We start from the raw sequence: 55,083 nt of genomic DNA on the forward strand, positions 1-55,083 counted from the left end.
CGTTACGACAAACTCGCACTGACCTACCGTGCCGGTGTTGTCCTCTACGCCGTCGTCATCTGGCTACGCCAATAAGGAGACACGCCCTAGGCCGCGCGTTTCCAACGGACCCGGATGGACGGTGGATTGGCGGTCAATTATCATTTTCAAGTAACCACCAGACCGGAGACCCCGCGCCATGCTCCTTCCCGAAGCCAACCACGTTCCCGAAGACCGTGGCAGTGACCCCCTGAGCACCGTCGACCAGATCCAGAACCTCATTCTGGAAAGCGCCGACTTCGAGGACTTCCTGAATGAGCTTGCACGGTTCTCCGCACACCAGGTGGCAGGCGCCGGGGACGATGCCCTGTGCGGTATCACTCTGCTCAGGGACCGCAAGGCTGCGACTATCGGGTGGAGCAGCGACTCCGCCCGTGAGGTGGATGAAATCCAGTACCGGCTCTCGCAGGGTCCGTGCCTGACCGCGGCGCAGGAGGAACGCGAGGTTTACGTTCCGGACCTCTTTTCCGAGGACCGCTGGGGTCCCGCCTACGCCAGTGCCGTCGCCGCGCACGGCCTGCGTTCCGTGCTTTCCGTGCCGTTCCACCTGCAGGGCGAGGCCCAGGCTGCGCTGAACCTTTACTCCGACGTGCCGAACAAGTTCGACGGCGATGTCGCCGCGCGGGCGCGCGGCTACACCCGCCAGATTTCGGCTGCATTGCGGCTCGCGGTCCGCTTCTCCCTGCACACGGACAGTGCCACGAATCTTCGGGCCACCCTCGAATCCCGGACCGTGATTGACATGGCCGTAGGGATTGTCATGGCGCAGAACCGGTGCGACCAGGAGTCGGCTGTCCGGATTCTCAGGGACGCCTCCAGCAACGCCAACGTCAAGATGCGTGACATCGCCACCTCGCTGGTCCAGTCCGTGGGCGGCGCCGCCTCCCGGACCCACTTTGAGGAGCCGGACCAACGGGAAGCCGGCTGAGGCGTCCCGTATTGATTTGTGCGGACCCCCGCCTGCCTATAATCTGGAAACGGTTGAGCCGTCGGCCATAGACACCCCTTTCTTGGAGTACCTATGGACACCTCCCTCAACGCCAGCGCCAAGCTTGACATCGCCTCCGATGTCCTCCGGATTGATGTCCGGGGGAGCCTTACGCAGGCCTCCCGCCCGGCCCTGATGCGGCAGATCCAGCACATCCGCGGCATGGGAATCACCTCTCACATCCGGGTGAACCTCGGCCGTGCAGCCTTCGTGGAGTCGGCGGCCTTGTCCGGGCTTCGCAATGACCTCAATGCCATTGACAGCGCTGCGACGCTGGTCGAGACGGCCGGCGTTCTGCGCAGCTCAGCCGGCGTCTCCCTCGAGTTGAACACCTCTGCCGAGAACGTTGCCTCTGTGGTGCCGTCCCTCGAGCTCCCAGCGGAAGCAACCGCGTCCATGGACGCCTCGGGCACCCGGCCGCTGCACGTCTACTCCGATGATGAACTGCTCGCCGCGAGTGATTCGGTGTTCGGGTTGATGGACAACCCTGCTGACATGGCCCGCTCGCAGCTCCTGGCCACCTACGACGAAATTGGCCTCGAAATCGGCCGCCGCAAGGTCGTCCCCGGAACGGTCGGCCGCGAAGCCGTTTCCGCGGCCGCCCACCCCGGAATTGCCGGTGATACCGGCCGTTCCGAGGCTCGCCGCGGGCCTGATCCGGCCTAGGCAGGTCCCACCGCCGGACTGTGGCCGAGCTGTTATCCGCGCCGATTCTGAATCCCTTTCCGTGGTGGCTACGGTAGGTATGTGCTGCGGAAAGCGGAAGTTGGCGACACCGGCGGGGACGGCGATGCCGCCCGCGTGCTTCGCCATGCCGCCGGACTGAAACGGTATTCCAGGCGAAGCTTCCTGACCGGCACGGGTGCCGCCTCCGTGCTGGCGGCAGACATGCTCTTCACCCGGCGCGTGCAGGCCGAACGCCGCGTCCACAAGGTCCTGACCGTGCCGGATGAAACCGCGGAGAAGTACTTCCCCCACGCCAGCTGGTTCCTCTTTCCGGGCTACAAGACGAGCTGGGAGGAAGCCCAATGGATCCTGAATGCGCTGCGGGGCGCGCTGAACAAGCGCGGCCAGCTTGCCGCCGTCGGCTACTCCAACGTGGGCATCGACATTGACGAGATCGTGATCGCCGTGGTCGAGCACGCGCGGGCCCATCAGCTGACCACGTTCTACTTCTACGGCCACAGCTTCGGCGGAATGGTGGCAACCCAGGTCGCGGCCCGGCTTCGGGAGCTCCACGGCATTGAGGTGGCGTTCATCCTGCTGGATTCCAGCCCGTGCAGCAAGTACGACGTGCTGGACCAAAGCTGGTTTGAGGGGGTGGTGTTCCTCTACGAGCGCGGCTTCCGATTCCCCACGGTGCTGCGGGGCGGCTACGAACTCGGCGAGCGGATGCTGCACAAGGATGAGCGCAGCTGGGGACAGATCCTGGACCAGACCATGGAACAGCTCTCGCCCATTGCGCCGTCGAGTGTCCTGATCCAGTCCGAGTCTGCCTATATCTACCATTTTGACGCGACGCGCTTTGCGGGAAAGCTCGGCGGGACCCGCATGGTCTTTGTCGGCAACCCGCACGACAAGACCGTGGACTACGAGACCGCCCGCGACTCCTGGTCCCTGATATTTAAGGACAACATGGTCTCGGACGACCTTAGGACCGACGGTGCCCGGCCCGCGCACGCCAGTCCGGGCTGGAATCCGTCTGTGTACCGGCCCATCATCGAGCAGTTGGAGGGCACCCTTTTTCCGCTTCCTTCCGGTGGAGGAAGAAAGACCGTCTTCTAACCCCCGGGTTTAGATCTGGTTCTTCAAATCCGCCACGGAGTTCAGGATCTGGTTGGGGCGGAACGGGTAGGCGGCGATGTCATCCCGGTGCGTGATGCCGCTGAGCACCAGCACCGTGTGCAGCCCCGCCTCCATGCCCGCGATGATGTCCGTGTCCATCCGGTCACCGATCATGGCCGTGGTTTCCGAGTGCGCGTCGATCTGGTTCATCGCCGAGCGGAACATCATCGGGTTCGGTTTCCCCACAATGTAGGGTTCCCGGCCGGTCGCCTTCGTGATGAGCGCCGCGATGGCACCGGTGGCGGGCATGGGACCGTCCTTGGAGGGTCCGGTGGCGTCCGGGTTGGTGGCGATGAACCGCGCCCCGCCCAGAATGAGCCGGATGGCCATGGTGATGGCTTCAAAGGAGTAGGTGCGGGTCTCACCGAGCACCACAAAGTCCGGGTCCTGGTCGGTGAGGATGAAGCCGGCCTCGTGCAGCGCCGTCGTGAGGCCCGCCTCGCCGATCGTGTAGGCGCGGTTGCCCGAATCCGAGCCGCGCACCTGATCCTTGAGGAACTGCGCCGTGGCCAGGGCCGAGGTCCAGATGTTCTCCTCAGGGATCTCCAGGCCCGAACTCTTCAGCCGGGCGGCCAGGTCCCGGGGCGTATAGATAGAGTTGTTTGTCAGGACGAGGAACCGCCGGGACGTGTCCACCCAGCGCTGGATGAGTTCCGCGGCGCCTGGAATGGGCTGGTTCTCATGCACCAGCACACCGTCCATGTCGGTGAGCCAGCACTCTATGTCCTGGCCGCTGCGGTACATCGACGCCGCCGACCGTCCGTCCTCCGACTCGCTCCGCCGGTCATCGCGCTGCTCATCCATGGTGTCCTCCGCCGTAAGTGTGCCGCTACCTGGGTCCCAGTCTAATGTTGAGTCGTGACTGAACCCGAGATACCCAGCGAAATCCGTCCCGCAAACGCGTACGGAGCTGAAGAGGGGGAAGCGCCCAGGGCGGAGGTCGGCGTCGGACCCTGGGACGGTGAACTGCCGGAAGGCGATCACTGGGACCCGGACCTGCTCGCGGACGGCGACCGCCGCAACGTGGTGGACAAATACCGCTACTGGAAACACGAGTCGATCGTGGCGGACCTGGACGCCAAACGGCACAATTTCCATATCGCGATCGAAAACTGGCAGCACGACATGAACATCGGCACCGTCGTTCGCACCGCCAACGCGTTCCTGGCCAAGGAAGTGCACATCATTGGCCGGCGCCGGTGGAACCGCCGCGGGGCCATGGTCACCGACCGGTACCAGCACGTCCGCCACCACCCCACCGTTGCGGACTTCGTGGCATGGGCGCAGGGGGAGGGCCTCGCGATCATCGGGATCGACATCTTCCCGGACTCCGTTCCGCTGGAAAGCTACGAACTGCCCAGGGACTGCGTACTGGTATTCGGGCAGGAGGGTCCAGGGCTGTCCCCCGAAGTCCATGAGGCGGCGGCGGACACCCTGTCGATCGAGCAGTTCGGGTCCACCCGCTCCATCAACGCCGCCTCGGCCGCGGCCATCGCGATGCACGCCTGGATCCGACGGCACGTCTTCGGCCAGCTCCCGGGCTAGGACGCCCCAGCGCCCGGGTCCCCGCGAAGTGCGAACCCAGCGCCCCGGGTCCGGGCCCGCAGGCGAGTATTACAGGCCCGGGTGACCGGAAACACTGCCACCGGCGCAGTCATGACTAGGATGGACCGTAGCCGACGAGGTTCACTCCAGGGTCACCAGCCCGCAGACGAAATTCACTTTAGGAGTCAGCATGCCCATTGCAACCCCAGAGATCTACTCCGAGATGATCGACCGCGCTAAGACGGGCGGCTTTGCCTTTCCAGCCGTCAACGTCACCTCCTCCCAGACCCTGAATGCAGCCCTCCGCGGCTTCGCCGAGGCCGAGTCCGACGGCATCGTCCAGGTCTCCACCGGCGGCGCCGCTTACTGGTCAGGCGCCTCCACCAAGGACATGGTGGCCGGTTCCCTGGGCTTCGCCGCGTTCGCCCGCGAAGTGGCCAAGAACTACGGCGTCAACATCGCCCTGCACACGGACCATTGCCCTAAGGACAAGCTGGATGGTTTCGTCCTGCCGTTGCTGGCCGCGTCGGAGGCCGAGGTCAAAGCCGGGCGCAACCCGCTCTTCAACTCGCACATGTGGGACGGCTCCGCTGAGACCCTGCAGGAAAACCTGCGGATTGCCCGCGAACTGCTCGAGCGCACCGCTGCCGCGAAAATGATCCTCGAGGTCGAGATCGGCACCGTCGGCGGTGAGGAAGACGGCGTCGAGAACGCCATCAATGACAAGCTCTACACCACCGTCGAGGACGCCCTCGCCACGATCGACGCTCTCGGTGCCGGCGAGAACGGCCGCTACATCACGGCGCTGACCTTCGGCAACGTGCACGGCGTGTACAAGCCCGGCGGCGTGAAGCTGCGCCCGGAAATCCTCAAGGATATCCAGGAGCAGGTGGGCGCCAAGATCGGCAAACCGAACCCCTTCGACCTCGTCTTCCACGGCGGATCCGGCTCGTCCGAGAAGGAAATCGCGGACGCCGTTTCCTACGGTGTCATCAAGATGAACATCGACACCGACACCCAGTACGCCTTCACGCGCCCGGTCGCGGACCACATGCTGCGCAACTACGACGGCGTGCTGAAGGTCGACGGCGAGGTGGGCAACAAGAAGCTGTACGATCCGCGCGTCTGGGGCGCCTCCGCCGAGGCCGGCCTGGCTGCCCGCGTCGTGGAGGCTGCCCAGCAGCTCGGCTCCACCGGCAAGACGTTCTAGGCATGTCGGACGAATTCCGCCGGAACCTGATGGGTCCGGAGCCGACGCACCTGCCCGCCGAAACCGAAGTCTACGCGGCGCTGGACGCCGGCCAGGAAGCCCTGGACCTGGTGGAAAAGCACCCGACGTCCTCGCTGCTCTGGGCCGTGCTGGCTGAGGAAGCGTGGAGTGAAGGCCGGACCATCGACTCCTACGCTTATTCCCGCGTGGGCTACCACCGGGGACTGGATTCGCTGCGGCGCAACGGCTGGCGCGGTGTCGGGCCCATCCCCTGGGAGCACGAACCGAACCGCGGGTTCCTGCGCGCCCTGTACTCGCTGGGCCGCGCCTCCGCCGCGATCGGCGAGGCCGAGGAACCGGAGCGGATCGAGAAATTCCTCAAGGACTCCGATCCCGCCGCCAGGGCAGCGATCGAAGCCGAAAAGCGCTAACACCGCGTTGCAGTTAAACGAATGACGGCGGGCGTCCACCAGAAGGTGGGCGCCCGCCGTCATTCGTTGCGGGTGGGATCAGCTGGTCTTTGCCAGCCCTGTGCGGGCCATGGCGTCGGCGTAGACGGTGCCCATTTCCTCCAGGTACTGCTCCTGCCGGGCAGGTGTGCCGGCGAAGGCACGGCCGCTGAGCGAGCGGACCTTGTAGGTCTTGAGGCCGCGGCGCCAGATCATCGGCACCTCGGTCTTCAGGAGCAGGTTCGCGAGGCGGTTGGCTTCGGTGCCGTGGGCCACGATCACCGAGGCGCGGGGCACCACGGCAAGGAATTTCAGCAGCGGCTTGAGGCCGGCGGAGATCTGGTCCGGCGTGAACTTGCCGTTGGGCTCGCCCGGGACGTACCAGGGGTGAACGTTCCACGGCATCACGTACTCAGGACGCAGGCCCAGCTTCCAGTGGACGCCCAACAGGCGGGTGGCCGCTTCTTCGTCGCCGGCCGTGATGAAACCCGACTCGTCCTCGGTTCCGATGTTGGAGAAGAGGCTGATGATGCGGCACTCGTCGACGTCGTGGATCGGGTCCACGTAGGAGACGTTCATGCCAGCTTTGGTGGCCTGCAGCGTGTCGCACAGCTCGTTTACGGCTGCGACGCTAGGTTCGTAGCGGCGGCTCAAAAGCTGCTCGCGGGAATTTTCAGTGGCCAAGGCTGTCATATATTGCTGAGTCTCCTGCAGGTTTGGTGAAGCTCCCAGACCGTACGCGGGCACGCCAATTACGGTGTGGTTTGAAAATGTGGTGTGGACCGATTCCTGGTCGATCCTTATTAGTCTATCAAGCCCTGCGAAATGACGGACCGGCCGTGGGGCCGGCTACCAGAGCCGGGCGGTTGCCCGGCGGGCTCCCTCGCCCAGGGATTCCAGCTTGGCAAAGGCGATTTGCGGGTGCACGCGGCCGCCGAGACCGCAGTCTGTGGAGGCAATCACATTTTCCCGGCCCACCAATTCGGCGAAACGCACGATCCGGTCAGCCACCAGGTCCGGGTGCTCGACGACGTTGGTGGCGTGGGAAACGACGCCAGGAATAATGACTTTTCCGTCGGGCAGTTTGGTGTCCTCCCAGACCCGCCATTCATGTTCGTGTCGGACGTTGGCGGCCTCGAAGGAGTAAGCCCCCGCGTTGACCTGCATGACGGAACCGATGATGTCCGCGAGGTCAATGTCGGTGGTGTGCGGTCCGTGCCAGGAGCCCCAGCACACGTGCAGACGGATCTGGTCCTGGGGAAGATCGCGCAGTGCCCAGTTGGTGGCCTCAACCCTGAGCTGGATGAACTTCAGATAGTCCGCCAGGCTCGGCTCCGGGTTGATCTGGTCCCAGCTTTCGGCCAGCGACGGGTCATCGAGCTGGACAGTGAGCCCCGCATCGATGATGGCCTTGTACTCCTCGCGCATGGCATCGGCGCAGGCATAGAGGAGCTCCTCATCGGAGGTGTAATACTCATTGGCGACGCGTGCGCAGGAGCCGGGGGACAGGGACGCGACGAAGCCCTCGGACAGCCCGGCTGCGGCCAGGCCGGTCTTGAGGTTGGCGATGTCCGACCCCACCAGGGCCTGGCCGGTGTAGCTCAGCGGGCCGGCGATCTTCGGCTGCGTGACGGACCTGCGGTGCGCCAGGATCCCGGAGGACGGATCGTTGTAGGCGTCGTTGAATTTTTGCCGGTCGCGGCGGTCCGGGAAGGAGGTCAGCACGATGTGGCCGGGGCTGGAGCGGTGCACGGCGGCGTCCGCCCAGCGGTCCACGTCCGTCGGTTCCAGGCCGCCCAGCCGGCTGAAGGAGTAATTCCACCACGCACCGTAATCAACCGCGCTGGACATGGTGTGCCCGTATTCGCCGTCGTTGGGGATGTCGATGCCGAGATCCTTCTGGCGCTGCACGATGTCCACCACGGAGGTTTCCAGCAGGTCCAGGAACTCGGGAGTGATGCCGTCTGACTCTTTGGCCTCGTTCGCGGCGATGAGCTCGGGCGTGCGGGGCAACGAGCCTGCATGGGTGGCGCGGATATGGTCGGTGTTCTGCGGCATGGGAGCGCGTCCTTTCCATCGGTCCTGGCGGTAGCACCTTTGCCGTCACAGTGGTGTGCGCGGGCAGGGTTGCTGCGGCGTCAATGGTCCAGGTCCCTCGGCCGCTCGGGATGGTCACCTCCTACCTAATTCGAACCGGCCGACCCGCGCAAGCCTGTCCCACGAAGTTCCGCAAGCTGGACACTGCGCAGGTGGAGCCGAGGAGGCCGGCGGCCCGGCGGAAGTCCAGTGGCCGGGCAAATGAGCTGCTGTCACCGCCATCGGCTAAACTTGGGTGGTAAGAGCCCCGGAAACTGGCGTTGATCGAAAGAGCACAGCGGTAGATTCGGGGCATTCTCATGAACGGCGCTAAGCTGCGGGACACCTGCGGTTTGGCCCGAACGAATGGGGGAGGATCCCATGCCAGCAATCGTGATCGTCGGAGCCCAATGGGGCGACGAAGGCAAAGGCAAGGCCACTGACCTGCTTGGTGGCCGAGTCGACTACGTCGTCAAGCCCAACGGCGGCAACAATGCCGGCCACACCGTCGTCGTAGGCGGTGAGAAGTACGAGCTCAAGCTCCTTCCGGCCGGCATCCTGAGCCCCAACGCGGTCCCGGTTATCGGCAACGGCTGCGTGGTGAACCTAGAAGCGCTGTTCCAGGAAATCGACGGCCTCGAAGCCCGCGGCGCCGACACCTCCAAGCTGCGCGTCTCCGCAAACGCCCACCTCGTGGCGCCGTACCACCAGGTGCTGGACAAGGTCACCGAGCGTTTCCTGGGCAGCCGCGCCATCGGCACCACCGGCCGGGGCATCGGACCGGCCTACATGGACAAGGTGGCCCGCCTCGGCATCCGCGTCCAGGACGTCTTTGACGCCTCCATCCTGCGCCAGAAGGTCGAAGGCTCGCTGCGCCAGAAGAATGAACTCCTGGTCAAGGTCTACAACCGCCGCGACATCGAGGTGGACGAGATCGTGGAGTACTTCCTGTCCTTCGCCGAGCGTCTGCGCCCGCTGGTCATTGACAGCACCTATGTGCTGAACACCGCCCTGGACGAGGGCAAGGTGGTCCTCATGGAAGGCGGCCAGGCCACGTTCCTGGACGTCGACCACGGCACCTACCCGTTTGTGACCTCCTCGAACCCGACGGCCGGCGGCGCCTCCGTGGGCTCGGGCATCGGCCCCACCCGGATCTCGCGTTCCATCGGCATCATCAAGGCGTACACCACCCGCGTGGGCGCCGGCCCGTTCCCCACCGAATTGTTCGATGAGATGGGCATGTACCTGCAGAAGACCGGCGGTGAATTTGGTGTCAACACCGGCCGGCCGCGCCGCTGCGGCTGGTACGACGCCGTGCTGGCGCGCCACGCCTCGCGCGTCAACGGCTTCACGGACTACTTCGTCACCAAGCTCGACGTCCTCACCGGCATCGAACAGATCCCGGTCTGCGTGGCCTACGACGTCGACGGCGTCCGGCACGAGGAAATGCCGATGACCCAGACCGATTTCCACCACGCCAAGCCGATTTTCGAGTACTTCGAGGGCTGGACCGAGGACATCACCGGCGCCCGCACCCTGGAGGACCTCCCGGAGAACGCCAAAAACTACGTGCTGGCCCTGGAAAAGCTCTCCGGCACGCGCTTCTCGGCAATCGGCGTCGGTCCTGACCGCGACCAGACCATCGTGATCAACGATTTGATCAACGACTGACGCATCCGAAGCTAACGCACGACGGCGGCGGGTCACCTGAAAAGGTGGCCCGCCGCCGTCGTTTGGCCGGGTGCCGCGAGTTCGGCGGGAACGTGGGGCAAGGTGCGGCGCGCCGTTTCGTTATGGCGAGCCCGCACGCGTGCCGCGAGTTCGGTGGCCCGGCGCGGGCGCGGTTAGGCCAGGACCTGCCGTTTGGACGAAATGACGCCGGTGTCGAAGCCGGCCAGGTGCAGTCCGCCGTGGAACCGGGCATGCTCGATTTTCACGCAACGGTCCATCACGACGTCGAGCCCGGCCGCCTCGGCTTCCTTCGCCACGTCCTCGTGCCACGAGCCCAGCTGCAGCCAGAGCGTTTTGGCGCCTGCCGCGACGGCCTCGTCCAGGACCCCCGGGAGGTCATCGTGCTTGCGGAACACGTCCACGATGTCCGGGCTCTCCGGCAGGTCCGCGAGCGAGGCATACGTTCGCTGGCCCAGGATCTCCTTCACCACCGGATTTACGAAATACACCTTGTAGCGCGTGGAGGACTGCAGGTAGGTGGCAACGAAGTAGCTCGCCCGGGACGGTTTGTCCGAGGCGCCCACGATTGCGATCGACGTTGCCTGCCGCAGCAGGGCCAGCCGCTCCGGGGCGGACGGCTCGGTCCAGGTACGTTCTTCTTCGGTGCTCACGCGTTAACTCCGATCGTGCAGGCGTCAGCCTCTGGCGTGTGTACGCCGCGGGCGGAGGCATCAGGGGCTGCCACCGTTGCAGCGTCCAGGGCCTGGTCAATGTCCCAGAGGATGTCCTCGAGGTCTTCCAGCCCGATCGAGATCCGGACCAAGTCCTCCGGGATGCCGGCGGACTCGAGCTGTTCCGGGCTGAGCTGCTGGTGGGTGGTGGACCCGGGATGGATGACGAGGGTCCGGGAATCGCCGACGTTGGCCAGGTGCGAGGCCAGCTGCAGGGACTCGATGAACGTCTGCCCGGCCGCGCGGCCCCCCTTCACGCCGAAGGAGAACACCGAGCCCGGTCCGAGCGGAAGGTACTTCCGGGCCCGCTCGAAGTACGGGTGCGAGGGAAGGCCCGAGTAGTTCACGTAGGCCACACGTTCGTCCGCTTCGAGCCACTCCGCGACGGCCTGGGCGTTCTTGAGGTGTTCGTCCAGGCGCTGCGGAAGGGTCTCCACGCCCTGCAGGAGCTGGAACGCGGACATCGGGGACAGGGCGGGTCCGATGTCCCGCAGCTGCTCGCAGCGGAGCTTCGTGAGGAAGCCGTACTCGCCGAAGTTGCCCCACCAGGAGACGTTGCCGTAGGAGGCCACCGGCTCGGTCATCGTCGGGAACTTCCCGTTGCCCCAGTTGAACCGGCCGCTTTCGACGATCACGCCGCCGAGGGTGGTGCCGTGGCCGCCGAGGAACTTGGTGGCGGAATGGATAACGATGTCCGCGCCGTGTTCGATCGGCCGCACGAGGTACGGCGTGCTCAAGGTGGCGTCGACGACGAGCGGGATGCCGGCGTCGTGCGCTGCCTTGGCCAGCCCCTCAAGGTCCTGGACCTCGGAGGACGGGTTGGCCACCACCTCGACGAAGATCGCCTTGGTGTTCTCCCGGATGGCAGCGGCGTAGTCCGCCGGATCGGTGCCGGGGACGAACGTGGTGTCGACGCCGAAGCGGCGCAGCGTGACGTCCAGCTGGGTTACCGTGCCACCGTAAAGCTGGGAGGCTGCCACGATGTGGTCACCGGCCTGGGTGAGCGCGGCGAAAGTGATGAACTCCGCGGCCATCCCCGAGGACGTCGCCACCGCACCGATGCCGCCCTCCAGGGACGCGATGCGCTCCTCGAACGCGGCCACCGTGGGGTTGCCGATCCGGGAGTAGATGTTGCCGTACTTCTGCAGCGCAAAGAGGTTGGCGGCGTCCTGGGTGTCCTTGAACACGAAGGAAGTGGTTTGGTAAATCGGCACGGCCCGGGCGCCGTGCTCGGCGTCGGGGGTGCCGCCGGCGTGCAGGGCGCGGGTACGGAACCCGAACTTACGGTCAGCCATTATGCGTCCACCTTAATCGTCGTGGCCGGAATCCCGGACAGGTCCAGTTCCGTGCCGTGCTTGCGGGCCAGGTCGGCCTCGAGTTCGCGGACGATCGGCAAGACGTCCTGGCCGAACGCTGCGACCTCCTCCTGGAAGTGCAGGTAGGCGGTGAGGAACAGGTTCACGCCGATTTTCTTATACTCTACGATCCGTTCGGCGATCTGCTCCGGGGTGCCGATCAGTTGGGTCTTGAAACCGTCGTTGTACTGGATCAGATCCTCGAAACTGGAGTCGGCCCACATGCCCTTGCCGTCCTTCGTGGACGCCCCGGCTTCCTGGACCGCGGCGCGGAACCCCTCGACGGCGGGTTTGTGCGCCTTCGCGACGATCTCGCGGAGGGTATCGCGGGCTTCCTTCTCGGAATCGCGGGCGATCACGAAGCCGTTCAGGCCAAACCTCGGAGAGGATAAAGCGGCAGCGAGGGCGCCTTCGGTACCGCGCCTGGTCTCTGCGGCAGCGGCGACGACGCCGGCGATGTTCTCCTTGAAACCCTCCAGGTCCTTGCCGTTGGAGAAGTACCAGTCCGCCACCCGGCCGGCCGTGGCCTGCGCGGCGGTGGAGTTGCCGCCGAAGAAGATTTCCGGGTGCGCCCGGCCCGGCACGTCCACCGGTGCCGGCTGCAGGGTGAAATCGGCGATGTTGTAGTACTTGCCGGCCTGGCTGTAGTCCTGCTCGGTCCACAGCCCGCGGAGGACCCGGATGAACTCCTCGGTGCGGACGTAGCGTTCGTCGTGCTCGAGCCATTCGAGGCCGAAGTTCTCGAATTCTGCTTTGAGCCAGCCGGAGACGATGTTCACGGCGGCGCGGCCGTTGGAAATGTGGTCCGCGGTGATGATGAACTTCGCCAGCACACCGGGGTGCCACATGCCCGGGTGGACGGCGGAGATCACCTTGAGCCGCTCCGTGGCGGCGAGCAACGCGAGGCTGAACGAGGTGGCCTCGTGCTGCTTGTCGGCGCCGTAGGAGGCGGCGTACCGGGTCTGGGTCAGGGCGTACTCGAAGCCGGAGTTCTCCGCGATCCGCGCCAGTTTCTTGTTGTAGTCGAAGTCCCAACCGGTGCGCTGTTCGATGGTGGAGACCACCAGGCCGCCGGAGACATTCGGGACCCAGTAGGCGAACTTGAGCGGATCGGAAAGACGGGCGACGTTGCTGATGTCTGTCATAGGAGTTCCTTACTTCCGGGGTGTATCGGGTGTGGCATTGCGGTCACGCAGGACGGCCTGGATGCCGGCGATCGACGGTTCGTTCTGCAGCGAGGTGGTGTCTCCAAGCGTGGTTCCTTCGAACAGCTGGGTCAGCAGCCGGCGCATGATCTTGCCGCTGCGGGTCTTCGGCACATCCTCGACGATGACGACGTCGCGAGGCTTGGCGATCGGCCCGATCGCCTTGGCGACGTGGTTGCGGAGTTCCTCGGCCAGCGAGTTCGGGCCCACGCCGGCGAGGGACCCTGCCTGTGGTGGCGAAGGCTGGGAGCCGGTGGGGACTTGTGAGGGGAGGGGACGGGTGGGGACGACGAACGCGACGATCGCGTGGCCGGTCTTCGGGTCCGCGACGGGGCAGACGCCGGCCTCCACCACGTCCGGGTGCGAGACGAGGGCCGATTCAATCTCGATCGTGGAGAGCAGGTGCCCGGAGACGTTGAGGGTGTCATCCACCCGCCCGAGAATCCAGATGTCGCCGTCGGCGTCGTACTTCGCGCCGTCGCCGGCGAGGAACCAGCCCCGTTCCGCGTATTGCCGCCAGTAGGAGTCGAAATAGCGTTGCGGGTTGCCCCACACGGTCCGGGCGATGGCGGGACCGGCCGCGTCCACCACGAGAAAGCCCTGGACGCCGGGCGGGACGGTATTGCCGGCGTCGTCCACGATCCGGGCGCTGACGCCGGGCAGCGGCCGGGCCGCGCAGCCGGGCTTGAACTCGGTGTCCGTCGGCGCGGGGGAGAGGATGGTGGCGCCGGTCTCGGACTGCCACCAGGTGTCCACCACGGGCACGGTGCCGGCCCCGAGGTGCTTCCGGAACCAGCGCCATGCCTCCGGGTTGACGGCTTCACTCACGGTGCCGAGCAGGCGGATGGAGGACAGATCGTAGCCGTCCGGGATGCCGTCCGGGAACCAGCCCATCAGCGAGCGGACCAGAGTGGGCGCGGTGTAGTACTGGGTGACGCCGTAGCGTTCGATGATTTCGAAGTGCCGGCCAGGATGCGGCGTGTTGGGGGTCCCCTCGAAGATCACCTGGGTGGCGCCGTTGGACAGCGGGCCGTACAGCTCGTAGGTGTGCGCGGTGACCCAGGCGAGGTCGGCCGTGCACCAGTGGACATCCTGGTCGCGGAGGGCCGGGTCCGGGTTGCTGAAGAGGTGCTCGAAGCTCCATGACGCCTGCGTGAGGTAGCCGCCGGAGGTGTGGACCAGGCCCTTGGGCTTTCCGGTGGTGCCGGAGGTATACATGATGAACAGCGGGGTCTCGGCGTCGAACGCCTCGGGTTCGTGGAGGTCGGCGGCCTGCCCGACGGCGTCGTGCCACCACACGTCCCGCCCCGCGGTCATCGGGACAGTCTCCAGGTGTTCCTGTGCGGTGGTGCGGTTGACCACCAGGACGTGCTCGATCGCGTTGTCCCCGGCGACGGCCGCGTCCGCGTTGTCCTTGACCGGAACTGCGACGCCGCGGCGGAACTGCCCGTCGGTGGTGACCAGCAGTTTGGCGCCCGTGTCCTCCACCCGGAACTTAAGCGCCTCCGCAGAGAAGCCGCCGAACACGAGCGAGTGGATGGCACCGATCCGGGCGACGGCCAGGGTGATGATCACCGTTTCCGGAATCACCGGAAGGTAGATGACCACACGGTCGCCCTTGCCGACGCCGAGGCCCAGCAGGGCGTTGGCCGCCCGGGAGACCTCACGCTGCAGGTCCGCGTAGGTGATGCTCCGGCGGTCACCGGGCTCGCCCTCGAAGTGCAGGGCCACCGTGTCCCCGCGTCCCGCCGCTACATGGCGGTCGACGCAGTTGTAGGCGACGTTGAGCCGGCCGCCGTCGAACCAGCTGATCTTCGGCCCGGTCCCGGCGCCGGCGTCGGCCGGGACGAGGCGGTGCGTGGTGTGCCAGGGCTTGTCCTGCCCCGGGGAGTCTGCCCAGTCGAGCCGGAGAGCCGCGGCGTCCCAGAAGGCGAGGCGCTCTTCCTCGGTTGCCGGGTGCGTGACCGGGGCTGCCCGGGTGGTTACGCCCATCGTTTCACCGACCATTTCTCGGCGAGCCCCAACAGGGCATCGGTGATCTTGCCGATCACCGCCAGCAGCACAATGGCCAGCAGGAGCCGGTCTGTGCGGCCGTTGTTCTGCGAGTCCGTCAGCAGAAAGCCGAGCCCCATGGAGGAGGCGATGAGTTCGGCGGCCACCAGGAACAGCCAGGCCTGGGCCAGTGCGAGCCGGAGCCCGGAGAACACCGCCGGGACCACGGCCGGGAGCTGGACTGTGGTCAGCAGTTTCACGCCCTTAAGCCCGAACGCACGGGCGGCCTCTACCAGGTTCCGGTCCACATGGCGCAACGCCAGGGAGACGGTGGTGAAGACCGGGAAGAACGCGCCGATCAGGATCAGGGTGATCTTGGAGTCCTCGCCGATCTTCATCCAGAGAATGAGCAGTGGCACCCAGGCCAGCGAGGGCACGGCCCGGAGCGCACCGATGGTCGGCGCGAGCAGGGCATCGGCGAACCGGGACAGGCCCACCAGCGATCCGAAGACCAGTCCCAGCGCAGCGCCGGCGGCAAAGCCGAGCAACACACGCTGGGTGGAGATTGCGATGTGCTGGCCGAGTTGCCCGCGCTGGAGCAGGTCCAGGCCCGCCGCCAGCACCATGGACGGCGGCGGCAGCTGGACAATGCTGAACACCCCCGCGGCGGTGGACAGCTGCCAGGACAACAGAACTGCGGCGGGAATAATCAATCCAAGGAGCAGACGCGCCCAGCCGGCGGACAGGATCCCGGCCGGGGACCATCCGTTTGCCGGGGTCCTGTCTCCACCCGGGAAGGGGGAGTTCGGCTGGGCGGCGTCTGCCGGAGTTGCGGGGACGGCTGCAGCGCGCCCGTCCGCAACACTGTTGCCGGTGAGGTGGCGGCTTCCGGGGGCCATCAGGAATCCTTGATGGCGGACGCATCCGCCTTCTTCACCAGCGAGTCGTCAAGAAGGGAGGCAACGGCGTCGTCGATCTGTTGCTGGGTCGCGACGTCACCGGTCTCCACGAAGGTGGGACCGATCTTCGCCAGGACTGTGCGCTGGGCCTCTCCGGGCGCCGGATCCACGTCCAGGTTGCTGCGCTCCAGCACCACAGTCTTCGCGACGGCGAGGTCCAAACCGGCAGCGTCGGCGAGGATCTGCGCGGTCTCGTCCGGGTGGGCTGCGGCCCACGCCCGCGCTTTCTCGTAGGCGTTGACGACGGCCTGCGCCTGCTTCGGTTTGTCCTTGAGGAAGGATTCGGTGGCGTTCAGGAAGCCGTAGGTGTTGAAAGAGAGGTTGCGGTAGAAGAGCTTGGCGCCTTTCTGCTCCGCGCCGGCCATGATCGGGTCCAGCCCGGACCAGGCATCCACGGAGCCGTTCTCCAGCGCGGCGCGGCCGTCCGCGTGCTGCAGGTTCTGCACGGTGACATCCTTGGCGGAGACGCCGGCTTCGGCGAGCGACTGCAGCAGGAAGAAGTAGGGGTCGGTGCCTTTGGTTGCGGCCACGGACTTGCCCTTGAGCTCCGCCACCGTGCTGATGCCGGAGGAGCTCTTTGTCACGAGCGCCGCCCACTCGGGCCGGGAGAAGATGTCGATGGTCTTGATTGGGGACCCGTTGGAACGGGCCAGCAGCGCGGCGGACCCAGCCGTCGAGCCGACGTCGACCGCGCCGGAGCGCAGTGCCTCGTTGGCCTTGTTGGAGCCGGCGGACTGGACCCAGTTCACCGTGACGCCCTGGTCCTTGAGCGAGGCTTCCAGCCAGCCCTTCTGCTTAATGACCAGGCTCAGCGGGTTGTAGGTGGCAAAGTCGATGTTGAGGGTGCCGCTCTCGACGGCGGCGCCCGCGGCGGGGGACCCGCCGGAGCCTTCACCGGCCACGCAGCCCGTGAGGACGAGGGCGGCTGAGGCGGCGACGGCGCCCAGCACCGAACGGCGGGTGGCTTTGGGGGCGAATGACATGGGGATCCTCCGGGATGCGGGGTGGAATGACGGGCGTGAGGTCAAGGGTGGGAGCTGAAAGCAGGGCCAACAGGCGTGGGTTGGGTGGCAGCTGGCGGTCCGGACGTTCCGGGCGGCCGCACACTACCCGAACGGGCGGCTAGTGGCCGTCGACGCCGAGGGTCGCCAGGAGGGAGGCCCGCATGCGGGCCAGTTCCACGGATCCGCGGTTGCGGGGGCGCTCGCCGGGGACGGCAACGGTACGCACGATGGTGGCGCCGGGTGCTGTGGAAGGAGAACCCGCGACGTCGCTGTTTTCCGTGCCGAGGACGATGATGCGGTCGGCAAGCTGGAGGGCCTCGTCGACGTCGTGGGTTACCAACAGCACCGTGGTGGGTTCGGCGCGGTGAATGTCCAACAGGAGGTCCTGCATGTTGATTCGGGTGAGCGCATCGAGCGCACCGAACGGTTCATCGAGGAGCAGGACGCCGGGGTTGCGCGCCAGGGCGCGGGCCAACGAGGCACGCTGGGCCATGCCTCCGGAAATTTCGCGGGGGCGGTGCTTGGCGAACTCCGTCAGCCCGACGAGCTCGAGCAGCCGGGACACCTTGGCTTTGCCGTCCCGGGCGCTGATACCGGGAGGCAGGCCGATGGCGATGTTGGCCTGCAAGGTGTGCCACGGCAGGAGGCGCGGTTCCTGGAAGGCGAAGGCGCAACGCGCGTCGATGCCCTGGACGGGTGTGCCGTCGATATCAACCCTGCCGGTGGTGGGGGAGTCGAGCCCGGCGGCCGCCCGGAGCAGCGTGGATTTGCCGCAGCCGGAGGTACCAAGGATGGCCAGCACTTCTCCGGCGTGGATGTCGAAGTCAATGTCACGGAGGACCGTATGCGCATCGGCGCCGGTGCCGAAGGTGCGGCGCAGCGAGCGGAAAGCGACCGGCAGGGCCGGGGTGTGGGGGGTGGCTCCGGCGCCGTCGAATAACGTCTCGGGCGCGGAGGAGGACAGGAAGGTTGTCATAGCGGCACTCCATCGGTCCTGGCAGTAGCACCCTACGGAAAGAGCCTTCGAGCCGGGTAGTCAGTCCGGCTGTTCCCGCGGCTCTTGCCTTGCTATCGCCGGAGTCCAGGGCAGGATTCCAACGACCAGGGTTGCTGCGGCTTCATCGATCCAGGTCTCTCGGCCGCTCGGGATGGTCGCTCTCAACTAAAACGGATGTCGCGCTTTTTCTCAAATATGGACCGTTTTTTGGCGTAATATTCGATTTGAGTCGGATCTTTGCCCTCGTTACCGATCACTTGTTCGGGTATGCCGCCGGTCCGGTTTCCGGGGCCTCCCTTGGTCCGCGGCAATCTTGCCGGCGTGTCGGCCGGTGCGGTTAGGCTGTGCACATGGCCCACGTCAACGATCCGACAGTCCTCGAAAAGCTCATGCGCACCAGGGCGCGGTGGGCCATTGTGGGTTTGTCGACGAACGAATGGCGGGCCGCCTACGACACCTCCCTTTTCATCCGTGACCGGCTCGGGATGGAGATCATCCCGGTGAACCTGCCCGGCGATCCGGTGCATGGGGAGACCGGCTACGCCACTCTGGCCGCCATCCCGGCCGAGAAGCAGCCGGTCGACGTCGTGGACTGCTTCGTGAACTCCGGACGGGTGGGGGCCGTGGTGGATGAGGCGGTTGCTGTTGGCGCTAAAGCGGTCTGGATGCAGCTGGGAGTCATTGACGAAGCCGCGGCGGCGCGGGCAAAAGCAGCCGGTCTCGACGTCATCATGAACGCCTGCCCCGCGCAGGAGGCCAGGCGCTTCGGTCTCTAAGCCGGCGCCGCCGTGGCAGTCATCACGCCCGGCACTGGCCCCTGCAAAATGTCCGGGCCGGCCGGTAGGCTCGAAGCATGGATGCAGCAGAACTGCGGCGGATCTGCCTGGGCTTTCCCGGCGCCTTCGAGGACTTCCCCTTCGGCCCGGAGACGTCGGTCTTCAAGGTGCGGGCCGCAGTGTCCGGCGGCGGCCGGCACGAGGCAAAGATGTTTGCGCTCTCCGCCATGCAGGAGACCGACTTCGCGGTAAGCCTGAAGTGCGAACCGGCCCTGGCTGAGCAGTTGCGCGCGGCGCACCCGGAAATTACTGGAGCGTGGCATCTGAACAAAAGACACTGGAATGGCGTACGCCTGGATGGTGCCCTGCCCGATTCGATGGTGCGCGACATGGTTGAGGATTCCTACGACCTGGTGGTGGCGTCGCTGAGCCGGCTCCAGCAGGAGCAGCTTGGCTGGGCGCGGCTGATCGGCGGGCGGGCATGAGCACCCGGATCGCGGCGGGTCAGCTGAACTACGTAGGGATCGGTTCCACGGAGCATGGTCAGTTGCCCGCTGGGGCCCAAAGCGTGGTCACTCGCGCTGACGTTGGCGAAGGGATGCCCGCGTACCGGCGTGTGGCAGAGGGCATTCTGGGCTGGCAGCTGCAGAAAGGGGCAGGGTTGCGGGTCCGGGCAGAATCCGGCACCGTGGTCCCCGGCACGCGCGTGGTGAGCGGTTTCGGCGTCGGGCCGTTCCGGCTCAACGCGCCGTGCGAGGTGGTCTGGGTCCGCCACCCGGCGCAGGGGGACGGGCCCCAGTCCGCCGGTTTCGGCTACGGCACCCTCCCTGGGCATCCCGTCCGGGGTGAGGAAGCGTTTGAGGTTTCGATCGATGGGCAGGGCAGGGTCCTGGTCCACATCACCGCCTTTGGCGTGCCGTCCAACTGGTTTTACGCAGCGGGCGGCGCCCTGACAAAGCTGGCACGGGACCACATCACGTCCCGTTACATTAGGACTGCGCAACTACTGGCACGGGAACCCGCCGCGGCCCCCTGAGTTCCCTGTAACAATGAAACCCCGATCCGCCTCCCCGAAAGGCAGCTTCCCGTGATCTTCATCGTCGTAAAATTCAAGGTCAAGCCCGATTGGTCCGAGCGTTGGCTCGGCCTCGTGGAGGACTTTACCCGGGCCACCCGGCAGGAGCCGGGCAATCTCTGGTTCGATTGGTCCCGCAGTGTGGAGGACCCGAACGAATTCGTCCTGGTGGAAGCGTTCAAGGACGACGCCGCCGGGGACCACGTCAACAGCGCCCACTTTAAGCAGGCCATGGCTGACATGCCGCAGGCCCTGGCGGAAACCCCCCGGATCATCAGCCGTCAGTTCGACGGTGACGGCTGGGACCGGATGGGCGAACTGACCATCGGCTGACGCCGCCGGCAACTGCACGCCATGTGGATCGGCTGGATTGAATTCGACCTCCTCCTCGGCGACGTCCACAGCCTGAAGGAGAAACGCTCCGTCGTGCGGCCCGTGCAGGCGGAACTGAAGCGGCGCTTCGATGTTTCCGTCGCCGAGACAGACTTCCACGACCAGCACCGGCGCGCCATGATCGGCGTCGGACTGGTCGCCGCTGACCGCGCCCACCTGGTGGAGGTGCTGGCCGCCGTTGAGCGCTTCATGGCTGCCCGCCCCGAGGTGGAACTGCTCAGTGCCCGGCAGCGGGAGCTCCGCAGCGACGACTGACGTCAGGGGCGCACGGCCGGCGTCCTGTCCGCGCCTGCGGTGGGAGCATCTGGCGCGCCGCCGGTGGCGGTCACCGGGAACGTGGCCCGGACCATCCACAGTCCGCCCTCGACCCCGGTGGACAGGTGGCCGCCGAGGCGTTCCACCCGTTCGCGCATAAAGCCCAGACCGAAACCACCCCGGGGGGTCCGGCCGGCGGGGCCGCCGTTGGCGGACACTTCGTTGGAGACGGTCAGGACGAGGCTCTGAGGGCCGGATTCAAGGGTGAACCGGACCTGCGAGCCCGGGGCGGCGTGAACGATCACGTTGGTGCTGCATTCGCGCAGGATGGGCCGGACCCCGAGAACAACCATGGCGGAAAGAGTGTCGGGATCGCCGGTCACCTCTACCTCCGTGGGATATCCAAGCCGCCGCAGATGCCCCACGATGTCAGCCAGGGAGCGGGTAAGGGAGGACTCCGCGGGGGGACCATCGCCGCCCATGGCTGGCGAAAGGACCCGCATCATCGATCGAAGATCGGTCAGTGCCCGGTGCGCCGCATCGGAGATCGCTTCGAGGCTCTGGTGACGAAACGACGGATCGGATCCGGACAGCGCGGCATCCGCCTGCAGGGCAATGACGGTGACATCGTGGGCGATCACGTCGTGCAAGTCCCGGGTGATCTGCCGGCGACCCGACGCGAGGGCTTCGGCGTGATCGAGTCGCGCCTGTTCCTGTTCCGCGCTGCTGCGCTCGAACAGTTCCCGGGAGTGGATCCCTGCCCGGGAAATCCCATATAGCAGGCAGATACTGACGGCCACGGCGATGTTGACGAACAGATAGTCGAAGGGAACCAGGGCGGCATTGGCCGTCATCCAAAGAAGCACCAGCGCGAGCACCCCGCTGCTCACCCTCTTGGTCCCGGTGAAGGCGCAGATGAGCACCGCGAGGCTGAGGAACAGCAGGGCATGCGAGGCGGGGCTGTCGAGTTCCGGCACCGCGCCGGCAAGCGTCACCGCCGCTCCGGCCCAGCAGCGCACCGTGGCCAGCAGCGGGCCCAGAGCCAGGAAGGCGAGGCTGATGAGAGGCACCGCTGAAGCCTGGCCGGAGCCCGCCGGTTCGGTCAGGAGGCCCGGCACGTCCGTCATCAGTGACCAGATCGCCAGAACAGCGACGGCGGCCTGCCACCAGGGCGACAACGGCCGGGAACTGTACGTCGACGGATTGCGCAGCCATTGCCGCGCTTCCGAACGGATCGCGTCGGCGGCGCTCGTCTTCATGCGCTCCACCCTACCGAACCGCCGCTGAGACGGGCCCGGTCCGCGGTGCACGGCTGGTCGCCGGAGATGGAACCGGTCGTTGAAGGCCACCGGCCTGATCACCCACAGTTCAGCAACGGAAGAAGAGGCACCGGAGTTTGGCGAACTCGTCCCGGATCCCGTCGGTGGAGACCGCCCCGGACTGGCCCGCTGCGGGCGTCACAGTTGGAGTCAGGACGATTGGGGAGGCGTTAGGAGGAAGCGTGGTGGCAGCCGTGGCAGGGAGGGCAGCGGAAGTGAGCGCTGCCGTCAGGACCACGGCCGCGGTGCGCGCAAGGACATTCTTCAAGATATTTCCCCCATTGAATGGATAAATATTGGCCCTGCCAGTATTTCGATTGCGCCCGGCCCGCGGTAGCTACGAAGGTTGACATTCGTCGTCGCCTATAGTCGAGGGGTGGAGGGGGACACCGTGGATGACATCCGTGTTTTGGTAGTCGAAGATCAGGCGCTCATGAGCCAAGCTCTGAAGGTCTTCATCGATGCTGCGCCAGGCATGGCGTGCATCGGAATAGCGGAAGACGGCAGGTCAGCCGTGTCCATGAGCGCCCGGCTGCGGCCCGACGTCGTTCTGATGGACATGCAATTGCCGCTAATGGACGGGGCCGAGGCAACTGCGCGCATTCTGGCATCCGACCATTGCCCGGCGATCCTGGCGGTGACCACTTTTGCGACCGACGAATATCTGGTCCCGGCCTTCCGGGCCGGAGTCCAGGGATTTCTTGTAAAAGACTCCCGACCGGCAGAGATCGCAGCTGCCGTGCGGCAGGCCCATGCCGGTACCTCGGTGGTCAGTCCCCAAGTGACGGCGGCGCTGGTCAAGGCGCTGGTAGCCGAACCGCTGAGAACCTGCCACCCTGCGGCCCCGCTGCGCGAACCACTCACGGGGCGGGAGTCCGAGGTTCTTGCCCTGATCGGCCAGGGTCTGAGCAACCGGGATGTGGCCAACGCCCTGTTCGTCACGGAGGCCACGGTGAAGGCACATGCTGGTCGGCTGATGGCCAAGTTTGGCGTAGAAAACCGCGTTCAGCTCGTTGTTTGCGCACTCAAACTCGGCGTGCTCACACTTTGACGTGCCCGTACCCGAGTGCGGCGCGGTCCTTGGGAGATAGACCAAAGTAGCGCGCAGGGCGCCACAGTGTGAACTTTCGGGGGACGCGCCACGGCTGCGGCGCTTCGTAGGGTGGGGTGACCGGCACACGCCGGTATCACGCGGCTCGATGAGGGCTTCTCACTCTAAGGAAGTAACCATGAACAGCTTGGCAAAACGGGCGACGACGGTCTCACTGGCCGCTGCCATCGCGGCAGTCGGCCTCGTCATTGGCGGTGTGGCCATCGCATGGGTGGCGGGGTCTCTTGGCATCTCGACGGCGGCAGCAAGCCAGATCGTCACCGCCGTCCAAGTGGGCGGACTGGCGCTGACACTTGTGGCAGCTGCCTTTGGCTTTGGAGTCGGCGGCGCACTCGTGGCAACGATCCGCTGGTACATCCTCCGCAAGGGCAAAGCCATCGCGATCGCTTAGGGCCCGACCATCATGAGCAGCCTCGTCCGCAGCGCTATCACCCCCACCAGGGTCGACGCCAAAGTGCTCGCAGTGTCCCTTACCTTGAGCGCGGTCCTGTTCGCGGCGGGGCTGCTCATCGGTTATTTCAGTCTTCCGTCCTTTCGATCCCTCGGCGACGACGCCCCCGCCGCCCAAAACTGGAACTTCGGCACGCTCGTGCTGCGCAACATGGGCGCAGCGTGCCTCCTCTATGTGGGGGCCGTCACCGGGGGTTCGGCCACGCTGATTACGCTTCCGCTGGTCGGGCTGTATGTCGGGGCCACCGCCAAAATCGGGGTGGTTACTGCCGGGGGCGCGGCGTTGCTGACCTCCGTTGCCTGGTACGTCCCCTTCGAATTCCTCGGTTGCCTGGCGGCCGCGGCCGGGGGACTGTACCCGCTGGTCGCCACCCTCCGGCGCCGCCGGAACGGCGCCCGGACCTGGTCTACGTACACCTCTGCGCTCGCAGGGTCGTTGCTCCTGTTCGCGGCCGGCACGGTCCTGATCCTTTGTGGCGCCGCCATCGAGGCATTTATCATTACGCAATTCGAAAGGTGAGGGTCATGTCCGTTTTGCCGCAGGCGCCACGTCTCGAGGCACCACATGCTCTCCGCCGCGGCACCCACCGAGGCGTCCGCTGGCTGATATTCCTGGTTCTCATGGGCATTCTGCTGTTGCGGGTTCCGCAGACCCAGGCCATGCTGCAGGAAAAACTTCCTCTCGAAGCGCCGACGGATATGGAGCCGGAGCTGCTGCAGCTCTCGGTCTCCGTGGCCCTCCTCCTGGGAATCATCGCCTTCGGGATTGTCCTGGCCCTCTATCTGGGCCTGGCCGGAGTCTTGGAACAGAACCTCTTCGGCGGCACTCGGCACCTGGGCCGGCGCGTACATATTGGATTGTTTACCGCAATCGTGGTCGCGACACTCGTGCCACTGCAGCTATGGTCGTTCTTCAGCGGATCCATGCCCGGAACCGCGGTGAAGGCACTGCCGGTGCTGGTGCTCTGCTCCGCGGTTCTCCTGCTGTACCGTCGGTCCCTGGCAAAAGTTGGGCTTCGCCGGGCAGTCCTGGTGAGTGCAGTCGCCGTCGCGCTGGGTGCGGCCGTTTCCCTCGTCTAGACAACGCAAACAGAAAGCGGGCAGAGACACATGACCTTGAAGACGACGCACGTAAGAATCGTTCTTGCAGTCATTGCCCTGTGCGGGGCGGGCATGCTGACGATGCTCCTTCTTGACGGCTCCCTCATGGACCGCACTGAGCTGGGCGGCCTGTCCTCGGCGCTCATGATGGTGCTGGCTCTCGGGGCAGTGGCACTGCCCATCCTGGGCATGCTGGGATCCCTGGCCGATCCGGGCCGCGTCCGCAGCGTGCTGTTCCTGGTGGTCCCTCTGCTATCCCTTGCGATCTTCCTCGACGACCGTTTCAACGTTTTTCCCGTGCGCATCCTGTGCCTGGTAGGCCTGGTCCTGGCCTTCATCGGAACCATTGCCGTCCTTTTCAATGCGATGGAAGAAAAAGGGTCGCGGAAACCCAGTACTCCGGGCCGGTTTCAATGAGCACGCGGGCGGCGGTATCCGTCCAGCCGACGCAGCAACCCCGCCCAACCGCGCTCCGGCCGCAACCGTTGGCCCGGCCGCCGGGACCGTGGTCGCGAATCCAGCTGTTGATCGATCTCCGTTGTGCGGAACTGGCGAATGCACTCGGGCTGACCTGGCGCCTCACCAGCCTCCGGCGAATCCTGATGGTGGCCGTGGTGGCCCTGTGCGCAGCCATACCTGCGGCGGGATACGCCTTTGCCCGTATTTTCGCCCTGCTGTCCGTGGATGTCCCCGCACCCGCGCTTCTCCTGCCGCTGATGACTTCGCTGGCTTTTATGTCGGGCCTTGGTTTGTTCTTCGCCGAAGCGCTGGGGCGTTACCGCAACGCCGTGTCCGGTCATCCCAATCGTGCCTACTTCCGGGCACTTGATATTCCCGCAGCACTCGTCCACGCCGTGTACGTCGTTCCCAGGCTTGTCGGCGCCGCAGGATTCTGGGTGCTGCTGGGGGCAGGCGCGATCGCGGGACTCGTCTCCGTCCAGGATCATTCGGACTGGCTGCCCGTCGCCTTGGCCGGCATGATCCTGCAGCCCATGCTCTGGATGACGGGCACGCTGCTGATCAGCCTGCGGCTGGCCGGGAACTCCGTTGATGTGGGCGCAAGGTTCAGCACGGGCCTCGCATGTGCTGCGCTGGCCGGAACCTGCGCCGGCCTGGTGGTGTCCTGGATAGTAATTCCCCGGCTGCCCCGAGGCGGGACCATCCCGAGCGCTTCCGCCGACGTGCCTGGCCAGGACCTGGGCGCCACGCCGGCCGTGCTGCTGGCGATCCTGACACTGGTCCTGGCCCTCCTCTGCGGGAAGGAGATGCGCCGGCTGCGCTCACGGTCCTTCCGACTCGACGGCGCGGATGCAACGCACAGGACCCTGCGGCTTGGACGGTCCGCCGGGTGGTACTGGTTCCGGCTGTTGCTGCGTCAGCGGCGCCGCAGCTGGCGGAAACGCGTCGAGGACCGGCTCGGCTGGGCGCTAACCGGCGCCGCGTGCGCCCTGGCTGCTGCCCGTCTGAGCGGCGCCGTCGAACGGTCCGGGCTGGGCTCCCTCCCTCCCGCGGCAGCCGCACACATGATGTTGGCGGCTGGCTTTGGCGGTGCCCTGCTCGGACTCGCCTGCGCGGAGACGACCCTGGGTGATCTTGGTCGACAGGTCCATGGCAAAACCCTGCGGGCGGCGCTGGAGCTTGGGGCACCCCTGCGGGTTACCGTTGCCGTCCACGTCACGGCCCTGTTGGCCCCCACTGTCCTCCTGGGGTTGCTGGCGTCGGCCGTAGCGTCACTCCTGCTGGGGCGCGTCGAACCAGTCCCGCTGGTGGCCGCGGTGGGTGCCTGCGCCGGCAGCATCATTGCCGAACGGCTGTTCCCTCCCCCGCGCACGGTTGACGGGGGAGCGGGGGAGCGGGGGAAAGCCTGGTCACAGCCATGGCTGCACTGATCCTCGGCAGTCTCCCGGTGGTGTGGCTGGGAGTCGCGCCGGCGCTGGCAATTTGGTTTACGCCGTTCTCTGCAGCGGCCCTACTGGGAGGAGCACTCTGGTGCGCTCACCGAAATCTTACCGTTTTGTAGAACTGGACGCCGTCGCGGCAGGCTATGGCCGCGGTCCTGCAGTGGTGAACATCAGCCAGTTGATTCTGGACAAACCAGGCATTGTCCACCTGCACGGCCCCAACGGCTCCGGGAAATCAACCTTGGTGGAGGTCCTCAGCGGCTACTTGCGGACCACCAGCGGACGGGTTCTGGTGAACGGGATGGCGGCAGCCGCATCCGAAGCGCATGAGCGACGGCGGATATGCCGCACGGAACCGGCGCTTTACCCCATGATGAATGTCCGGGACCACCTGATCTTTGCCAGCCGCTGGTGCGGTGCTGATCCCGGCCGCGCACTTGCCCGTGCCGCTGACTACGGGCTTGGACCGTGGCTCGAGGCGCCGGCGGAAACCCTGTCCACGGGCAACCGCCGCCGCTTGTGGATCATTCAATGCACCGTCGGTGACTTCGACACCCTCGTCCTCGACGAACCATTCAACGGTTTGGACGGGGAATCTACTGATGTACTCATCGGCGAACTCGAGGGCTGGGCAGCATCGCGGTGCATCGTCCTGATCGCCCACCAGCCGCCGGAGCGGCTCCGGATTGACCAGGCGGTGGCGTGGGAAGAACTTACGCGGGGCCACGCAGCGCCCATCCCGTAGGGATTTTGGGCGGTGGCGTGGCCCCGCGCAGCCAGGGGAAACGCTAGCCGAAGTACTTCGGCAGGGTGGCCTCGTGGGCTTCACGGAGTGCGTCCAGGCTCATGGTGTCGACGCCGTTGATTTCCAGGGTGCCGCCCTCGGCGTCCACAACGCCGATCCGGACGTGCGCGAAGCCGCGTGCGGTGCACATGTCTTTGAACCGGATCTCCTCGGAGCGGGGCACCGCCACGATGGCACGGCCCTGTGTCTCGGAGAACAGCGCGGTGAACAGGTCCACGCCGTCCCGGTCCAGGACATCCTGCAGCGCGATGCGGGCGCCCACGCCATAGCGAAGCGAGGACTCCACGAGGGCTGCCGCGAGGCCGCCTTCGGAGAGGTCGTGCGCGGCGTCCACCATGCCGTCGCGGGAGGCGTTGATCAGAATTTCGCCCAGAGCGCGCTCCGCCGCAAGGTCAACCTTGGGCGGCAGGCCACCGAGGTGCCCGCGCATATTGGACCATTCCGAACCGTCCAGCTCCGCCGCCGTCGTGCCGAGCAGGTAAACCGCTTGGCCGTCTTCCTTCCAGCCCGACGGCGTGCGGCGCGCCACGTCGTCGAACTTGCCCAGTACAGCCACCACGGGGGAAGGGTGGATCGGGGTGGTGCCGGTCTGGTTGTACAGCGAAACGTTGCCGCCCGTGACCGGAATGCCCAGCACCATGCAGGCATCTGACAGGCCGCGGATGGACTCGGCCAGCTGCCACATGACGTCCGGGTCCTCGGGGGAGCCGAAGTTCAGGCAGTCGCTGACGGCCATCGGCACGGCGCCGGAGGTGGCGACGTTGCGGTAAGCCTCGGCGAGGGCCAGCTGGGCGCCGTGGTACGGGTCGAGGTAGGTGTAGCGGCCGTTGGCGTCGGTCGCCAGGGCCACGCCCAGACCCGTTTCCTCGTCCACCCGCACCACACCGGCATCGTCCGGGAAAGCCATGGCGGTGTTGCCGCCCACGTAGCGGTCGTACTGGTTGGTGATCCAGGACTTGCTGCACATATTCGGTGAGGCGACGAGTTCGGCGACGGCGGCGGCGAGTTCCGCGGGGGCGGACGGGCGGCCGTCATCCTGCACGGAGCCGGTGAAGGAGTCGGCCTGCACGGCGTCCTGCCATTCGGGGCGGGCGTAGGGGCGGTCGTAGACCGGGCCGTCGTGGGCGACGGTGCGCGGGTCGACGTCGACAATGACCTCGCCTTCCCACGTGATGATGAGCCGGCCGGTGTCTGTCACCTCACCCAGCCAGGAGTACTCCACGGCCCACTTGTCCATGACCGCCTCGAACGCGGCGATGTTCTCGGGGGTGACCACGGCCATCATGCGTTCCTGCGACTCGGACATCAGGATTTCACCCGGGGTCAGGGTCGGGTCGCGGAGCAGGACCGAGGTCAGCTCGACTTCCATGCCGCCGTCGCCGTTGGAGGCGAGCTCGGACGTGGCGCAGGAAATGCCGGCGGCGCCAAGGTCCTGGATGCCCTCAACGAGGGAGCTTTTGAACAACTCCAGGCAGCATTCGATCAGGACCTTCTCGGCGAACGGGTCGCCCACCTGCACCGCTGGACGCTTGGACGGCTTGGTGTCGTCGAAAGACTCCGAGGCCAGCACGGACGCCCCGCCGATCCCGTCGCCGCCGGTGCGGGCGCCGAAGAGCACCACCTTATTGCCCTTGCCGGAGGCGTTGGCGAGGCGGATGTCCTCGTGCCGCATGACGCCGACAGCCAGGGCGTTGACCAGCGGATTGCCCTGGTACACAGAGTCGAAGACCATTTCGCCGCCGATGTTCGGCAGGCCCAGCGAGTTCCCGTAGCCGCCGATGCCGGCCACAGCACCGTGCATGACGCGGGCGGTGTCCGGGTGGTCGATGGCGCCAAAACGCAACGGATCCATCACGGCCACCGGGCGGGCGCCCATGGAGATGATGTCGCGGACAATCCCGCCAATGCCGGTCGCGGCACCCTGGTACGGCTCCACGAACGACGGCGAATTGTGGGACTCGATCTTGAACGTCACGGCCCAACCGTCGCCCAGGTTGGTGACACCGGCGTTTTCGCCGATGCCCACCAGCATGTCCTTTTTCATCTCGTCCGTGACCTTTTCGCCGAACTGGCGCAGGTGGTTCTTTGATGATTTGTAGGAGCAGTGCTCGCTCCACATCACGGAGTACATCGCGAGCTCGGCGCCGGTCGGGCGGCGGCCCAGGACCTTGACCACCTCGTCGAACTCGTTTTGCTTCAGGCCCAGTTCGGCCCACGGAAGTTCGACATCCGGGGTCGTGGCGGCGTTCTCAACGGTGTCGATGTTGAACTTTTTGGTCTCGGCGGCGGTGCCGGCCGTCCGGCCAGCCGACGTTTCCGTCATTTGTTGTCTCCCACGATCTTGTTCAGGACTGAGGTGAAGAAGCCGAGGCCCTCGGTGCCGGAGCCGGTTTCGGGTCCGAAGCCCGTCTCCACCGCGTGTTCAGGGTGCGGCATAAGGCCGACAACGTTGCCGGCAGCGTTGGAGATACCGGCAATGTCCCGGCGGGAACCGTTCGGGTTCCAGCCAACGTAGCGGAACACCACGCGGCCCTCAGCCTCCAGGGCATCCAGGGTGTGCTCGTCCGCAATGTACTGGCCGTCCTGGTTCTTCAACGGCACGGTGATTTCCTGGCCGGTGGCGTAGTCCAGGGTCCAGGCTGTGGTGTTGTTCTCCACCCGCAGGACCTGGTCGCGGCACAGGAACTTCAAATGGTCGTTCTTGATCATCGAGCCGGGCAGCAGGTGCGACTCCGTGAGGATCTGGAAACCGTTGCAGATGCCCAGGACCGGCAGTTTGGCTTCGGAGTTGGCGGCGTCGATGATCTTGGCCATGAGCGGCGCGAACCGGGAAATGGCGCCGGCGCGGAGGTAGTCGCCGTAGGAGAATCCGCCGGGAATCACGACGGCGTCGACGTCACCCAGGGTGGTGTCCGCGTGCCAGAGCGGCACCGGAGTGGCGCCGGACAGGCGGACCGCACGGACGGCATCCCGGTCATCAAGAGTTCCCGGGAAGGTGACGACGCCGATCCTGGCGCCGGCGAGCAGCGGGTGGGCGGCGACGGCGACCGCCTCACCGATCAGGGGAAGTTCAGTCATGTCAGGCCTCGACGACCTCGACGTTGACGACGTCTTCGATGACCGGGTTGGAGAGCAGGGTCTCGGCGGCGCTCCGGGCCTGGGCCAGGATTTCCTCGGTCACCTCGCCATCCACGGTGAGTTCAAAGCGCTTGCCTTGCCGGACAGAACTAAAGGCGGTGAAACCCAGCCGGGGGAGTGCACCGACAATAGCCTTTCCCTGCGGGTCGAGAATCTCGGGCTTGGGCATGACGTCGACAACGATCCGGGGCATCCGGCAACTCCTGTGCGTGAGCATTGGGTAAGGGCGCAGCGGAGTGATGCCGTCTCACGCCGATCCGCTGTGTGGTGAGAACAGCGTGACAGGGCGCTCCGCGAGCTTGCATGCCCATTCTACCGGCCGCAGAGCGTCCGGCTGCATTCGGGCCGGGAGTGTGAACGGTGCGCGGCAGCCCGAAGGGAGCCGCCGCGTGATGGCGGGCGCTACCGCCAGCGTGGCAGCGCCCGCTCTGGCTACTGCTGTGTGCCCTCAGTAGGATGTGCGCATGTCTGAGAAGCCGAAATCCATGGTCCTGCCCGTCGTTGCCGTTGCTGTTTTCGCGGGGCTGGGCCGGATGGTCCTGCAGAAAATTAAGGCCGACCGAAGGGCCCGGGAAAGCAACGTCGCCGGGCCGCTTGATGAGAAGACGAGGGCCTGGATCAGTGAGGTCGTGCGTACGCCCCGCCAGTAGGGTGCCGGGGCCGCGCCTTACGCCGGGCCCCTGACCCCCAAACCTGACGATTCGTCCCTTCACCCTGCACCCTGACTCCTGTCGATATGTGTGACAATTCTTGATTTCCTTTATGTGTTCTATGTCATATTTGGCTCTCAGTCTGTACTGTTTGAAACGGCTGGTATCCGTCGGTGCCGTGAGATGTGTTCTTTCTCCCAGTCCCGCCAGCCGATGACCCGGCAGCTAGGCCGGTCCGTTCCTTATGAAAGGTTCAACCACACGTGAAATCACCAGGAAAGAGCTTCCTTCGAAGCGGGGGACTCCGGAGGGCCGTGGCACTGACCCTGGGCTTGCCGGTTCTCTTGTCCACCGCCGCGCTCCAGCCCGCCACCGCGGCTCCGGCGGGTTCCGCTGTCGCCGGTGTGGCCCAGAAGAAACTGGATCCCAACACCTTCAGGGACGGCCGCTACATCGTGGTCCTCGCCGAGAAGCCGGCAGCCACGTACGACGGTGGCACGCCCGGACTGGCAGCCACCAAGCCGGAAGCGGGCAAGAAGCTCGACACCAAGAAGGCTGAAGTCAAGAAGTATGAAACGCACCTTGAGCAGAAGCAGGCTGAGGTTGCCGGGCAGCAACAAGTTCAGATGAAGCGGCAGTTCACTGCGGCCGTTAACGGCTTCAGTGCGAACCTGACAGCGGACCAGGCCATCAAACTGGCCAAGGACCCCGGCGTGCTGGTGGTTGCCCCCGACACCGAAAACGCCCCCGATTACTCCAGCACCGATTTCCTGAAACTCAGCGGCCCCAACGGGACCTGGAACACCAAGTTCGGCGGCCAGGACGCGGCCGGCAAGGGCGTGGTTGTGGGCGTCATCGACACCGGTTACACGCCCTCCAGCCCCTTCTTCACGGGTGAACAGGTCAAGCCGCTCGTCGGCAATCCTGTCGTCGGCGTGCCGTACCGCACAGATGACGGCAAGATCGCCATGCTCAAGTCCGACGGCGACACCTTCATTGGCGAGTGCCAGACGGGCCAGGATTTTGACGGGTCCGCCTGCAACTCCAAGGTCCTCTCCGCGCACTATTTCGCGGACGATTACCTGCGATACGTTCCCGAGGGCAGCCGGTCCCCGATCGAGAAGATCTCCCCGGTCGACGTCGCGAGCCACGGCACCCACACGGGCAGCACCGCCGTCGGCAACGCCAACGTCGAAACCTTCGTTGACGGCCGCAGCTTCGGACTCACAAGCGGAATCGCTCCCGCCGCCAAGCTCTCCGTATACAAGGTCTGCTGGGAAGACACGGACCCGAACACCGGCGGCTGCTACAGCTCCTCGTCCGTGGCCGCTATTGACCAGGCGATCTACGACGGCGTCGACGTCCTGAACTACTCGATCTCCGGTTCCACCTCCACCACCACGGACCCCGTTTCCATGGCGTTCCTCTCCGCGGCCTCCGCCGGTATCTTCGTCGCAGCCTCGGCCGGCAACTCCGGCCCTACGGCCAGTACCGTCAACCACGGCGCACCGTGGGTAACCACCGTTGCTGCCAGCAGCTTCTCCCAGGAACTCCAGGGCACCGTGGAGTTCTCCGATGGCAGCAAGTTCCGCGGCGCCAGCATCATGAACAGCGAAGTCAAGGGCGCCGGCGTCACCCTGGCGGCCGGTGCGGCCATCACGGCCGGCAACGCCAACGCTGCTCTCTGCGGCCCGGACACGCTTGATCCAGCGAAGGTCGCCGGCAAAGTCGTTGTCTGTGACCGTGGCGTTTTCGACCGCGTCGCCAAGAGCGCCGAGGTTAAGCGTGGCGGAGGTGTTGGCATGATCCTGGTCAACCTCAGCAACTCCTCGCTGGATACGGACAAGCACGCCGTCCCGACCGTTCATGTGAACCCGCCGGCCACCGAGGCCATTAAGGCCAAGGTCACGGCCAACCCGGCAATCACCGTGTCCCTTCTCAACAAGGACACCACCGGGCTTCCCCTCGAGGCCCAGCCGCAGATCGCGGGCTTCTCGTCGCGCGGTCCGCTGCTGGCCACTGATTCGGACCTGCTGAAGCCGGACGTCACTGCTCCCGGCGTCGCAGTCCTGGCCGGCGTCTCGCCGATCGGGATGGGCGGAGACATGTTCGGTTTCATGTCCGGTACGTCCATGGCCGCCCCGCACGTGGCCGGCTTTGGCGCGCTGGTTCTGGGCAAGAACCCGAAGTGGTCACCGGCGACTGTCAAGTCCGCCATGATGACCACCGCAGGTGACGTCAAGAACGCCGACGGCAGCAAAAACACCGACGTTCTCGCTACCGGTGCAGGCCAGGTGGACCCGGCCCGTGTGCTGGATCCAGGCCTGGTCTACGACGCCAACGAAGACGACTACCTGAAGTTCATCCAGGGCACCGGAACCGATCTCGGCATTCCGGGGCTGGGCAGCACCAAGGCCCGCGACATGAACGTCCCCTCGTTCTCGCTCGGTAACCTGGCCGGAAAGATCGAGGTCACCCGTACGCTGACCGCGCTCACTCCGGGCACCTACCGGGTCAAGGCCGATGTTCCCGGAGTCAAGGTCACCGTGACGCCCTCCGTCCTGACTTTCGGCGCTGCAGGCGAGAAGAAGACCTTCAAGGTGTCCTTCGAAAACCAGAATGCGGCGCTCGGCAAGTTCGCCATGGGTTCGCTCACCTGGCAGGGCGCAAACAAGAACGTCGCGTCCCCGATCGCGGTCCGTCCGCAGCCGGTCATCGCCGCCAAGGACGTGGCCTTCACCTCCGAGGGCGGTACCGGCACCGGTGCGATCAACGTCGTCTCCGGCACCAACAACCCGATCGCCATGACCCTTGACGGGCTGTCCAAGGCGGACTCATCCGCCGTTGAACTGATTCCCGGTGCCTTCACCGGCGTCACGGATGCCTCGAACTTCGTCAAGGACGTGGTGGTTCCGGCGGGAAGTCCGCTTGCCAAGTTCTCGGTGCTTTCCTCGGACGAGAATGCTGACTTCGACATGTATGTCATGACGCCCGAGGGGCCCCTCACCGTGGCCACGTCCTCGGCGAGTGAGTCAGTGTCCATTCCCAACCCGACCGCCGGAACCTACACGGTCTTCGCGAACCTTTACGCAAGCCCGAACGGGCGCGCCACCAAGGCCAGCGTGGATGCCTCGGTCCTGGTACCGAACGTGGGCAACGCGACCCTGACACCGAACCCGCTGCGGTTGGGCAACGGCAAGTCCGGGGTCGTCAACCTGAACTGGAAGAACCTCGCCGTGGGGTCCTACATCGGTCGCGTGACGTTTGCCGGAGCCAGCGATCCGACGTTCGTCAGCGTGCTGGTGACCCCGGCCGGCACGGTAGTGGTGCCGCCGACGTCAGAGGACCAGGACAGCAACGACGGTCCCGGTGACAGCGGAAATGGCGGCAGCCACGACGGCAAGGACAAAAAGGACAAGAAAGACAAGGGACAGAAAGTGAAGAAGGAGAAGGGCAAGTTCCAGAACCAGGAACTGGCCGGTCCCAACAACGCCATCTAAGCGCAGCACCAGTAGCACCAGTTCTCCTGGGTAAAGGCAATGGCCGGCGGTTTCCACCGCCGGCCATTGCCTTGATGCGTTGCAGCCCGTGCCAGCTCCCCGGGTAGGCTCCCCGTCCGGGGATCCAGTTCAGCTGGCCCCGGTGGAGCCCGCCACTCCGCCGAGCAGCGGCGCCATGGCACGCCAGCGGGCGATCTCGCAGCCATCGGTGCGGCTGAACCGGCTGTGGACTTCCCGGCCGAGGAACCAGCCGGTCACCACGGCGACCTGTGGTCCGCCGTACTGTTGCGTGCACATCTTCGGGGGGCCTGGCTTGGGGAAGAATATCTCCTCCCCGTGTTCCGCGACGGCGGCGAGGGCGGCCGCAGAGTCCGGCAGCGTGCACCCTCCGGCGAGGGTGCCGTCACTTGCCGCCAGCTGAAAAAGGTACTCGGGGGAGCCCGGGGCCTCGGTCAGGCGGATGGTGAGATTGATGTCGTCACTGCTGCGACGTTCGTGGGTGGCAGTCATGGCTGTCCTTCCGTGCGTTCTGGGGCGGGGCTGGAATTTACCGGCTGGAGAAGGGGCATGAGCTCCTGCAATAACCGCTGCCGAAGCCCCTGTGACGCGGCCGAAAATTCCCGCTGGTAGTGAACGTACTCCGCCTTGCCCGCCGGCGTTTCGATCAGGATGGCCGGATAGCCCCACTCCGACAGGTCATAGGGGGACGCCTGCATGTCCATGGCCCTGATCCGCCAGGAGAGTTCAAAGCAGTCCATCACCAGTTCGCTGGGCAGGAGCGGGGCAAGTTTGTAGGCCCACTTGTACAGGTCCATGTTGGCATGCAGGCACCCTGGCTGTTCCATGGCCCGCTGGTTTTCCCGGCTGGGCACCAGGTTGTTCAAGGGCACAGCATCTGGGGTGTAGAAACGGAAGGCGTCGAAGTGCGAGCACCGGATGCGGTTTTCCTCCACCACCTCATCGGTCCGTTCGGGACCGAGGCGAAGCCGGAGGTACTCGTGCCGGAGTTCGAATTTGTCCTGCCGGTAGACCATGGCCCATTCGTGCAGCCCGAAGCAGCCGTACTGGGCTGGACGCGCCGCTGTCCCGGCCAGGATGATCCCGGCAAACTGCAGGGCCTCCTGCCGGTCCCGGACGAACGCGCCGACGTCGACCGTTACGGCCGTTGAGTCCACCGGCAGGCCGGCGGCAGCGAGCTCACCGCCGTCGGGAATGCGGTAGTACTTCCAGCCGGCCCGCTCGGCGGCGGCGGGACCGGTGAGAACCACGCCGGCTCCGGGGTGCCAGCGCTGCAGCTGCCCGGGTTTCTGGGTGTAGTAGGTGAAGAGGAAGTCTTCCACCGGATGCTTGGTGCCCGCGGACCGCCGGGCAAGGTACGGGTCAGCGTAACGCCGGACGCGCGCCTGATGCGCGGCTTGGCGGGGGAGCCAGTCTTCCTGCTCGAGGGCGTGCAGCTCAGACAGCTCCGCCGGTGGAGCCAAGGACGTCCTTGGCGGCATTCCAAGCGGCGATCTCGCAGCCGTCGCGCAGGCTGAAGGTCGCTTCAACCGGCCGGCCGTCCACGACACCGGTGACCGTAGCCTCCTGCGAACCGCCGTACTGCTGGGTGCAGGCCTGGTCGGTTGCCCGCGGTTCGGGACTAAGGAGCGCTGCGTTGTTCTTAACGGCGGTGCAGGCGGCGGCGGCAGCGGGATGCTGGCTCTCTGCTGACGGGACGCCGTCCACGCAGACCAGGGTGAAGTTCGCAGGCGTGCCGGTTGCGGACGGTTTGACCGTAATGGCGAGTTCGGCGTTGCCCTGTCCGGGTCCCGAGGGAACGGGCGTTGCAGACGGCGAGGGAGCCGGAGTTTTCGTTTCAGTATCCGCTGAGGGGGTGCCGGTCGCAGACGCGCTGGCGCTGCCCGTGGCGTCAGGGGCAGAGGTCGATGGCGACGGCGTAGTCCCCGCCGAGCAGGCGGCCAGTCCGGCCACCGCCATCAGAACGAGCGCGGCGTGGGTAAGTTGCTTGCGCATCAGCAATCCTCCTGTTTTTTGCCCAGTCTACCGCCGGCGCGTGCCGTCCGAGGGGGTCTTTGTGGCCGCAATCAGGTCCATCATGGTGGCATGCAGCTGGCCGACCTGTTCGCGGGTCAGGCCCAGTCGCTCCATCATGGTGCCGGGCACGGCCGTGGCCTGTTGCCGGAGCGCGGCGCCGAGCGGGGTCAGGTCCACGGCCAGGGTCCGTTCGTCCCCAGCCACACGCCGGCGCGTGATGAAACCGGCCGTCTCCAGGCGGCGCAGCAGAGGCGAGATTGTGGCCGGCTCCTGGGCGAGGGCGCCGCTGATGTCGCGGACGGAACGGGGGCTCGCCTCCCAGAGGCACAGCATCACAAGATATTGGGGGTGCGTCAGGCCGAGCTTGTCCAGGACCGGCTTGTACGCACCGACCACACTGCGGGACGCCACCGTGAGCGCGAAGCAGAGCTGGTGCTCGAGCAAAAGATCCTCCCGGGCTTCGTTGGTCACATCAGTCACGTGGGCCTCCAAATAGTTAGTGCACTAATCATTAGCGTACACTGAGAGCATCGTCTAGTTCCTAGGAGTGATTGGGATGGCCAAGAACAACGCCGAGAACGGCTCGCAGAGGTTCATGCGGGCGACAGGCAAGCTCCGGATGATTTTTGGGCCGGCCAACCGCAGTGCTCTCGGGCATGAGATGACGGAGCAGAATCAGCAGCTTCTGGCCCAGCGCGAAGCTGAAACCCAGCAATGGGAGACCGTTCACCGCGCGGATGGCAGCACCTACGTCGTGCCCCGGAACCCCGGCGACAAATCGCTGCGCTGAACCGCCCCCCGCGTTGTCCGCACACAACGCTCACGTTTTGGCGGACGCCCGCCATGCCTTTTCCCGCCGTCGGGCGTAAAATGAGGGCACTGGGACCAGCCGCTTAGCGGCGAAGGTCCTGCTTGGCCCGGACGCCGGAAAGGGGGTGGGAACTATGGCACTTGCACTGAGGAAAGTCGCACTCAGGCAACACCTGCACCCGACGACGTGGCCCCGCTTCGTCTTCGGCCCTGCTTCGCGGGGAGACACCGCAACACCGGTCGTCCACAAAAACGACGAGTATGAGCATGCCTCCGAGATTGACCTCGCCGGATTCGAAGTTGAAACCGATGCGCACGGACATCACTACGCTGTGCGGAAGGAAGACCTGCCCAAAGAGGAAGTCTGAACCCGCCCGGCATAGGGCAGGAGAAGTCGGCGGCACATGGAATAGGAGTGGCAGACGCCGCTCCTATTCCCGTGAGGCCCCGGTGTGGTTCGCAGGGTCCCGTCAGCGGCCGGTGCCGCCGTACACCGTCGCTTCGTCCTCGCTATCAAGGTCGAAAGCCTTGTGGATGGCGCGCACGGCGTCATCGAGCAGGTTGGCGTGGGTGACGACGGAGATCCGGATCTCCGATGTTGAGATCATGTTGATGTTGATGCCCGCCTCGGAGAGTGCCGCGAAGAAACGCGCGGAAACCCCCGGGTGCGATCGCATGCCGGCGCCGATCAGCGACAGTTTGCCGATTTTCTCGTTGTACTCAATGCTTTCGAAGCCAATCCGGTCCTGCGCGGCGTGCAGGGCGGCCAGCGCGTCGGCGCCCTCAACGATCGGCAGGGTGAAGGAAATGTCGGTCCGGCCCGTGCCATGGGTGGAAACGTTCTGGACGATCATGTCGATGTTCGAGTGGGCATCGGCGATGACCTGGAAGATCGCCGCGGCCTTGCCCGGGATGTCGGGTACCCCGACCACCGTGACCTTGGCTTCCGAACGGTCGTGTGCAACACCGGAGATGATTGGCTGCTCCAAGGCAACTCCCTCTTGGGTTGTGATCTTGTCGTCGGCGCTGGGCAGGACCCAGGTGCCTTCGTTTTGGCTGAATGAAGACCGCACGTGCAGCGGCATACCGAAGCGGCGGGCGTATTCCACGCAGCGAAGGTGCAGGATCTTGGCGCCGGACGCCGCAAGCTCGAGCATCTCCTCGCTGGAGATCCGGTCGATTTTCCGGGCGGACGGTACGACGCGCGGATCGGCGGTGTAGATTCCATCGACGTCGGTGAAGATCTCGCACACATCCGCGTCGAGGGCGGCCGCCAGTGCCACCGCGGTGGTGTCCGAACCGCCGCGGCCCAGGGTGGTGACCTCGTTGGTGGTGCGGCTCATACCCTGGAAGCCCGCGACGATCGCAATGTGCCCCTTATCCAGGGCCGTGCGGATGCGGTGCGGGTCGACGTCGATAATCCGGGCTTTGCCGTGGATGCCGTCCGTGATCATGCCGGCCTGGGATCCGGTGAAGGACTGGGCGGAGGCGCCGAACTTGTTGATGGCCATGGCAAGCAGGGCCATCGAGATGCGTTCGCCGGCGGAGAGGAGCATGTCCATCTCCCGGGCAGGGGCCGAGTCGGTGACCTGCGCGGCAAGGTCAAGGAGTTCGTCGGTGGTGTCACCCATGGCCGACACCACCACCACCACTTCGTCACCGGCGTTCTGAGCGTCCACGATCCGCCGGGCTACACGTCGAATGCCCTCGGCATCGGACACGGAGGACCCGCCAAACTTCTTTACGACGAGGTGTTTCGTGGCGGTGCCAGAGACGGGCAGCTCCTGTGGCTGCTGTCCGGGATGGACTGCTGTAGTGGGCAAACTCATGCGCGCACCCTTACTGGATCATCGGGGTTCTGGGCCAAGCAACCAAACGGCGCGACGGCGTACTTCTCCGCCCAGTTTATCGCCGTGTGTCCCTGGTTGCTGAATTGTGACCGCATGCCAGACACCCGGCCGGTGCTTCGCGGGACATGCTCTGTGGTGGTGGCGATGGTTGGGCATGTCGGCTGCTTCGCGGGACATGCTCCGTGGTGGTGGCGAGGGTTGGACATGTCGGCTGCTTCGCGGGACATGCTCCGTGGTGGTGGCGAGGGTTGGACATATTGGCACTATGTCCAACCGTACGAGCCAGCGATGAGCATGTCCGCTCCAGGAACGTGCGACGGCGGCGGCGGCCGCCGTGTTGGGCTCAGCTCAGGGCGTTGCGGCGACCCTCGAAGGCGCGGCCCAGGGTAACCTCATCGGCGTATTCGAGGTCACCTCCCACCGGCAGGCCCGATGCCAGCCGGGTGACGGCGATGCCGATGGACTTGAGCATGCGCGCCAAATACGTCGCGGTGGCTTCGCCCTCCAGATTGGGGTCGGTCGCGATAATGATTTCCTGGATGGCACCGTCGTTGAGCCGGGTAAGGAGCTCGCGGATCCGGAGCTGTTCGGGGCCGATGCCGGCAATGGGATTGATGGCCCCGCCTAACACGTGATACCGCCCGCGGAACGAGCGGGTGCGTTCAACGGCGAGGACATCCTTGGATTCTTCGACGACACAGATGATCGAGGGGTCGCGGCGCGGATCCCGGCAGATATTGCACAGTTCCTGCTCAGTGACGTTCCCGCACACTGTGCAGAATTTGACCCGTTCCTTGACCGTGATGATGGCATCCGCCAGCCGTTTCATGTCCTGCGGGTCGGCCTCAAGGATATGGAACGCCAGACGCTGGGCCGACTTGGGCCCGACGCCGGGAAGGCGTCCGAGCTCGTCAATCAGCTCTTGAACTGCACCTTCGTACACTGTGTCCTCGTTCGTTGGGGATGGCGACGGGCGGAGGGCCCGGCGGGGCGGTCAGAAGCGCGGCGGCAGCGGACTTCCGTCCAAGGACCGCTCTTCCACCAGTTTTCCGCCGAGGATCCGTTCGACGGCGGCGCGTCCGAATATCCCCGATTCCTCGATGGTTTCATCATCCGCGCTGGGGATGTCCTGGACATAGGTGGTGGTGGCAGCCGCACGGGCAGGGGCCTTGGCGCGCCCGGCTTCGGCTTCCGGACTGTTTGAGAGCCGCTGATAAAGGCTTTGCCGGCTTGTTGCGTCTGGAGGAACCAATGCCTGGGCCGCTGCAGGCGCGGGGGCGGCAACCGGTGCCGAGGACCGCATAACGGGCGCAGCGGAGTCCGGGCCAGGAACGGAGCGGGCACCAGCTGGTACCAACACCGCGGCCTCGCCCCGCTCGTCGGTCGCAGCGACCTCATACTCCGCGGAGGCCGGAACTGTAGCGGCGTACTGCGGGATCTGGGCCGCCGCAGGTTCGTAGTGCGGGGGTTCCGGCTCGGGGGAGGCGGCAGCGGCGGCAGGTGCCTCGGGCGGATAGTTGCCGATGTTGGAGTCCGAACCAATTGTCCAGACGCCGGGAGCCTGCTCAAGGGCACGGGACCACGGGTCATCGACCGTCTCCGCCGCCTGGGGCGCCGGGATTATGGTCTCCGGAGTCTTCGCCTCGGCTCCGGATCGCGGCGGTGCAGGGGACTCCGTGCGGGAAGCTGCGGTAGCGGCGGGCGGCTGAACAGCACGTGCCGCGACTGGAGCTGACGGGTCCCAGTCCATGGGCGGTTCCTCGTCCAGCGGCGGAGCGTCTTCATCGCGGGGCGGACCCCAGTCATCGTCAGGGTAGGCGTAGGAACCGGCAGCGTCCAGCACGGTTGCCTGCGGCTCAGCCGCGGCTGCTGCACTGGCCGGCGGCGCCTCCTGGCCGGCGGCTGACTTTGCTGGCTCAGGCTCAGGCTCAGGCTCCGGGGACGGTGCGGGTTTGGGGGCTTCAGAGTCCGGCCGGGCCGAAGCTGCGGGAACAGCTGCCGGACCGTGCGCCGCCTGCACCGGTTGCGTTGATGCCGGCTGCGCATGGGCTTGTCCGGTCCGCGCTGCTTCGGACTGCGCTGGTTGCATCCGGGCAGGGGGCAGGCCCCAGTCAGCATCGGTGGACGCAGCCGGGACGTCCCGGCTAGCGGGTGCTTTTGGGTTTGGCTCAGAGCTCGCTGGACTGTTGGTTCCACTGGCAACCGCGTGGATCTGGCAATCGATGCCGATGGTCTTGTGGATGGCCTGCCGCAGGTTCTCGGAATGATCCGCGCGGCCAAATGCGCCAGCCAGACCCGAGGTGGTGAACGCAAGTGTCAGGACGTGGTCCTCGAAGTGGCCTACTTGGGCGTTGGGCTCAACCAGGGCCCAGGTGCTGCGTTTTATCTTGGTCAGCGTCTGTAGGATTTCAGGCCAAGCGCGGCGGAGGACCTCGACGTCGGGCCCGGTTCCGGCAGCATGCGCCGTGGCGGGCACTGCCGACGGGGCGGGGGAGGCCGACGGGTTTTGGGGTCGCGGAGCCGGTGCCGGGGGGACTGAGGCGGCGGAACCCGGACCGGATGATGCGGCCACCGGTGACGGCGTAGCCGCCGGTGCAGGCCGCGCGGGCGTGATCTCTTGCGGTGCCGGTGTCCGCCCGTTAGTCCCATTAGTAACGGGTGCAGACTCGTCGACAGGCCAATCACCGGTGCTGACGCGGGGGGGAGTGAGGCTCTCCCGGGCCGGTGCCGCCACTGCCGGTACCGCGGGTGCGGAAACAACAGGTGCGGAATCGACGGGTGCGGGAACAACGGGTGCGGAATCGACGGGTGCGGGAACAACGGTTTCGGGAACAACAGGTGCGGCTGCGGCCGGGTTGGCTGGCGGGTTGGCGGTTTGGACGGCCGGAGCGGGAACAGCGGACGCATTCAGTGGCGGGTTCCCGGCCGGAGCGGGAACAGCGGACGCATTCAGTGGCGGGTTCCCGGCCGGAGCGGGAACAGCGGACGCATTCAGTGGCGGGTTCCCGGCCGTGGCCGCGGCGGAAACAGGGACGGGAGCGCCGACGTCGTTCCCGGCGTAGTTCAGCCGCCGCTCCACCCGGTCGATCCGGGCAGCGATGCCGCGTTCAGTCTGTTCCGAAGACGGCAGCAGAATGCGGGCGCACAGCAGTTCCAGATGCAGCCGCGGGGAGGTTGCGCCGGTCATCTCGGTCAGGGCGGTGTTGGTGACGTCTGCGGCCCGGGACAGCTCGGCCGCACCCAGGTTGTGTGCCTGGATCTGCAGTCTCGCGATCTGGTCGGTCGGCATGCCGCGGAGAATGGATTGGGCGCTCTCCGGCAGCGCTTGAACGATGATCAGGTCCCGGAAGCGCTCAAGCAGGTCCTCCACGAAGCGCCGCGGGTCATGTCCCGTTTGGATGACCCGGTCCACGGCGCGGAAGACGGTCGCGGCGTCGGAGGCGGCAACGGCCTCGACGACGTCGTCCAGCAGGGAGGCATGCGTGTAGCCCAGGAGGGCCACCGCGAGTTCATAGTCCAACCCGTTCGGTCCGGCCCCGGCCATGAGTTGGTCCAGGACGGAGAGGGAATCCCGCACCGAACCACCGCCGGCGCGGATCACGAGGGACAGCACGCCGGGGGCCACCGCGACGTTCTCCTGCGTGCAGAGCAACTCGAGGTAAGCCATGAGCGGTTCGGGCGGCACCAGCCGGAACGGGTAGTGGTGTGTGCGGGAGCGGATGGTGCCGATGACCTTGTCCGGCTCCGTGGTGGCGAAGATGAACTTGATGTGTTCCGGCGGCTCTTCGACGATCTTGAGCAGGGCGTTGAAGCCGGCGGACGTGACCATGTGGGCCTCGTCAATGATGAAGATTTTGTAGCGGTCGCGGACGGGGGCGTACGTGGCGCGCTCCCGCAGGTCGCGGGCGTCGTCCACACCGCCGTGGCTGGCGGCGTCGATTTCGATGACGTCGAGGGAGCCGGAGCCGCCGCGGGCCAGTTCGACGCAGCTGGGGCACTTGCCGCAGGGCGTATCCGTGGGGCCTTCGGCGCAGTTCAGGCAGCGGGCCAGGATGCGGGCCGAGGTGGTTTTACCGCAGCCCCGGGGGCCCGAGAAGAGGTAGGCGTGGTTGACGCGGTTCTTGCGCAGGGCCGTCATCAGCGGCTCGGTGACGTGCTCCTGGCCAATAACGTCCGCGAACGAATCGGGGCGGTATCTCCGGTAAAGGGCGGTAGTAACAGTCACAGCTAAACCCTACCAATCGGCACAGACATAAAAGACCCCTCATGCACCCGCCAGAGCCCATTTACCCTTGCTACCTTCCGGTCCTGGGGGAGTTCAACAGGATGACGCCACATGAGGGGCCGTCAGCAAGTTTACCCGACGTTTGAGTGTGCCCCGAATCGTCTGCATCCGGACCGGCGGAACCGACGGGGACATGCCCATTTTTCGCGCCCGCGGATGGGCATGATGGGCTTATGTCCCCTGGTGTGGGCGGGGAGCGGGCATGCCCTGCCGGGTGGGGCCGGAACCCAATTGGGCTATGCCGGGAAGTTCAGGTATTCTAGTATCTGCTTTTGATTCAAAAGCTACTGGAGAATTCGCCTAGCGGCCTATGGCGCACGCCTGGAACGCGTGTTGGGTTAACGCCCTCGGGGGTTCAAATCCCCCATTCTCCGCGTTTGGCCCCGGTCCCATGGACCGGGGCCTTTTTGCGTCCGCCTTCAGCCAAACCCGGACCGGCACCCCGGGAACCGCACACCGGGGTGCCGGTCCGGGCACCCGGTCCGTCAGGCTTGAAACCCCAGCCGGCGGAGCCGGCGCCGGGCGGCTTGTTCGCTGGGCCCCACCCGGCCGAGAGCAACATGAACGACGCCGAGGGTTACCTTCGTGGCCAGCCGTACCGGAAGGGGAACGGGTCCCAGACGTGCAGTCCGGAGGCCTAACAAATCGCGGTACTTTGGCTCGAGGCTTGCCACTGCCGCAGCGAAGAGCACCCGGTAGCCTGGCCGGAGCACGGGGTGAAGCGGCGGGTTGCGGATGAAGGCCACCGTCTCGGCCACCTTCTCATCGGAACGGAGTTCTCCGGCGTCGTACCAGTCGTCCAGTTGCCGGCGCATGGCCTCCTCGGTGAGCGGCGGGGACGCTACTCCCATCAGCTCACCAGCCTGCGCCCATTCCCGCACATACGCGTCGGCGCCGCCGGGAATGGGCCTGCCCCAAATCTGGTGCGCAGAAAGGAAAGCGTCGGTGAAGGCGATATGCACCCAGCGGAGCAGCTCAGGATCATTGGCCGCATAGCGTCTGCTGATCCCGTGAGCGTCCACGTACTCACCACGCACCGATTCGTGGAGTTGCTTCACCCAGTCAGAGGCTCCGCGGGCCGCGGCGGTTGAACCGAAGGTGACCGTAAAGATCCAGCGGATGGTGCCGGCCAGCCGCCCGAGAGGATCCTCGCGGAACCGGGAGTGGTCGTGGACGCCGGCCAGTGCGCCGGGATGGAGCGCCTGCATCAACAGTGCCCGGATTCCCGCCACGATGGTGGGCATGTCCCCGTGGACGGCCCAGACCGCGGAGCCCGGCAGGTGGTAGCCAGGGTCGTCGCCGTCCGCCAGGCGCGGCACCCACTCCGGCACCTCGTCCCGGGTCCCGGTGAACGTCTGTTTAAGCTCGGACTGCCATTCCCTGAGGAGGTTGCGCATACTTCATTCTCGCTTATGCCCGCGGAGCCCGGTACTTGCCCCGGAAGCCAGTACTACTGGCCTTCCACTCGACTTTGCAAGGGGAGTGGTTTGTACCGTTCACAGGCTTCCGATGGTGTGGTGCCATAAGACAGTGGGTCCGCGAAATTTGGGACCGACGAACAGGATGCGGAGTCACATCGTGGGAAAGCACTGGGGAAACTCGACGAGTGAAAAGGCTGCAAGGGCCAGGATCATCGCTGCGCGATGTCTGTCCGGCGGGTTTTGCCTCTCGTTGGCGGTGCTGACATTCTCAGCCCAAGGTTTGCCCGGCCCTGGAGCCAGCGTGGCACCCTCCAGGGCGGCAATGGCTGCCGCAATGGGTCCGGAGCCGCTGGCTCCGGCCGCGCGTGCCGTTGCCACCGCCACCGCCGACGCCAGCGCCACCGCCTCGGACGTTCCGGTCGCGACACCGTTCACCGCGGATGCCCGGGCGCTGGTGGCCTACGCCCGATCCAATGTCCAGACAACCTCCAGGGACGGTGTGCCCGGAGAACTCAATGTGGCCTCTGCCGGATTGAAACGGCCTGCCGTTGGTTTCCTCATGGCCCCCCTTGAGTCCCTTCGGGAATCCTCACCTTTCGGACTGCGGACCAGCCCCATCTCGGGGTCGGCCGGTGAATTCCACTGGGGCCAGGATTACGCCGCCGCATGCGGCACCCGTGTCTACGCCGCCGACGCCGGAGTGGTGCGTGCCGTCGGCTGGCACCCGTGGGGCGGCGGAAACCGAGTGGAAATCGACCATGGCAACGGACTGATCACCACCTACAACCACCTTGAGGCGATCGCAGTCAAGAAGGGCGATTCGGTGCGGGTGGGCGAAGTTATCGCCCGGGTGGGAACCACCGGATCGTCCACCGGCTGCCACCTGCATTTTGAAACCATCCTCAACGGCGCCCACAAGAACCCGCACGACTGGGTCCTGCTTCCGATTGCGCAGACGGATCCGCTGGGCCCCATCGAGATGACCAGCTACGCACCCGAGGCAGGCCTGCCGGCCAACGCCGGCCTCGGCTGGGCCATCCCCGTATCGGACGACAGAAGGCATGAAGTCGCTGGCGGCGCTGAGGAAGTGCCCGTTGCGGCGACGCCCCGGACGCCCTCCGGCTCGTCCGCTGCTGCCTCACCAACCCCGTCGGTCTGGGACGGGCTGTCCCCGACGAGAACGAGCCCGGCCAAGCCAACCGCTGAAACCAGCCGGCCGCCGGCCGGCCCTTCGAGCGGGACCACCGCGCCGGTGGGTTCGCAGCCGCCAAGCGACACGCCGACTGTTACGCCGCCCGGGACTGGGACGCCGCCGGGGACTGCTACGCCGCCGCCGTCATCGACGCCGCCGGGGACCGCTATGCCGCCGCCGTCATCGACGCCGCCGGGGACCGCTATGCCGCCGCCGTCATCGACGCCGCCTGGGACCGCTACGCCGCCGCCACCTGTCCTGCCGCCACCTGTCCTTCCGCCGGTTGTCGCGCCGCCACCTGTCCTTCCGCCGGTTGTCGCGCCGCCACCTGTCCTTCCGCCGGTTGTCGCGCCGCCACCGGTGCAGCCGCCGGTTGTCGCGCCGCCACCTGTCCTGCCGCCGGTTGTCGCGCCGCCACCGGTGCAGCCCACCGTGGCACCTGTCCTGCCGCCGGTTGTCGCGCCGCCACCGGTGCAGCCCACCGTGGCACCCGTCCCGCCGCCGGTTGTCGCGCCGCCACCGGTGCAGCCCACCGTGGCACCCGCCCCGCCTACCGTCGTCGCTCCGCCCGCCCCGCCTACCGTCGTCGCTCCGCCCGCCCCGCCTACCGTCGTCGCTCCGCCCGCCCCGCCTCCCGTCGTCGCTCCGCCCGCCCCGCCTCCCGTCGTCGCTCCGCCCGCCCCGCCTACCGTCGTCGCTCCGCCCTCCCGGCCTCCCGCCGTTGCTCCATCGGTGATGCCGGACCCGTCAGTGCCTCCTACGCCGTAGCAGGCACCAACCCATACCCGCGTTCGTTGGTGTCGAAGAACAGTCGTGACCACTTCCGGAAACACCGCTCCGGGCACGAACTTCAATACCGACTTCGCGAGGAACCCTGCCATGACCCCTCTCCACAGCATTCCGCTCACCCTCAATGACGGAACCAACACCGATTTTGGCCGCTTCAAGGGGGAGGTGGTGCTGGTGGTGAACGTCGCCTCGCAGTGCGGCTTCACGCCGCAGTACGCGGGGCTCGAGGCGCTCCACAACAAATTCCGGGAGCAGGGGTTCCAGGTGCTCGGCGTCCCCTGCAACCAGTTCGCGGGACAGGAACCTGCCGGGGACTCCGAGATCGCAGAGTTCTGCGAACGGAACTTCGGCGTGACATTCCCGCTGACCACGAAGTCAGACGTCCGCGGCAAGAACCAGCATCCGCTGTACTCCGAGCTCACCAAGTTCAAAAACAGCTTCCTGCCGGGACTGGTGAAATGGAACTTCGAGAAATTCCTCGTGAACCGCGACGGCGTCGTGGTTGCCCGCTTCGCCCCCACCGTTGAACCCGACTCACCGGAGGTCATTGAGGCCGTCCAGGCCGCCCTGAGTTGAGAGTCGGCTCCCGGACCACTAGGGGACAAGGGCCTCTATTTCTAAGCATGCTTACGGCCTAGACTGGCCGAACCTTCCAAATATTCCAGGCACGGCCGCGGCTTGATGCGCGATGAGGCGTGGGCTGTCGGACTTAGATCTGCCTGGCGGGCGGTGCATCAGCAAGCTTCGAGAATTCCAACTGGACCCAGCCAGTGTGGTCCGTGAACCAGGAGGAAAGTGATGACAGGAAACAAAGCCGTTGCCTACAAGGGGCCAGGAAAAGTCGAACTGATCGACATTGACTACCCCACCTTCGAACTTAAGGACGGCCCCGGGGTTAATCCGGCCAATGTGGGCCGGCCTGTGCGCCATGGTGTGATCCTCAAAACCGTTGCCACGAACATCTGCGGCTCGGACCAGCACATGGTCCGAGGACGTACCACCGCCCCCGCAGACCTGGTGCTCGGCCACGAAATCACCGGCGAGGTCGTGGAGGTAGGCCCGGATGTTGAGTTCATCAAAGTGGGCGACATCTGTTCCGTCCCCTTTAACATCGCCTGCGGACGGTGCCGGAACTGCAAGGAGCGAAAAACCGGCATCTGCCTGAACGTCAATCCCGCCCGCCCGGGCGCCGCTTACGGCTACGTGGATATGGGTGGTTGGGTCGGCGGCCAGGCGAACTATGTCCTCGTCCCGTATGCGGACTGGAACCTGCTGAAGTTCCCGGACAGGGACCAGGCCCTCGAAAAGATGATGGACCTGACCATGCTCTCGGACATCTTCCCCACCGGCTTCCACGGTGCCGTCAGCGCCGGCGTGGGTGTCGGCTCTACCGTCTACATCGCCGGTGCCGGGCCCGTCGGCCTCGCAGCGGCCACCAGTGCGCAGTTGTTGGGCGCAGCGGTGGTGATTGTGGGGGACATGAACGCGGACCGGCTGAAGCAGGCACGCAGTTTCGGCTGCGAAACCGTTGACCTGTCCCAGGGCGGACCGGCGGAGCAGATCGAGCAGCTGCTCGGCGTGCCTGAAGTGGATTGCGGCGTCGACGCCGTCGGGTTCGAGGCGAAGGGGCACGGCCACGACGCCAAGGAAGCTCCGGCGACTGTGTTGAACTCCCTCATGGAGATCACCACCGCCGGCGGCGCTCTTGGCATTCCGGGACTCTACGTCACCGGTGACCCGGGCGGCATCGACGAGGCCGCTAAGAAGGGCGCACTCTCGCTCAGCCTCGGCACCGGCTGGGCCAAGTCGCTGAGCTTCACCACCGGACAGTGCCCGGTGATGAAGTACAACCGCCAGCTGATGATGGCGATCTTGCACGACAAGGTCCACATCGCCAAGAACGTCAACGCTAAAGCAATTCTGCTGGAGGACGCTCCGAGGGGCTACGCGGAGTTCGACGCCGGTGCAGCGACGAAGTACGTGCTGAACCCGAACGGTTACCTGAGCTAGGCGCCGGACACCTGAGTAACCGTATTCCGGCGGGCACAAACCAAAACAGGTATGTGTCCGCCGGACTACTGAATGTCTTCGTTTTTTCAAACATGCCTACTGGAGTTTGCACATTGTTGGCCGAATGTCTGGTTGGATAGACATTACTGAGAGGGAAGCTGGTGGCTACAGCCGCCACCCAACCAGGAAGGTAGCAATGGAGCTCATCGAGGCCGAACATCCCCGGCCGCGTCATTTTCTACTCCATCTGAGTGACCCCCACCTGCTGGGAGGTTCAACGCCACTGCATGGTGTGGTCGACAGCGACTCCCGGCTCAAACAACTCTTCGACGAAGTCCGCGCGTCCGGCGCACGTCCGGAGGCCGTGATTTTCACCGGCGATCTCGCTGACCGGGGCGAAGCCGAGGCCTACGCGAAGCTGCGGGCCATCGTGGAACCCGCCTGCAAGGCAATGGGCGCGAAAGTCATCTGGGCTATGGGGAACCATGACAATCGCGCCAATTTCCGGACCGGCCTGCTGGACCAGCCCGCCGATGACGCCCCGGTGGACCACACATATTTCATCAACGGGCTGCGCATCATTACCCTCGACACCTCAGTTCCGGGCTTCCATCACGGCGAACTGAGCCCCGGGCAGCTGGAGTGGCTCGAAACCGAACTCGCCACCCCCGCGCCGGACGGAACCATCCTGGCCCTGCATCATCCCCCGGTGCCCTCGGTCCTGGACCTTGCCGTGCTCGTGGAATTGCGGGATCAGGCGGCGCTGGCCGGAATTTTGCGGAATTCCGACGTTCGGGCCATTCTGGGCGGCCACCTGCACTATTCGACGACGGCCACGTTCGCCGGGATTCCGGTCTCCGTGGCGTCGGCCACCTGTTACACGCAGGACCTCAACGTTCCGGTCGGTGGGACCCGCGGGCGCGACGGCGGTCAGGCGTTCAACCTCGTCCACGTCTACGAGCACACGATTGTGCACTCCGTGGTTCTGCTCGGCGATACCCCCGCCGTCGGAGAGCTTGTCTCCGCGGAGGAAACCCAGCGGCGGATTGCGGCGGCCGGGATCCGCATTCCGGACAAGGCAAAGCTGGAGGATCCGGCTAGGATTCCAGGCAACCGGCGGCTGACCGCCCGCAACTAGGGCGGGCAGCACCGCCCGGCCGCTACTTCTCCCAGGGCGCCTTGATCGGGTAGTACTTCTCCAGGAAGTCCGTTACCAGCTCGGCCCGCTCTTCAGCCGGCACTTCCGGGAAGCTGCCGTCGTTCAGGCAGAAGAAATCCATGTTCCGCTTTGCGAGCAACTTGGGAAGGTAGTTCAGCCCGGCCCGGGCGGTGGTGTCGACGTAACGCACCTTGGCCGCCGTCTGGGTCACTGCCCGGCCGGTGAGCAGCGCGTAGTAGTGGTAGAACGAGTTGGTGACCGAAATGTTGTCGGCGGCGCGGAAGGTGCTCGCCGCCGTCTTGGCGAACTCCGCCGGGAACTCCTGCTCCATGGTGGCCACGACGCTGCGCCGCAGGGGCGCAGCCGTGTGTTCCAGGTGGCGGGTGGTGATCCGGCCGAAGCGGTCCCACAGCAGCTTCCGGTTAACCCGTGCGGCGTTTTCGAAGCCGCTGCGTTCGGCGTCGTTGTCCCCGAGCCCGATCCGGGTCTCCGCCTCAATGAACTTCGTGATGCCGCCCGGCGTAAAGAATATGTCCGGTCCGACGGAGCGGCCGAAGAACATGTCGTCATTCGAGTACAGAAAATGCTCCGACAGGCCCTCTATGTGGTGAAGCTGGCACTCCACCGCCTGCGAGTTGTGGGTGGGCAGCACGGACGGGTCCGCGAAGAACTCCTCGCTGCGCACAATCGTCACTCCCGGGTGGTCCGCCAGCCATGCGGGAGTGGGGGAGTCGGTGGCGATGAAGATCCGGCGGATCCAGGGCGCGAACATGTACACCGAGCGCAGCGCGTACTTCAGTTCGTCGATCTGGCGGAAGCGGGCTTCGTGGTCGTCGCCTTCGCCCACCACAACGCCGGCCATCCGGGCGCGCCGGGCTGCGATGTACTCCGGGGAGCTGCCGTCCACCCAGGAGAATACGAGGTCCACGTCGAAGCTGATGTCACTGGCGTGGTCCGCGAACATGTTCTCGATGGTGGGCCAGGTGTGCCCGTACCGCTCCACTGTGCCGCGGACGGCGTCCTGGGCGAGCAGGGTCCGCCGGGTCAGGGAGTTCTCGATCGGAAGTATCAGCTGGTCGCCTTCGAAACTCCACAGTTCCAGCTGCACCCCTGCCGAGGCGCCGAACTCAAATCCTCCCTCGGGTTCAACCCGGGGACGGTAGAGCCGAAAGATCCGGGCCTGCCGGTTGGGGGAGAGCTCGCCGTCGGCCACCAGCACTGAGGATTTCTTCTTGGCATCGACAGTCATTGAGTAGAACGGCTCATCATGGCAGGCCTCCACGAGGGCAGCGCGGAGCTCCCTGCGGTCCTTCCAGTCAACGGCGATGACGGGCCTGTCGTTGTTGCCGCGGACCAGGAGGTAGTCGAGTCCGGCGCCGTCCAGCACCGAGCGCACGAACATCAAGTCCTCCACCATGGCCTGGTACGGCGTGCGGTTTTCGTTGATCAGCCCGTACCGGCCCCGCCGTCGTACAACACCCGGGCGGCTCCGGAACCGCGCGACGGCAGCCGCGGACGTAACTTCATCATGTGCGTCAACGGAGGCCTGGCTGCCGTAGTAAATCTCGTCCTGGACCAATGCGTCTGTAATTTCGATTCTCCGTGATTCTTTGCGTAAATGTGTGCCTACTTGCATGATATCGCCCACCCCAAAATTGCCCGGTCAGTCCGCGGCGGGGACGCCGCCAGTGGGGGGCGACGGCCCCTCGTCCGCCCCGGAGCGCGGGTTGGTTGCGCCCGGTGCTCAGCCCAGGAGGGCCACGCGCCAGCTGCTGAGGAAGGCCGCCCCGGCGTCGTCGTGGATGACGTCCCGGCCCAGCCCAAGATCCGCCGCGGTGAGCACCTCATACGGTTTCACCGGCACGCCGTCAGCGGGCCGGACGTCGATGTGTTTGACCGGGTGGTCGTTGTGATGCAACCAGTCGGCCATGGCGTAATCGGTGCGGGAATCCCCCACCGTGCGCCAGGCTTGCGGGGTGATGCCCTGCGCCGCCAGCAGCTCCACGGCCCGGCTCGCGCCGAGGTCCTTGCCAAGCCGGACGGACTCGATGTCGGTGGAGATGATGGTCGGATCCACGCGGTAGTCGACCCGGTCATCGGAGTCCGGTGCGTGGTGGTCCAGCCGCACCACGCCAAGGCCGTGACGGGCCATCAGGTCCATGGCATCGGCGTCGAACAGCTGCTGCTCGGCCCGGTAGTCGGAGTTATCCGCATCGATGTGCTGCTCAACGGAAACCATGGCCAGCTTGGTTTCGTCGAAGAACATGTGTGCGGCGTAGTCCTCGGCCACGAGCCGGCGGATGTCGTCGCCGAAGGCCTGCGGCACTGCCAGGTCGGAATCGAGGTGGACGGCCCCGGGGCCTGTCGCGGTGTAGCTGAACCAGACGGCACCCTTCTCGCACACCGCATGGATGAGGGTGCCGGCCGGCATTCCCGCGGCGATCATCGGCTCCATCACCTGCTCGCGGATGAAAGCAGCTGAGCGTCCGGTGTTGAAAACCACCGGGATCCCGGCTGCGGCCAGCGCCAGCAGGTCCGTGATGATGGCCGGCTGCACTGTGCGGGTGACGGGACTCGCCACGGGGCCGTCGACGTCCAGTAGCAGGGCCAGCGGAGGAGCCGACGGCGGGAAGGGAACTGGGGTCTCGGCAGGTGTCATGGTTTTATTCTCCCAGCCGGCACGCATCTTTGCATGTGCTGTGGAGTGCACCGCAGTCAAGGTCTTGACCGTGACAGGGCGGCGCGGGTGGTGTGACAAATGGTTACCGTTTGGCTACAACCTCCCGGCGGCGGGAGTCGTGGATTCCCTTGACCGTCCAAGTTCCTTAGGCTTGCATGGTGATATTCAAAGCCGTGGGCGAGGGCCGCCCGTATCCCGACCATGGTTACAGCACGCCCAAGGACTGGGCGGCGTTGCCGCCGCGACCGGTGCGGCTGGATGATCTGGTGACCACCAAGCGCACCCTGGACCTTGAGGCGCTGTTGGCGGAGGACTCCACGTTCTTCGGTGATCTGTTTCCGCACGTCGTGGAGTACCGCGGCGTCCTCTATCTTGAGGACGGCCTGCACCGCGCTGTCCGGACGGCGCTGCATCAACGCACGGCGATCCATGCCCGTGTTCTGGTCATAAGTGGCTAGAAAGCCGAAGGACGTCACCGTCCTGCACGGGCACCAGGTCATCAGCGGATCGGATCTGCGGGCGACTTTCGTGGAGGATGACGGGCTGCAGGACAACCCGGTCCGGATGCGCCGCCGCATCCTGCACGGCGTGGTGCTGGTGCTGCTGGTCGGGCTGCTGACCACCGCGATTGTGGTGGCCCTCGCCATCATGAACGGGCAGCTCAACGTTCCGACGCCGGAGCGCAGCACGGCCGCCGCGTCCGTCTGCCCGGAGGCGCGCTTTGACTACGCGCCGCCGGAGACGGTCAACCTTAACGTTTTCAACTCCACGTCCCGCCCGGGCCTGGCCCGCACCGTGGCCGATGAGTTTGCGGCCCGGAAGTTCATGGTCGGCACCGTCGCCAACACGACGTCGAGCTACCGCGGTGCGGCGTTGGTGGTCTCCGGCGCCGCGGGCCAGTCTGCGGCGTTCAGTGTGCAGCGCAACCTGCCGGGCTCGGATTACTTTCAAGATGCCCGGACGGACCCCAGCGTGGACATCATCCTCACCGGGGACTTCCAGGCCCTCGCGAGAGCGGAGCTGGTGGACCAGACACCGGGCCGGCTCAGCTGTCCCCGTGAGGACCGGCGGATTGTGGAGGATCCGGGGACCGTTACCCCCAGGGCAGCGCCCGCCCCGGCCCACTAGGGCCGCCGCTGCGCCGCCCTCTGTCCGGCTGCCGGATGTCAGGAGTGCAGGCGGAGGGGCCGGCCGGCGCCGTCAAGCCGCGCACCGGCACCGAGCTGGATGAAACGCACCGTCCGGGCCAGCCGCGCGTCGGAACCGGCATCCTGGCCGGAGCCGTCACCGCGCGCGGCGCTGGAAGACAGGGTGCCATGAATGAGCTGCGCGAGCTGGGCAATGTCCGCCTCGGGGAGGTAGTCCTGGGCGACGCCGTCGCGCAGGATGCCCTGCAGGAGCACGCTGAGCTCCCCGACGTGGCCGGCGAGTTTTGCGAACGAGGCGGGGGAGAGCACGGCCCCCATCGTGGGGCCCGGCGGCAGATGGCGCCGGCTGAGGTCCTCGACCTGGGCGCGGACGTACAAAGCCAGGCGGTCCACCGGGTTCTCCAGTGTGGCCAGGGCTTCCCGCAGCTCCGCCAGGAACCTTTCGGTCTCGTCCAGTGCGTAGGCAATGAGCAGCTCTTCGATGTCCGCGAAGTAGTTGTACACCGCGGTGCGGCCGATCCGGGCATGCCGGGCGACGTCGGTCATGGTCAGCCCCGGCAGTCCATGGGTAAACAGCAGTTCGCCGAAAGCGGTCAGGATCCGGCGTTGGGTCTCGGCGCGTTGGGCGGCGTTGCTCGCGGCCGAGATCCTGGGCATACGGACACTTTAGCGCCATCCGTCAGCAAGACGCCCGGCTGTCAACTGGCGCCGGCGTGAGACGGCGCCGGCGTGAGACGGCGCGGGCGTCAGAGGGCGCAGCCGTCCGGGCCGCAGGCCGGTGCGGTCCCGTCTTTGTCCCCGCCGCCGGCTGCGGTGACCATTTCCAGCGGGCGGCTGTCCCGCCAGGCCTGCTCGAGGGCCTCGGTGAACGTCTCGGCGGGCTGGGCTCCGGAGAGCCCGAATTTGCGGTCGATCACGAAGAAGGGAACGCCGGTGATGCCCAGCGCACGGCCTTCCTCGAAGTCCATCCGGACGTCGTCGGCGTACTTGTCGGTGGTGAACAACTCGTCCAGTTCGGCGGCGCCGATCCCCAGCTCCAGCCCCAGCGAGGTCAGGTAGGTGCGGCTGCCAATGTCCTGGCCGTGTTCGAAGTGGGCGCTGAGCAGGCGTTCCTTCGCGGCGTCCTGCACCCCGTGCGCTGCCGCGAGGTGGATCAGCCGGTGGG

56 protein-coding genes, 1 tRNA gene, 1 other RNA gene and 1 riboswitch (1 of these 59 only partly in view) are annotated in these 55,083 nt (G+C 66.1%); of the genes, 30 read left to right on the forward strand and 28 right to left on the reverse strand.

The window, feature by feature from the left end:
- The first annotated feature begins 178 nt into the window (after positions 1-178).
- From RCH15_RS14880 to RCH15_RS14890, 3 genes are all read left to right on the forward strand, one after another.
- Complete coding sequence (locus RCH15_RS14880) at positions 179-967, forward strand: GAF and ANTAR domain-containing protein (RefSeq protein WP_326961441.1); 789 nt, start codon at positions 179-181, stop codon at positions 965-967.
- 93 nt (positions 968-1,060) lie between these two features.
- Complete coding sequence (locus tag RCH15_RS14885; RefSeq protein ID WP_326961442.1) at positions 1,061-1,693, forward strand: hypothetical protein; 633 nt, start codon at positions 1,061-1,063, stop codon at positions 1,691-1,693.
- 81 nt (positions 1,694-1,774) lie between these two features.
- Entirely contained in the window at positions 1,775-2,812 is a 1,038-nt protein-coding gene (locus RCH15_RS14890; RefSeq protein ID WP_326961443.1) for a thioesterase domain-containing protein, read from the forward strand.
- A 9-nt stretch (positions 2,813-2,821) separates the two neighbouring features.
- Here RCH15_RS14890 and RCH15_RS14895 read toward each other — a convergent pair whose 3' ends face one another.
- Positions 2,822-3,676 (reverse strand): HAD-IIA family hydrolase, encoded by an 855-nt coding sequence (locus tag RCH15_RS14895; RefSeq protein WP_326961444.1) that lies wholly within the window; start codon positions 3,674-3,676, stop codon positions 2,822-2,824.
- A 54-nt stretch (positions 3,677-3,730) separates the two neighbouring features.
- Between RCH15_RS14895 and RCH15_RS14900 the strand changes: the two genes are divergently transcribed.
- The 3 genes from RCH15_RS14900 (at position 3,731) to RCH15_RS14910 (ending at position 6,058) form a co-directional block, all read left to right on the forward strand.
- Positions 3,731-4,417, forward strand: coding sequence for a TrmH family RNA methyltransferase (locus RCH15_RS14900; RefSeq protein WP_409017192.1), 687 nt, complete (start codon positions 3,731-3,733; stop codon positions 4,415-4,417).
- A 190-nt stretch (positions 4,418-4,607) separates the two neighbouring features.
- Positions 4,608-5,627, forward strand: coding sequence for a class II fructose-bisphosphate aldolase (fbaA, locus tag RCH15_RS14905; RefSeq protein WP_326961445.1), 1,020 nt, complete (start codon positions 4,608-4,610; stop codon positions 5,625-5,627).
- A 2-nt stretch (positions 5,628-5,629) separates the two neighbouring features.
- Positions 5,630-6,058, forward strand: coding sequence for a DUF3151 domain-containing protein (locus RCH15_RS14910; RefSeq protein WP_326961446.1), 429 nt, complete (start codon positions 5,630-5,632; stop codon positions 6,056-6,058).
- A gap of 78 nt (positions 6,059-6,136) precedes the next feature.
- Here RCH15_RS14910 and RCH15_RS14915 read toward each other — a convergent pair whose 3' ends face one another.
- Positions 6,137-6,769 (reverse strand): uracil-DNA glycosylase, encoded by a 633-nt coding sequence (locus RCH15_RS14915; protein WP_326961447.1) that lies wholly within the window; start codon positions 6,767-6,769, stop codon positions 6,137-6,139.
- 156 nt (positions 6,770-6,925) lie between these two features.
- Entirely contained in the window at positions 6,926-8,134 is a 1,209-nt protein-coding gene (locus RCH15_RS14920) for a cobalamin-independent methionine synthase II family protein (protein WP_326961448.1), read from the reverse strand.
- A gap of 12 nt (positions 8,135-8,146) precedes the next feature.
- A riboswitch (SAM riboswitch) is annotated at positions 8,147-8,251 on the reverse strand.
- Between the two features lie 282 nt (positions 8,252-8,533).
- Between RCH15_RS14920 and RCH15_RS14925 the strand changes: the two genes are divergently transcribed.
- Complete coding sequence (locus RCH15_RS14925) at positions 8,534-9,823, forward strand: adenylosuccinate synthase (protein WP_326961449.1); 1,290 nt, start codon at positions 8,534-8,536, stop codon at positions 9,821-9,823.
- A 173-nt stretch (positions 9,824-9,996) separates the two neighbouring features.
- On the opposite strand, the gene RCH15_RS14930 is transcribed toward RCH15_RS14925, so the two are convergent.
- From RCH15_RS14930 to RCH15_RS14960, 7 genes are all read right to left on the reverse strand, one after another.
- A complete protein-coding gene (locus RCH15_RS14930) occupies positions 9,997-10,494 on the reverse strand; it encodes a CoA-binding protein (protein ID WP_326961450.1) in 498 nt (165 codons plus the stop codon).
- Complete coding sequence (locus RCH15_RS14935; protein ID WP_326961451.1) at positions 10,491-11,849, reverse strand: O-acetylhomoserine aminocarboxypropyltransferase/cysteine synthase family protein; 1,359 nt, start codon at positions 11,847-11,849, stop codon at positions 10,491-10,493. Before RCH15_RS14935 ends, RCH15_RS14930 begins: the two co-directional genes overlap by 4 nt.
- Positions 11,849-13,054: a dimethylsulfone monooxygenase SfnG gene (sfnG, locus tag RCH15_RS14940; RefSeq protein ID WP_326961452.1), complete on the reverse strand. Its 1,206-nt coding sequence runs from the start codon at positions 13,052-13,054 to the stop codon at positions 11,849-11,851. Before sfnG ends, RCH15_RS14935 begins: the two co-directional genes overlap by 1 nt.
- A 9-nt stretch (positions 13,055-13,063) precedes the next feature.
- Entirely contained in the window at positions 13,064-15,106 is a 2,043-nt protein-coding gene (gene acs / locus RCH15_RS14945; protein ID WP_326961453.1) for an acetate--CoA ligase, read from the reverse strand.
- Positions 15,097-16,005, reverse strand: a complete 909-nt coding sequence (locus tag RCH15_RS14950) for an ABC transporter permease (RefSeq protein ID WP_409017194.1) — start codon at positions 16,003-16,005, stop codon at positions 15,097-15,099. Before RCH15_RS14950 ends, acs begins: the two co-directional genes overlap by 10 nt.
- Positions 16,005-17,048 carry an aliphatic sulfonate ABC transporter substrate-binding protein gene (locus RCH15_RS14955; protein ID WP_326961454.1) on the reverse strand — a complete coding sequence of 348 codons (1,044 nt, stop codon included), beginning with the start codon at positions 17,046-17,048 and terminating at the stop codon, positions 16,005-16,007. Before RCH15_RS14955 ends, RCH15_RS14950 begins: the two co-directional genes overlap by 1 nt.
- Positions 17,049-17,187: 139 nt before the next feature.
- Complete coding sequence (locus RCH15_RS14960; RefSeq protein WP_326961455.1) at positions 17,188-18,045, reverse strand: ABC transporter ATP-binding protein; 858 nt, start codon at positions 18,043-18,045, stop codon at positions 17,188-17,190.
- A 371-nt stretch (positions 18,046-18,416) separates the two neighbouring features.
- Here RCH15_RS14960 and RCH15_RS14965 point away from each other — a divergent pair, with 371 nt between their 5' ends.
- From RCH15_RS14965 to RCH15_RS14985, 5 genes are all read left to right on the forward strand, one after another.
- On the forward strand, positions 18,417-18,842 hold the full coding sequence (locus RCH15_RS14965) for a CoA-binding protein (protein WP_326961456.1): 426 nt from the start codon (positions 18,417-18,419) through the stop codon (positions 18,840-18,842).
- A 77-nt stretch (positions 18,843-18,919) separates the two neighbouring features.
- Positions 18,920-19,327: an MmcQ/YjbR family DNA-binding protein gene (locus tag RCH15_RS14970; RefSeq protein ID WP_326961457.1), complete on the forward strand. Its 408-nt coding sequence runs from the start codon at positions 18,920-18,922 to the stop codon at positions 19,325-19,327.
- Positions 19,324-19,878, forward strand: a complete 555-nt coding sequence (locus RCH15_RS14975; RefSeq protein WP_326961458.1) for a DUF1990 family protein — start codon at positions 19,324-19,326, stop codon at positions 19,876-19,878. Before RCH15_RS14970 ends, RCH15_RS14975 begins: the two co-directional genes overlap by 4 nt.
- Positions 19,879-19,929: 51 nt before the next feature.
- A complete protein-coding gene (locus tag RCH15_RS14980; protein ID WP_326961459.1) occupies positions 19,930-20,250 on the forward strand; it encodes a putative quinol monooxygenase in 321 nt (106 codons plus the stop codon).
- A 21-nt stretch (positions 20,251-20,271) separates the two neighbouring features.
- The gene (locus RCH15_RS14985; protein ID WP_326961460.1) at positions 20,272-20,565 is read left to right on the forward strand and encodes a DUF503 domain-containing protein; all 294 of its coding nucleotides are present in this window, start codon (positions 20,272-20,274) and stop codon (positions 20,563-20,565) included.
- Between the two features lie 2 nt (positions 20,566-20,567).
- Here RCH15_RS14985 and RCH15_RS14990 read toward each other — a convergent pair whose 3' ends face one another.
- Positions 20,568-21,824, reverse strand: coding sequence for a sensor histidine kinase (locus RCH15_RS14990; protein WP_326961461.1), 1,257 nt, complete (start codon positions 21,822-21,824; stop codon positions 20,568-20,570).
- 109 nt (positions 21,825-21,933) lie between these two features.
- Positions 21,934-22,152, reverse strand: a complete 219-nt coding sequence (locus RCH15_RS14995; protein ID WP_326961462.1) for a hypothetical protein — start codon at positions 22,150-22,152, stop codon at positions 21,934-21,936.
- Between the two features lie 123 nt (positions 22,153-22,275).
- Here RCH15_RS14995 and RCH15_RS15000 point away from each other — a divergent pair, with 123 nt between their 5' ends.
- The 7 genes from RCH15_RS15000 (at position 22,276) to RCH15_RS15030 (ending at position 27,192) form a co-directional block, all read left to right on the forward strand.
- Complete coding sequence (locus RCH15_RS15000; RefSeq protein WP_326961463.1) at positions 22,276-22,935, forward strand: response regulator transcription factor; 660 nt, start codon at positions 22,276-22,278, stop codon at positions 22,933-22,935.
- A gap of 178 nt (positions 22,936-23,113) precedes the next feature.
- Positions 23,114-23,386 carry a hypothetical protein gene (locus tag RCH15_RS15005; RefSeq protein ID WP_326961464.1) on the forward strand — a complete coding sequence of 91 codons (273 nt, stop codon included), beginning with the start codon at positions 23,114-23,116 and terminating at the stop codon, positions 23,384-23,386.
- A gap of 12 nt (positions 23,387-23,398) precedes the next feature.
- Positions 23,399-23,965, forward strand: a complete 567-nt coding sequence (locus tag RCH15_RS15010) for a stage II sporulation protein M (RefSeq protein ID WP_326961465.1) — start codon at positions 23,399-23,401, stop codon at positions 23,963-23,965.
- Positions 23,966-23,970: 5 nt separating this feature from the next.
- Complete coding sequence (locus tag RCH15_RS15015) at positions 23,971-24,525, forward strand: hypothetical protein (RefSeq protein WP_326961466.1); 555 nt, start codon at positions 23,971-23,973, stop codon at positions 24,523-24,525.
- A 30-nt stretch (positions 24,526-24,555) separates the two neighbouring features.
- On the forward strand, positions 24,556-24,963 hold the full coding sequence (locus tag RCH15_RS15020; RefSeq protein ID WP_326961467.1) for a hypothetical protein: 408 nt from the start codon (positions 24,556-24,558) through the stop codon (positions 24,961-24,963).
- A gap of 107 nt (positions 24,964-25,070) precedes the next feature.
- A complete protein-coding gene (locus RCH15_RS15025) occupies positions 25,071-26,435 on the forward strand; it encodes a hypothetical protein (RefSeq protein ID WP_326961468.1) in 1,365 nt (454 codons plus the stop codon).
- 100 nt (positions 26,436-26,535) lie between these two features.
- Complete coding sequence (locus tag RCH15_RS15030) at positions 26,536-27,192, forward strand: ATP-binding cassette domain-containing protein (protein ID WP_326961469.1); 657 nt, start codon at positions 26,536-26,538, stop codon at positions 27,190-27,192.
- 43 nt (positions 27,193-27,235) lie between these two features.
- Here the strand turns inward: RCH15_RS15030 and purL are convergent, their stop codons facing one another.
- The 3 genes from purL to purS are packed head-to-tail and all read right to left on the reverse strand — an operon-like array spanning position 27,236 to position 30,583.
- Positions 27,236-29,575, reverse strand: coding sequence for a phosphoribosylformylglycinamidine synthase subunit PurL (purL, locus tag RCH15_RS15035; protein WP_326961470.1), 2,340 nt, complete (start codon positions 29,573-29,575; stop codon positions 27,236-27,238).
- On the reverse strand, positions 29,572-30,330 hold the full coding sequence (gene purQ / locus RCH15_RS15040) for a phosphoribosylformylglycinamidine synthase subunit PurQ (RefSeq protein ID WP_326961471.1): 759 nt from the start codon (positions 30,328-30,330) through the stop codon (positions 29,572-29,574). Before purQ ends, purL begins: the two co-directional genes overlap by 4 nt.
- A 1-nt stretch (position 30,331) precedes the next feature.
- A complete protein-coding gene (gene purS, locus RCH15_RS15045) occupies positions 30,332-30,583 on the reverse strand; it encodes a phosphoribosylformylglycinamidine synthase subunit PurS (protein WP_326961472.1) in 252 nt (83 codons plus the stop codon).
- A 271-nt stretch (positions 30,584-30,854) separates the two neighbouring features.
- Between purS and RCH15_RS15050 the strand changes: the two genes are divergently transcribed.
- Both RCH15_RS15050 and RCH15_RS15055 read left to right on the forward strand, forming a co-directional pair.
- Positions 30,855-31,040 (forward strand): hypothetical protein, encoded by a 186-nt coding sequence (locus RCH15_RS15050; protein WP_326961473.1) that lies wholly within the window; start codon positions 30,855-30,857, stop codon positions 31,038-31,040.
- 263 nt (positions 31,041-31,303) lie between these two features.
- Positions 31,304-34,540, forward strand: a complete 3,237-nt coding sequence (locus RCH15_RS15055) for a S8 family serine peptidase (RefSeq protein ID WP_326961474.1) — start codon at positions 31,304-31,306, stop codon at positions 34,538-34,540.
- Positions 34,541-34,669: 129 nt separating this feature from the next.
- Here the strand turns inward: RCH15_RS15055 and RCH15_RS15060 are convergent, their stop codons facing one another.
- Genes RCH15_RS15060 through RCH15_RS15075 form a run of 4 tightly spaced genes read right to left on the reverse strand, consistent with a single transcriptional unit; the run spans position 34,670 to position 37,054 of the window.
- On the reverse strand, positions 34,670-35,050 hold the full coding sequence (locus RCH15_RS15060; protein ID WP_326961475.1) for a serine protease inhibitor: 381 nt from the start codon (positions 35,048-35,050) through the stop codon (positions 34,670-34,672).
- Positions 35,047-36,039: a 3-methyladenine DNA glycosylase gene (locus RCH15_RS15065; RefSeq protein ID WP_326961476.1), complete on the reverse strand. Its 993-nt coding sequence runs from the start codon at positions 36,037-36,039 to the stop codon at positions 35,047-35,049. Before RCH15_RS15065 ends, RCH15_RS15060 begins: the two co-directional genes overlap by 4 nt.
- Positions 35,996-36,553 (reverse strand): SSI family serine proteinase inhibitor, encoded by a 558-nt coding sequence (locus RCH15_RS15070; protein ID WP_326961477.1) that lies wholly within the window; start codon positions 36,551-36,553, stop codon positions 35,996-35,998. Before RCH15_RS15070 ends, RCH15_RS15065 begins: the two co-directional genes overlap by 44 nt.
- Positions 36,554-36,580: 27 nt before the next feature.
- A complete protein-coding gene (locus RCH15_RS15075) occupies positions 36,581-37,054 on the reverse strand; it encodes a MarR family winged helix-turn-helix transcriptional regulator (protein ID WP_326961478.1) in 474 nt (157 codons plus the stop codon).
- 76 nt (positions 37,055-37,130) lie between these two features.
- On the opposite strand from RCH15_RS15075, the gene RCH15_RS15080 reads away from it, so the two are divergent.
- Together RCH15_RS15080 and RCH15_RS15085 are read left to right on the forward strand one after the other, a co-directional pair.
- Positions 37,131-37,364, forward strand: coding sequence for a hypothetical protein (locus RCH15_RS15080; RefSeq protein ID WP_326961479.1), 234 nt, complete (start codon positions 37,131-37,133; stop codon positions 37,362-37,364).
- A 154-nt stretch (positions 37,365-37,518) separates the two neighbouring features.
- Positions 37,519-37,752 carry a hypothetical protein gene (locus tag RCH15_RS15085; protein ID WP_326961480.1) on the forward strand — a complete coding sequence of 78 codons (234 nt, stop codon included), beginning with the start codon at positions 37,519-37,521 and terminating at the stop codon, positions 37,750-37,752.
- A gap of 102 nt (positions 37,753-37,854) precedes the next feature.
- Here RCH15_RS15085 and RCH15_RS15090 read toward each other — a convergent pair whose 3' ends face one another.
- From RCH15_RS15090 to ffs, 4 genes are all read right to left on the reverse strand, one after another.
- Positions 37,855-39,213 (reverse strand): aspartate kinase, encoded by a 1,359-nt coding sequence (locus tag RCH15_RS15090; RefSeq protein ID WP_326961481.1) that lies wholly within the window; start codon positions 39,211-39,213, stop codon positions 37,855-37,857.
- 364 nt (positions 39,214-39,577) lie between these two features.
- The gene (gene recR, locus RCH15_RS15095) at positions 39,578-40,177 is read right to left on the reverse strand and encodes a recombination mediator RecR (protein ID WP_024366686.1); all 600 of its coding nucleotides are present in this window, start codon (positions 40,175-40,177) and stop codon (positions 39,578-39,580) included.
- 51 nt (positions 40,178-40,228) lie between these two features.
- A complete protein-coding gene (locus RCH15_RS15100; protein ID WP_326961482.1) occupies positions 40,229-43,459 on the reverse strand; it encodes a DNA polymerase III subunit gamma and tau in 3,231 nt (1,076 codons plus the stop codon).
- 27 nt (positions 43,460-43,486) lie between these two features.
- An RNA gene (gene ffs, locus RCH15_RS15105) (signal recognition particle sRNA small type) lies at positions 43,487-43,583 on the reverse strand.
- A gap of 225 nt (positions 43,584-43,808) precedes the next feature.
- On the opposite strand from ffs, the gene RCH15_RS15110 reads away from it, so the two are divergent.
- Positions 43,809-43,893 (forward strand) — tRNA-Ser (locus RCH15_RS15110).
- A 111-nt stretch (positions 43,894-44,004) separates the two neighbouring features.
- Here the strand turns inward: RCH15_RS15110 and RCH15_RS15115 are convergent.
- A complete protein-coding gene (locus RCH15_RS15115; RefSeq protein ID WP_326961483.1) occupies positions 44,005-44,916 on the reverse strand; it encodes an oxygenase MpaB family protein in 912 nt (303 codons plus the stop codon).
- Between the two features lie 325 nt (positions 44,917-45,241).
- On the opposite strand from RCH15_RS15115, the gene RCH15_RS15120 reads away from it, so the two are divergent.
- The 4 genes from RCH15_RS15120 to RCH15_RS15135 all read left to right on the forward strand — a co-directional run bounded on the left by RCH15_RS15120 (position 45,242) and on the right by RCH15_RS15135 (position 50,069).
- Entirely contained in the window at positions 45,242-46,900 is a 1,659-nt protein-coding gene (locus RCH15_RS15120; protein ID WP_326961484.1) for a peptidoglycan DD-metalloendopeptidase family protein, read from the forward strand.
- 111 nt (positions 46,901-47,011) lie between these two features.
- Complete coding sequence (locus tag RCH15_RS15125) at positions 47,012-47,497, forward strand: glutathione peroxidase (RefSeq protein ID WP_326961485.1); 486 nt, start codon at positions 47,012-47,014, stop codon at positions 47,495-47,497.
- A 222-nt stretch (positions 47,498-47,719) separates the two neighbouring features.
- Positions 47,720-48,931: a formaldehyde dehydrogenase, glutathione-independent gene (gene fdhA / locus RCH15_RS15130; protein ID WP_326961486.1), complete on the forward strand. Its 1,212-nt coding sequence runs from the start codon at positions 47,720-47,722 to the stop codon at positions 48,929-48,931.
- Between the two features lie 196 nt (positions 48,932-49,127).
- On the forward strand, positions 49,128-50,069 hold the full coding sequence (locus tag RCH15_RS15135; protein ID WP_326961487.1) for a phosphodiesterase: 942 nt from the start codon (positions 49,128-49,130) through the stop codon (positions 50,067-50,069).
- 22 nt (positions 50,070-50,091) lie between these two features.
- Here the strand turns inward: RCH15_RS15135 and RCH15_RS15140 are convergent, their stop codons facing one another.
- Both RCH15_RS15140 and RCH15_RS15145 read right to left on the reverse strand, forming a co-directional pair.
- The gene (locus RCH15_RS15140) at positions 50,092-51,726 is read right to left on the reverse strand and encodes a stealth family protein (protein ID WP_326961488.1); all 1,635 of its coding nucleotides are present in this window, start codon (positions 51,724-51,726) and stop codon (positions 50,092-50,094) included.
- A 108-nt stretch (positions 51,727-51,834) separates the two neighbouring features.
- Positions 51,835-52,749, reverse strand: a complete 915-nt coding sequence (locus RCH15_RS15145; RefSeq protein ID WP_326961489.1) for a hypothetical protein — start codon at positions 52,747-52,749, stop codon at positions 51,835-51,837.
- Positions 52,750-52,928: 179 nt separating this feature from the next.
- On the opposite strand from RCH15_RS15145, the gene RCH15_RS15150 reads away from it, so the two are divergent.
- Together RCH15_RS15150 and RCH15_RS15155 are read left to right on the forward strand one after the other, a co-directional pair.
- Entirely contained in the window at positions 52,929-53,228 is a 300-nt protein-coding gene (locus RCH15_RS15150) for a type II toxin-antitoxin system VapB family antitoxin (protein ID WP_326961509.1), read from the forward strand.
- Positions 53,221-53,898: a LytR C-terminal domain-containing protein gene (locus RCH15_RS15155; RefSeq protein WP_326961490.1), complete on the forward strand. Its 678-nt coding sequence runs from the start codon at positions 53,221-53,223 to the stop codon at positions 53,896-53,898. The genes RCH15_RS15150 and RCH15_RS15155 overlap by 8 nt, the downstream gene beginning before the upstream one ends.
- Before the next feature lie 38 nt (positions 53,899-53,936).
- Here RCH15_RS15155 and RCH15_RS15160 read toward each other — a convergent pair whose 3' ends face one another.
- Together RCH15_RS15160 and RCH15_RS15165 are read right to left on the reverse strand one after the other, a co-directional pair.
- Entirely contained in the window at positions 53,937-54,575 is a 639-nt protein-coding gene (locus tag RCH15_RS15160) for a TetR/AcrR family transcriptional regulator (RefSeq protein ID WP_326961491.1), read from the reverse strand.
- A gap of 89 nt (positions 54,576-54,664) precedes the next feature.
- Positions 54,665-55,083: the 3' portion of a DsbA family oxidoreductase gene (locus RCH15_RS15165; protein WP_326961492.1), read on the reverse strand. 301 nt of this gene lie beyond the right edge of the window; 419 of the gene's 720 nt are visible here — the last part of the coding sequence; its start codon lies off the right edge, out of view — the gene reads right to left on this strand; the stop codon is at positions 54,665-54,667.

The organism is Arthrobacter sp. MP_M4, from assembly GCF_035984855.1.
Classification (GTDB): domain Bacteria; phylum Actinomycetota; class Actinomycetes; order Actinomycetales; family Micrococcaceae; genus Arthrobacter.

What these genes read in the sequence shown, in the direction of transcription:
- RCH15_RS14960 (WP_326961455.1), bottom strand. Translation starts at nt 18,045, where the DNA reads ATGACAACCTTCCTGTCCTCCTCCGCGCCCGAGACGTTATTCGACGGC.
- RCH15_RS14965 (WP_326961456.1), top strand. Translation starts at nt 18,417, where the DNA reads ATGGCCCACGTCAACGATCCGACAGTCCTCGAAAAGCTCATGCGCACC.
- RCH15_RS14935 (WP_326961451.1), bottom strand. Translation starts at nt 11,849, where the DNA reads ATGGCTGACCGTAAGTTCGGGTTCCGTACCCGCGCCCTGCACGCCGGC.
- RCH15_RS15080 (WP_326961479.1), top strand. Translation starts at nt 37,131, where the DNA reads ATGGCCAAGAACAACGCCGAGAACGGCTCGCAGAGGTTCATGCGGGCG.
- RCH15_RS14975 (WP_326961458.1), top strand. Translation starts at nt 19,324, where the DNA reads ATGAGCACCCGGATCGCGGCGGGTCAGCTGAACTACGTAGGGATCGGT.
- RCH15_RS14990 (WP_326961461.1), bottom strand. Translation starts at nt 21,824, where the DNA reads ATGAAGACGAGCGCCGCCGACGCGATCCGTTCGGAAGCGCGGCAATGG.
- RCH15_RS15060 (WP_326961475.1), bottom strand. Translation starts at nt 35,050, where the DNA reads ATGACTGCCACCCACGAACGTCGCAGCAGTGACGACATCAATCTCACC.
- RCH15_RS14970 (WP_326961457.1), top strand. Translation starts at nt 18,920, where the DNA reads ATGGATGCAGCAGAACTGCGGCGGATCTGCCTGGGCTTTCCCGGCGCC.
- RCH15_RS14895 (WP_326961444.1), bottom strand. Translation starts at nt 3,676, where the DNA reads ATGGATGAGCAGCGCGATGACCGGCGGAGCGAGTCGGAGGACGGACGG.
- fdhA (WP_326961486.1), top strand. Translation starts at nt 47,720, where the DNA reads ATGACAGGAAACAAAGCCGTTGCCTACAAGGGGCCAGGAAAAGTCGAA.
- RCH15_RS15005 (WP_326961464.1), top strand. Translation starts at nt 23,114, where the DNA reads ATGAACAGCTTGGCAAAACGGGCGACGACGGTCTCACTGGCCGCTGCC.
- RCH15_RS14910 (WP_326961446.1), top strand. Translation starts at nt 5,630, where the DNA reads ATGTCGGACGAATTCCGCCGGAACCTGATGGGTCCGGAGCCGACGCAC.
- RCH15_RS14920 (WP_326961448.1), bottom strand. Translation starts at nt 8,134, where the DNA reads ATGCCGCAGAACACCGACCATATCCGCGCCACCCATGCAGGCTCGTTG.
- sfnG (WP_326961452.1), bottom strand. Translation starts at nt 13,054, where the DNA reads ATGACAGACATCAGCAACGTCGCCCGTCTTTCCGATCCGCTCAAGTTC.
- RCH15_RS15070 (WP_326961477.1), bottom strand. Translation starts at nt 36,553, where the DNA reads ATGCGCAAGCAACTTACCCACGCCGCGCTCGTTCTGATGGCGGTGGCC.
- RCH15_RS15015 (WP_326961466.1), top strand. Translation starts at nt 23,971, where the DNA reads ATGTCCGTTTTGCCGCAGGCGCCACGTCTCGAGGCACCACATGCTCTC.
- acs (WP_326961453.1), bottom strand. Translation starts at nt 15,106, where the DNA reads ATGGGCGTAACCACCCGGGCAGCCCCGGTCACGCACCCGGCAACCGAG.
- RCH15_RS14955 (WP_326961454.1), bottom strand. Translation starts at nt 17,048, where the DNA reads ATGTCATTCGCCCCCAAAGCCACCCGCCGTTCGGTGCTGGGCGCCGTC.
- fbaA (WP_326961445.1), top strand. Translation starts at nt 4,608, where the DNA reads ATGCCCATTGCAACCCCAGAGATCTACTCCGAGATGATCGACCGCGCT.
- RCH15_RS15140 (WP_326961488.1), bottom strand. Translation starts at nt 51,726, where the DNA reads ATGCAAGTAGGCACACATTTACGCAAAGAATCACGGAGAATCGAAATT.
- RCH15_RS15115 (WP_326961483.1), bottom strand. Translation starts at nt 44,916, where the DNA reads ATGCGCAACCTCCTCAGGGAATGGCAGTCCGAGCTTAAACAGACGTTC.
- RCH15_RS15145 (WP_326961489.1), bottom strand. Translation starts at nt 52,749, where the DNA reads ATGACACCTGCCGAGACCCCAGTTCCCTTCCCGCCGTCGGCTCCTCCG.
- RCH15_RS15090 (WP_326961481.1), bottom strand. Translation starts at nt 39,213, where the DNA reads ATGAGTTTGCCCACTACAGCAGTCCATCCCGGACAGCAGCCACAGGAG.
- RCH15_RS14880 (WP_326961441.1), top strand. Translation starts at nt 179, where the DNA reads ATGCTCCTTCCCGAAGCCAACCACGTTCCCGAAGACCGTGGCAGTGAC.
- purL (WP_326961470.1), bottom strand. Translation starts at nt 29,575, where the DNA reads ATGACGGAAACGTCGGCTGGCCGGACGGCCGGCACCGCCGCCGAGACC.
- purQ (WP_326961471.1), bottom strand. Translation starts at nt 30,330, where the DNA reads ATGACTGAACTTCCCCTGATCGGTGAGGCGGTCGCCGTCGCCGCCCAC.
- RCH15_RS15160 (WP_326961491.1), bottom strand. Translation starts at nt 54,575, where the DNA reads ATGCCCAGGATCTCGGCCGCGAGCAACGCCGCCCAACGCGCCGAGACC.
- RCH15_RS15085 (WP_326961480.1), top strand. Translation starts at nt 37,519, where the DNA reads ATGGCACTTGCACTGAGGAAAGTCGCACTCAGGCAACACCTGCACCCG.
- RCH15_RS15010 (WP_326961465.1), top strand. Translation starts at nt 23,399, where the DNA reads ATGAGCAGCCTCGTCCGCAGCGCTATCACCCCCACCAGGGTCGACGCC.
- RCH15_RS15050 (WP_326961473.1), top strand. Translation starts at nt 30,855, where the DNA reads ATGTCTGAGAAGCCGAAATCCATGGTCCTGCCCGTCGTTGCCGTTGCT.
- RCH15_RS15135 (WP_326961487.1), top strand. Translation starts at nt 49,128, where the DNA reads ATGGAGCTCATCGAGGCCGAACATCCCCGGCCGCGTCATTTTCTACTC.
- RCH15_RS15125 (WP_326961485.1), top strand. Translation starts at nt 47,012, where the DNA reads ATGACCCCTCTCCACAGCATTCCGCTCACCCTCAATGACGGAACCAAC.
- RCH15_RS14925 (WP_326961449.1), top strand. Translation starts at nt 8,534, where the DNA reads ATGCCAGCAATCGTGATCGTCGGAGCCCAATGGGGCGACGAAGGCAAA.
- RCH15_RS14985 (WP_326961460.1), top strand. Translation starts at nt 20,272, where the DNA reads ATGTGGATCGGCTGGATTGAATTCGACCTCCTCCTCGGCGACGTCCAC.
- purS (WP_326961472.1), bottom strand. Translation starts at nt 30,583, where the DNA reads ATGCCCCGGATCGTTGTCGACGTCATGCCCAAGCCCGAGATTCTCGAC.
- RCH15_RS14950 (WP_409017194.1), bottom strand. Translation starts at nt 16,005, where the DNA reads ATGGCCCCCGGAAGCCGCCACCTCACCGGCAACAGTGTTGCGGACGGG.
- RCH15_RS14885 (WP_326961442.1), top strand. Translation starts at nt 1,061, where the DNA reads ATGGACACCTCCCTCAACGCCAGCGCCAAGCTTGACATCGCCTCCGAT.
- RCH15_RS15065 (WP_326961476.1), bottom strand. Translation starts at nt 36,039, where the DNA reads ATGCCGCCAAGGACGTCCTTGGCTCCACCGGCGGAGCTGTCTGAGCTG.
- RCH15_RS15020 (WP_326961467.1), top strand. Translation starts at nt 24,556, where the DNA reads ATGACCTTGAAGACGACGCACGTAAGAATCGTTCTTGCAGTCATTGCC.
- RCH15_RS14915 (WP_326961447.1), bottom strand. Translation starts at nt 6,769, where the DNA reads ATGACAGCCTTGGCCACTGAAAATTCCCGCGAGCAGCTTTTGAGCCGC.